This window comes from Methanomassiliicoccales archaeon LGM-DZ1 (assembly GCA_030168595.1).
Taxonomy (GTDB): Archaea; Thermoplasmatota; Thermoplasmata; order Methanomassiliicoccales; family Methanomethylophilaceae; genus Methanomethylophilus.
Window position 1 is genome coordinate 748,863 of sequence record CP115556.1, and the last position, 56,892, is coordinate 805,754.

Genomic DNA, 56,892 nt, shown 5'->3' on the forward strand with positions numbered 1-56,892 from the left:
GAGAACGACCCCACCGTCCTCTTCACCACCGCCGGGATGCATCCCCTCGTGCCCTATCTCCTGGGCGAGAAGCACCCAGCCGGGAAGCGCCTCACCGACTTCCAGAAGTGCGTCAGGACGGGCGACATCGACGAGGTCGGGGACGCCAGCCACCTGACGTTCTTCGAGATGCTCGGGAACTGGTCCCTGGGCGACTACTTCAAGAAGGAGTCCATCGCCTGGAGCTACCAGCTCCTGCAGGAGGTCCTGCACATCCCGCCCGAGCAGCTGGCCGTCACCGCCTTCGCCGGCGACGCCGATGCCCCCAAGGACACCGAGACCGCCGAGCTCTGGAAGGCCCAGGGCATCGCGGAGGACCACATCTTCTTCCTCCCGAAGGAGGACAACTGGTGGGGCCCCGCCGGCCAGACCGGGCCCTGCGGGCCCGACACCGAGATCTTCTTCATCGACAAGACGAAGAAGCCTTGCGGGCCTGAATGCCGCCCCGGCTGCCACTGCGGGTACTACACCGAGATCTGGAACAACGTCTTCATGCAGTACTTCAAGGACGCCCAGGGGAAGTTCTCGCCCCTGAAGCAGAAGAACGTCGACACCGGGATGGGCCTCGAGAGGGCGCTCCGCGTCGTCAACGGCGTCGAGACCGTCTACGACACCCCGCTCTTCACCCCCATCCTCGGCAAGATCGAGGAGCTCTCCGGCAAGCCGTACGCCGAGAACCAGAAGGCGTTCCGCGTCATCGCGGACCACATGCGCGCCTCCACATTCCTCATCGCCGATGGCGTCGTCCCCGCCCGCATGGGCGGAGGTTACATCCTCCGCAGGCTCATCAGGAGGGCGAGCCGCTACATGAACCAGCTCGGTGTCGAGGGAGCTCGCCTCTCAGAGATCTCCGAGGTCGTCATCCGCGACTACAGCAAGGCCTACCCCGAGCTCAGTGAGAACAAGGAGAACATCCTGAACACAGTCTCCGCGGAAGAGCAGAAGTTCCATTCGACCCTCAAGAAGGGGCTGAGGAAGCTCGACGAGGTCATCGCCTCCTGCGGCGACTCCAAGGTCCTCGACGGGAACGAGGTCTTCCACCTTTACGACACCTTCGGGTTCCCCATCGAGCTCACCAAGGAACTCGCGGCAGAGAAAGGCTACAAGGTAGACGAGGAGGACTTCAAGAACAGGTTCAAGCAGCACCAGGAGACCTCCAGGATGGACACCAACCAGGTGTTCAAGGGCGGCCTCGCGGACCACTCCGAGGAGACCACCAAGCTCCACACCGCCACCCACCTGCTGAACGCCGCCCTGAGGAACCTCATCGACCCCAACATCAGGCAGAAAGGCAGCAACATCACCGCCGAGAGACTCAGATTCGATTTCAACTTCGACAGGAAGCTCGAGCCCGAGGAGATCGCGAAGATCGAAAAGTACGTCAACGACGCCATCAAGGCCGACATCCCGGTGGTATGCGAGGAGATGACCCTCGAAGAGGCCCGTGCCAGGAACGCCATCGGCGTGTTCGACAACAAGTACGGGGAGCGCGTCAAGGTCTACACCATCGGTGACGTCTCCTGCGAGATCTGCGGCGGCCCCCATGTGAAGCACACCGGCGAGCTCCAGGGATTCAAGATCCTCAAGGAGCAGAGCTCGGCGGCCGGCGTCAGGCGCATCAAGGCCGTCGTCGGCAAATTCGACTGAAACCTCTTTCACGGGGGCCTCCCGGCCCCCGAATAATGGACGATGCCGAGGTCCCGTACGGATGCCTGTTTGACATTGACATCGGGGCGGCATGTGAACATGTCGGCAGCCAGTTTTATTCCGTTATAACCGCCATTCCACTCTCATGGAAGAAAGCCAGGACCCCAGGGAGCAGCTCGGATTGGTGCAGATATACACCGGCAACGGGAAAGGCAAGACGACGGCGGCCCTCGGGCTCGCTCTGAGAGCCTCCGGAAGGGGCCTGAAGGTCCTTTTCCTGCAATTCCTGAAGCCGGAAGGAGGATACGGGGAGCAGCTCGCATGCGCGAAGATCCCCGGCATAGACCTCATACCGATGGGGCTGGACCACTTCGTGGGAATAGCCAAGGGAGAGGACGTCGCCGCGGCTCACAGGTGCCTCAGCAAGGCCGCAGAACTTATGGGCACCGGCAGGTACGATGTGGCCGTGCTCGACGAGAGCGTGAACGCCGTCAGGCTGAAGCTGATCACCTCGAAGGAGCTCATAGACGTGCTCAAGGGCCGCCCGGAGCATGTGGAGGTCATCCTCACGGGGAGGGGCGCGACCGAAGACCTCGTCGATTATGCGGACCTGGTGACCGATATGAGGCTGGTGAAGCATCCGTTCGATAAGGGGATAGACGCCAGAATCGGGATAGAATATTGAACAGGCATCCCGGAAAACCAGCATCCGCGCATGCAGATGCACTCGGATCAGACAGCGAACAGGATATACAATGGTGGACAGTGCGCGATTTGAACGCGCGGCCTCCTGCTTGCAAAGCAGGCGATCTTCCAGCTGATCTAACTGCCCGTTAGCCCGTTAAACCTCAGGCTGTGCGGACGATTGAGCGGGCGGATATATAACTTTTCATGGCCCGCTTGCATCTCTGATGGCTGCAGGAGCATATGTTCCAGATATCCGGACGGAGGATACCGGCCGCCTGTCAGGGCATCGGCTTATTATATCCGCCGCGCATGGAAGAACGAGGAACCGGGGCGCGTCCCTGGTATGAACTATGTACGTCCTCGGCGAGAAACTCAGAATGTCCCTGTTCGGGAAGAGCCACGGCCCGTGCGTCGGCTGCATTGTCGAAGGAGTCCCGCAGGGCACGATCATAGATGCAGAGGCCGTCGCGCACGACATGACCCTCCGCCGCCCTTCCCCCGGCATCGGGACGGCCAGGCGCGAGAAGGACGAAGCGGTGTTCGTTTCCGGCGTCAGGGACGGGAAGGCGGACGGCAACCCGATTATCATCGAGATAGCCAACGCCGACACGGACGATTCCAAGTACCTCCCGTTCGAGGAGACCCCGCGCCCCGGCCACGCCGACCTGCCGGCGCTCCTTTCCATCAGGAAGTTCGACATCCGCGGCGGAGGGCAGTTCTCCGGGCGCCTGACGGCGCCGATCGTCGCGGCCGGCGCGATCGCAAGGCAGATACTGGAACGGAAGGGCATCCGCATCGCCTCGTTCTGCAGGTCGATCGGCACCGTGTCCGATGATGCCGAGCGCACCTTCGCGGACGCCGAGGCTTCCCGCGCGTTCCCGACCCGCGCCTGCAACGCGGAACTGGATTCGAAGTTCTCCGAGGAGATAATGGCCGCCAGGAAGGACTCGGACAGCGTCGGGGGGACGGTGGAGTGCATCGTATCGGGGCTCCCCATCGGTTTCGGCGGGATATGGTTCGAGAGCCTCGATGCGGAACTGGCCCATGCCGTGTTCTCCATCCCGGCCTGCAAGGGCGTCGAGTTCGGAAAGGGGTTCGGGCTGGCGAGGATGCGCGGGTCCGAATCCAACGACTGGTACCGCATGGACGGCGGCAGGATAGTCACCGAATCCAACAACATGGGCGGTATCGTCGGAGGGATGTCCGACGGGGCCGACCTGGTCTTCAGGGCCGCGTTCAAGCCCACGCCGACCATCGGGAAGAAGCAGGATACTGTGAACCTCAGGACCGGCGGGAACGCCGAGCTCTCCGCCGAGGGGAGGCACGATCCGTGCATCGCGCCGAGAGCAGCGGCGGTCGTGGAGGCCGCCGCAGCGCTGATCATCGCGGACCAGATGGAAAGGGGGTTCTGAAACGGCTGACGATTACCTCGAAGGGAAGAGAGCTGAGATCGCCGAGACCGACAGGGAGATCATAAAGCTCCTGAGGAAAAGGCTCGACATAGCCACCGACATCGGCCGCTACAAGGCCGAGAACGGCATGGAGGTCTACGATCCGAGCACCGCCCGCAAGGTCATAGACCGCTACCGCTACCTGGGAGCGGAGAACGGCATGGACCCGGACCGCTGCGAGGCCATCTGCCGCGCCATAATGGAAGAGTCCTGCGCCAACGAGGAGAGGGTGTCCGGCGCCCGGCAGGATGAGGCGCAGGATGAACAGCCGGAGGACACGCCGGACGACAACACTGCAGGCAGGAAAGCAGCGATGGAATACCGGAACACCGGCATCATCCTGGCAGCTGTGCTCATCATAGCCTCGGCGGCCGTTTCCTTCATCGGCAGCGATGATGCGGCCAACGCCGCGATAAAGTTCTGCCTTACGCTGCTGCCGATAGCCCTTGCGCTCTCAAGCTTCCTGCTGGCCTGGAAGGATGCGCCCGAGACCCGCGGAAGCGATGAGCTCAGGAGCCTCAGAAGGCGGACCTGGCTCTTCGGCGGGATATTCATCTTGTTCTCTGTGATCATGCTGGCCCTGTACGCGATGTACTGAGGCCGCGAACAGTCCCGCGGACATATCGCGGGAAAAAAATAAGGTTCTATAACATTTCGTGTGGAATCGGGCAGAGGAGCAGGCTCATAATCGATCATGCGCATACGCACCTGTGTGCGCCAAAAGGAGCTGTAAGGCACCTTCGCCGAAGGGCGAAGGATGCGCCCCGATGACATTGGAGCAGTCGATGAAATTCATCCTCGGGGTGGAGACCGATCAGTGGAAAATAACGGCGATCCGGGGAGGAGTGGAGGATGACGTGAAGGTCACCCACATCGACATGGATTTCATCGGAGACCCCGGAATATGTCCGGAGTGCGGATGCAGACGTTCGATCCACGACGCCAGGGTCAGGGTATGGAGACATGCCAATCTGGACGATACCGTCTGCTACATCCATGCCGCGATACCGCGCTGCATGTGTCCCAAGTGCGGGAAGATAACCCAGGCGGACATACCCTGGGCGGATCAGCGCGTGAGCTATACGAAGAGGTTCATGGAGGCGGCCATCGAACATATGGCACAGATGTCGCTTGCAGCGGCATCGAGGCTTCTCAAGGTGTCCTGGAAGGTGCTGGACGATATAGTCGGGGCCGTTGTCGACCGCCATCTCGATTCCATGGACCTGTCCGGACTGAGGCGCATCCGTGTGGATGAGACGGCGGCGAAGAAGCACCATAAGTACATCACGGCAGTGACCGACGCCGATACCGGGGATATCGTGTTCATAACCAAGGGGAAGGATTCCGATACCATCAGGGAATTCGCTGTCTGGCTCTGTGAACATGACGGCGACCCGCGGGCCATCGAACTGATCGCCACGGACTTCGGCGATGCGTTCATCGCCGGCGCCAAAGAATATCTCCCCAACGCCGAGCCGGTCTACGACCCGTTCCATCTGGTCCAGATCGCCAACAGGCATCTGGACCGCGACCGCGCATCGACGCAGATCAACGGCCAGAGGAGGAAATCCGTCCGTTACGCGCTGCTGAAGAACCCCGAGAACCTCCGTCCGGATGAGATGCATGAGCTCATGGACATAACCAAGGACAACGAGCTTGTAGGTACATCCTATCAGATGAAGGAGTCCCTCAGGCAGGTGTTCGACTACTCATACGAGCAGATCGATCTGGCACGTGCCCATCTGGTCAGATGGGCGCAGTGGGCCGCAGAGGAAGGATCCGCGGGTTTCAGAGCATTGGCCAAGACCGTGAAGAAGCATCTCGAAGGGATATTGAAGGCCATAGAGACCGGCATCAACAACGGCTACCAGGAATCCCTCAACGGCAGGGTGCAGCTGTCCAAGGGATTGGCGAGAGGTTACGGGAAGGAGATGCGTCTCGGAAGGATAGTGTTCTTCCGCGACAGCTGCAGGTCGTTATGAGCCTGCTCCTCTGCCCGATTCCACACGAAATGTTATAGAACCAAAAATAACGGCGGGGGAGAACCCCGCCGAAAAGATTTTTTTTCAGTCTCCGAGGTAAGCGCCGCTCACTCCGTTGCTGACGAGCTTGCGGTACTTCTTCTGGACGCCGGTGACCGGCCTGTCCACGATCTTCACGGCTGCCAAGCGGGCCTTCATCTCCTCATCGGAGATGCGGGCGTTGAGCTTCCTGTTGGGAATGTCGATGTCGATGATGTCCCCGTCCCTCAGGGCGGCGATAGGGCCTTTCTCGTACGCCTCGGGCGATACGTGGCCGATCGCTCCTCCGCGGGTAGCGCCGGAGAACCTGCCGTCGGTGATGAGGGCAACGGACTCTCCCAGGCCCATTCCCTGGATGATGCTGGTGGGCGCGAGCATCTCGGGCATGCCGGGCGCTCCCTTGGGGCCCTCGTACCTGATGACGACACAGTCGCCAGCGACGATGCTGCCGGACTTGATGGCCTCGGTGGCGTCCTTCTCGGAGTCGAACACGCGGGCGCGTCCGGAGAAGACCATCATCTTGGGGCTGACGGCCGCCTGCTTGATGACGGATCCCAGCGGGGCGATGTTTCCCTTGAGGATGGCGATGCCTCCCTGCTTGTGGTACGGGTTGTCCAGGGGCCTCAGGACGTTGGCGTCCTTCACCTCGGCCGCATCGGCGATCTCCAGGATTGACCTGCCGTTGACGGTGGGCGCGTCCTCCAGGTGGTCCCTCAGCCTCTTGAGGATGGCAGGGACTCCGCCGGCGTTGTCCAGGTCGCGGATGTGGAATTCCCCGGCGGGCCTGAGGCTCGTTATGTGGGGGATCTCCCTGGAGATCCTGTCGAACTCGGAGAGGTCTACGGGGCATCCGAACTCCTTGGAGATGGCTGGGATGTGGAGGGCGGTGTTGGTGGAGCCTCCGATGGCCATGTCCACGCAGATGGCGTTGCGGAAGGAGTGGATGTTCACGATGTCGCGGGGTTTGATGCCCTTGCGGACCAGCTCGACGATCTTCTTACCGGATTCCTTCGCGATCCTGAGCTTCTTCTCGTCCACGGCGAGGGAGGTCCCGCAGCCGGTGAGGGACATCCCGAGGGTCTCGGTGAGGCAGGCCATGGTGTTGGCGGTGAAGAGGCCGGAGCAGCTCCCAGGTCCGGGGCAGGCGGCGCACTCGACGGATTTCAGGTAATCTGCGCCCTCGGTGCCGACCTGCACCTGGCCGATCGCCTCGAAAACGGTCTGGAAATCCACGACGTTCCCTTTCAGGTTCCCGGCCTCCATGGCGCCGCCGGTGACAATCAGGGCGGGCACGTTCATCCTCCCGGCGGCCATCAGCATGCCGGGGGTGACCTTGTCGCAGTTGGAGACGCCGACCCAGCCGTCGAGGGCATGGCCTTCGACCATGACCTCGCAGCAGTCGGAGATGACCTCGCGGGAGATCAGGGAGTACCTCATCCCCTTGTGGCCCATGGCGATGCCGTCGCAGACCGCGGGGGTCCCGAAGACGAACGGGACGCCTCCGGCCTCCCTGATTCCCTCCTTGACGGCCTCGACGATCTTGTTGAGATGTATGTGACCGGGGACGATCTCGTTCCAGGAATCGGCGATCCCTATGAACGGCTTATCGAAATCGGCATCTCCGAGCCCGTCGGCGCGGAGAAGGCTTCTGGCAGGGGCAGCATCGATGCCCTGCTTGATGACGTCGCTTCTCATGGTATCAGTGCGGCCTCTATGGCAACATCGATTAATAATTGACGTTGCACAGAAGCGATGATAAAAAAGAAGGCTGTCGCCTTTCGGCGGCAACCCGTCCGGAGTCCATCAGGGGGCAGAAGCCCCTATGGAAAGGAAATGAATGGTTTTTAAGGGATTTCAGGCGCCGCGGAGAACGATCTCGATGTTGACGCCATCGGGAACCTGGATCCTCATGAGCTGCCTGAGAACGCGGTCATTCGCATCGAGGTCGATGAGCCTCTTGTGGATGCGCATTTCCCACCTGTCGTAGGTTTCGCTGCCCTCTCCGTCGGGAGACTTCCTGCAGGGGATCCTGAGCTTCTTGGTCGGCAGGGGAACAGGGCCGCGGATGGCCACTCCGGTCCTCTGGGAGATGCCCTTGATCTGGTTGCAGACAGAGTCGACCATAGCAGGGTCGGTGCCGCTGAGAGAGATTCTGGCACGCTGGGACATGGTATATTGCACCTTGGGGTTTGGGATTCGGGGAGGAAACCCTCCCCAAATCCGGAATCAAGCCTTCTCGACGGAGATGCAGACTCCGGCGGCGACGGTCTGTCCCATGTCACGGATCGCGAACCTGCCCAGAGGCGGGAACTCCTTGACGGGCTCCACGACGAGGGGCTTGGTGGGGACGATCTTGACGAAGGCGATGTCACCGTTCTTGATGTAGTCAGGGTGGTCGGCCTTGTGGGCTCCGGAGTGGGGGTCCACGGTGTACATGAGCTCCTCGAACTTGCACGCGACCTGAGCGGTGTGGCAGTGGAAGACGGGGGTGTATCCGACGGTGATGACCGAGGGGTGGTTCAGCACGACGACCTGAGCGATGAAGCTCTTGGCGACGGACGGAGGGTTGTCGACGGGTCCGGCGACGTCTCCCCTCTTGATGTCGTTCTTGGCAACACCGCGGACGTTGAATCCGACGTTGTCTCCGGGGACGGCCTGGGGCAGGGACTCGTGGTGCTCCTCGATGGACTTGACCTCTCCCTTGACGTTGGAGGGCTCGAAGATGACGGTGGTGTTGGGCTTCAGGATTCCGGTCTCGACACGGCCGACGGGGACGGTTCCGACACCGGTGATGGTGTAGACATCCTGGACGGGCAGCCTGAGGGGCTTCTCGGTGTGCTTCTCGGGGACCTTGAGGTCGTCGAGGGCCTGGAAGAGGGTCTTGCCCTTGTACCAGGGGGTGTTGGCCGAGAGGGTCTTCACGTTGTCGCCGTAGTAGGCGGACACAGGGATGAAGGGAACGGTCTCGGGCTTGACACCGACAATCTTGAAGAGCTTGGACATGGCCTCGACGGTCTTGTCGTAGGCGGCCTTGTCGTACTTGACGGCGTCCATCTTGTTGACGGCGACGATGATCTGCCTGATTCCGAGGGTGGTGGCCAGGAAGACGTGCTCCTTGGTCTGGGCCTGAGGTCCCTCGACAGCAGAGCAGGTGATGATGGCCGCGTCCGCCTGGGAGGTTCCGGTGATCATGTTCTTGACGAAGTCACGGTGTCCGGGGGCGTCGATGACGGTGAAGTAGTACTTGTCGGTGTAGAACTTCTTGTGGGCCACATCGATAGTGACACCCCTCTCCCTCTCTTCCTTGAGACCGTCCATGATCCAAGCGAAGTAGAAGGTTCCCTTTCCTTTCTCCTCAGCCTCTTTCTTGTATTTCTCAACGAGGTGAGGGTCGATGGCACCGGCCTCGAGGAGGATCCTCCCGGTGAGGGTGGACTTTCCGTGGTCGACATGCCCGATGATGACTAGGTTCATGTGCTCCTTTTCTGCCATTTCAATGTCTCCTTTCCAAACCCAGATAGGGTTACTTTTTGGTCGATAAGGCTGTTTATATTAAAAGGTTTAGACCGAAGGACTCGGTCCGGGCCCGTTCAGAGCCCGGAGTAGTACTTCGCGTCGTAAGGCTCCGCGCTCAGGCCCTTCCTGGTCCTGATCTCGGTGACGACCTTGGACTGCAGGTCGGGGAACATCTCCTCGAACCCGGCGTTCTCGGTCGACCAGAGAGCGCGGCCCTGGGTGGCGCCCCTGATGTCGGAGGTGAACCCGAACATGTCGGAAACGGGGCACTTGGCGCTGATCGTCGAGTCGGATCCGTCCTGGCCCATCTCGAGGATGGTACCGCGGCGCTGGGTGATCATGCTGATGACCGCTCCGGTGTAGTCGGGGGGCACGCTGATGAAGACGTGCTGCATGGGCTCGAGCAGGACGCGGCCGGCCTCGCACATCGCACCGTAGATACCGTCCCTGACGGCGGGGATGATCTGAGCGGGTCCCCTGTGGATGGTATCCTCGTGGAGCTTGGCGTCGATGAGGACGACCTTCAGCCCGGAGCACTTCTCCGCGGCGAGGGGTCCCTTGGACATGGCCTCGTCGAACGCGTCGGCGACGAGCTCCATGGTCTCGTTCAGGTACTGGATACCCTTGGTGGCGTCGATCAGCACGTTGTCGAACTTGAACTTCACGATGCCCTTGGCCTGGATGGGGTCGGACATGCCGAGGTCCATGACCTGCTTGGCGAGCGCCTTGGGGTCCTTGATCTTCGCGTCGGGGTCGATGTCGCCCTTGTGGATGGCGTCGCAGACTCCCTTCTCCAGCTTGGAGACGACGAAGGTGAACTTGTTGTGCTTGTTGGGCGACCTGCCCTCGAAGCCCTGGGGGTTCGTGCCCTTGACGCACTCCCTGTACACCACGATGGGCGGGGAGACGACGATGGGGACGCCCTGCTCGTTCTGGATCCTGTAGACGGTGATCTCCAGGTGGAGCTCTCCCATACCGGCGATGAGGTGCTCTCCGGTCTCCTGGTTGATCTCGATGGCCAGGGACGGGTCGGCCTTACCGATGGTCCTGAGGACCTCGACCAGCTTGGGCAGGTCCTTGGTGTCCTTGGCCTCGATGGCCTCGGTGACGACAGGCTCGGAGTAGTGGGCCATCTTCTCGAAGGGGGTGATGTCCTGCAGGCTGGACACAGTGGAACCGGCGATGGCGTCCTTGAGCCCGGTGACCGCGACGATGTTCCCCGCCATGGCGTCCTCGATGGGGATCCTGTCGGCACCGACCATCAGGGCGACGGTCTGCACGCGCTGGGGCGCGGGCTGGCCGGCGACGTAGAGGGTCTGGCCTTTCAGGATGGTCCCGGAGAACAGCCTTCCGACGGCGACCTCCCCGGCATGCTTGTCCATGATGATCTTGGTGACCATGAAGACGACATCTCCGGAAGCATCGCAGTTGAGGAGCTCCTTCCCGACCTTGGACTCGAGGTCCCCTTTCCAGATGATGGGGATACGGATCTTCTGGGCGAGGGTCGGGGGCTGGATGTGCTCGATGGCCATCTGCAGGGCGACCTCGTGCAGGGGGATCTTCTTCGCGAGCTCTTTCTGGCCGCCTTCCTTGTTGCAGTAGTCGAAGATGTCCGAGAAGGTGATCCCGGTCTTCTTCATGTACGGGGCGGAGATGGCCCAGTTGTTGTACGCGGACCCGAACGCGACGGTGCCGTCCTGGATGCTGACCTGCCACTCCTTGTTGAGGGGGGCCGGGAGGTTCGCCTTGATCTTCTCGTTGAAGGTGGCGATGAGCTTGGAGAACCTCTGGATCATCATGTCCTTGGTGACCTGCTGCTCAACGATCATCCTGTCCACCTTGTTGATGAACAGCATGGGCCTGACCCTCTCTTTGAGGGCCTGCCTGATGACGGTCTCGGTCTGGGGCATGATGCCCTCGACCGCGCAGCAGAGGATGTAGACACCGTCGAGGGCCCTCATGGCCCTGGTGACATCTCCTCCGAAGTCCACGTGGCCGGGGGTGTCGATCAGGTTGATGAGATAGGACTTGCCGTTGTAGTGGTGGACCATCGATGCCGATGCGGCGTTGATGGTGATACCCCTGGCTGCCTCCTGCTCATCGTAATCGAGGACACGCTGCTTTCCTGCGAGGTCCTCGGACATCATACCGGCACCCGCGATGAGGTTGTCGGAGAAGGTGGTCTTGCCGTGGTCGATATGCGCTGCGGTCCCCAGGTTCCTGACGAACTCGGGGGTCTTCATGATGGTCGTCGCATACTTGATATTCTCTTCTTTACGTCCCATTCTCACACCTGATTAATCGTGTTGTTGTGCAGTTGCTCGGAGCGCTCATCTGGCAGACTGTGCCACGCGCTCGGATTCCTCTTTCTTAGCTACGGCGAACGAGGTCATGTCCCCGCGGGAGGCGAGCATGAGCTCGTCGGCAAGGCAGTCCTCGATGGATTTCTTGTTCTTCGCGGAGGCAGCGACGACTCCGGTCGCGATGTTCCTCAGCGCGATGTCGAGCCTCCTCTGGGGGGAGATGTCGACGGCCTTGGGCACAGAGATGCCTCCGAACTGCAGCCTGGTGACCTCCTCGCGGGGGGCGGCGTTCTCGATGGCCTCGACGAGGACCTGGACGGGGTTCTTCTTGGCCTTCTTCTCGATGATCTCGAAGGCATCCTCGACCGCCTTGTACGCCTTCATCTTCTTCCCGGTGTACTTCTCGGTCCTCATGATGTTGTTGATGAGCCTCTCGACGATGCTCAGCTTGGACTTGCCGAACCACATGTTGGCGTGCTTGCCTCCGGAGTGGGGGACGGCGGTCGAGTTGAGGTCGATGTACTTCGCGAGGCCGGCATCGCTGATGACGATCTCGGAGGTGTCGTATTTGCCGAACACGGGCGCGTGGGGCGCCGAGGGCTTCTGCTGCTCTTCGACAGGGACCTCAGCGGCCGCCTGCTGCTCCTGAACCTGGACTTCTTCATCTGCCATGATAGCACCTCTCATCTGGTGGGCTTCTGGACCCTGCCCCTGACCATCTCGTCCAGGGAGACGTTGTTGACCTTGATGACCTTGTAACGGACCCCGGGAATATCTCCGTAGGACCTTCCCATCCTTCCGCCGATACCCTCGACGAGGACCTCATCGTGCTCGTCGATGAAGTTGATGGCGCCGTCGCCGACCGCGAAAGCGGTGATCTGGCGTCCGTTCTTGATGAGCTGGACCTTGACGCACTTCCTGATGGCGGAGTTGGGCTGCTTGGCCTCGATACCGACCTTCTCCAGGACGATGCCGCGTCCCTGGGCGGAGCCCTCGAGCGGGTCCGATTTCTCCCTGAGCTTGAGCACCCTCTTCTTGTATCCCCTGTCGAGCCAGCGGAACTTCTGCCTGTCTGCCTGCATTTTCCTTGCAGTGAATAGACCGTTTCCCATAGTTGTTCACCAAACTTCGTTTTTCGCTCTGAGAGCGTGATGCCCCGTGCGTGAAAACAACTGTTTTCGATACGCGTGGCTAATCTGAGCGTCGCTATTAGTAGATTATATTTAATGGCTTGCAACCCAGGGGGCCCCTGCGGATGCTCCCGGCGGGAAAGCGCCCCGCCGGGCCCCGGAGCGCCGGACCGGGGATGACGGCTCCGGACGGGCCTGCGGCCGCTATGCCGCCATCGGCACGTCCTCAGGCTGAACAAACGGACAGCGGTTCGCCTTATCCTCAGACAAACGTTTAATAATAATCCCCGCGGTGGGAGTTTCCCGTTGATTTGAGATGAAGTTGATTTTCGTCAGCGGCGGAGTCATCTCCGGTTTGGGAAAGGGCATCACTGCCTCTTCTATTGGCCTCCTCCTGAAGTCCAGGGGGATCGCGGTCACGTCCATAAAGATCGACCCTTACCTGAACATCGATGCGGGCACCATGAACCCCTTCGAGCACGGCGAGGTGTTCGTGCTCGACGACGGCGGAGAGGTCGACCTGGACCTCGGCAACTACGAGAGGTTCATCGGCCTCCGCCTCGGGAAGGACCACAACATCACCACCGGCAAGGTCTACCGCACCGTCATCGAGAACGAGCGCGAGGGGAAGTACCTGGGCAAGACGGTGCAGATCATACCGCACATCACCGACGAGATCAAGCGCAGGATCACCGCGGCGGCCCGCTCCTCGGGGGCGGACGTCGCCATCGTCGAGCTCGGAGGCACCGTGGGCGACATCGAGTCGATGCCGTTCCTGGAGGCCGCGAGGCAGCTCGGCAGGGACCTGGGCAGAGAGGAGAACGTCCTCTTCATCCACACGACCCTCATCCCCATCATGGGCTCTGTCGGCGAGGAGAAGAGCAAGCCCACCCAGCATTCCGTCCGCGACCTCATGTCCGCGGGTATCAAGCCCGACATCATCGTGGGGCGCTGCTCACGCGAGCTGAGCCCGGCGGCCCGCTCCAAGATCGCCATGTTCTGCGATGTCGACGACCGCGCGGTCATCTCCTGCCCCGACGCCCGCTCGATCTACGAGGTCCCGCTGATCCTCGAGAGGCAGGGCGTGGCGGACTACATCGTCAGCAGGATGAAGCTCGCTCCGATGACGTCCGGCCGCCACATGGAGAAGTGGGAGGCCTTCCTCGGTCGCGTCCTCAACCCGACCTCCGAGGTGACCGTGGCCCTGGTCGGCAAGTACACCGCCCTCGCGGATGCTTACCTGAGCCAGCTGGAGGCCCTCTCCCACGCAGGTGCCGAGAGGAGCTGCCACGTGAAGGTGAAGTTCGTCGACAGCGACACCCTCCTGCACTGCGACCCCGCTTCCATCCTCGGAGAGGCGGACGGCATCCTCATCCCCGGAGGGTTCGGGGTGAGGGGAGTCGAGGGCAAGATCGCCGCGGCCAAGTTCGCCCGCGAGAACGGCATACCCTTCCTGGGCGTGTGCCTCGGGTTCCAGGTGGCGACCATCGAGATCGCCCGCGACGTCATGGGCCTGGCCGATGCGGACTCCACGGAGTTCGCGCCGGACACCGGCAACCCCGTCATCTTCATCATGCCCGAGCAGGAGGGCGTGAAGCAGATGGGCGGCACCATGCGCCTGGGCGCCCAGACGGTGCTGGTGAAGGAAGGCTCCAAGGCCGCGGAGCTGTACGGGAAGACCGTCATCTCCGAGAGACACCGCCACCGCTACGAAGTAAACCCCAGCTACATCGATGCCTTCGAGAAGGCGGGATGGAAGTTCACCGGGCGCTCCGAGGACGGCTCCAAGATGGAGATCGGCGAGCTGCAGGGGCACCCGTACTTCGTCGCATCGCAGTTCCACCCCGAGTTCAAGTCCCGCCCCATGGAGCCTTCGCCGCTCCACCAGGGCCTGGTGGATGCCGCCATGGAGCATGCCCGCGCCGTCCGCAGGAAAGGCTGAAGCATCGCCGCGCGCCATCGCGCGCACGTATACTTTATAAGAAGGGTCACGATAGCGAAAGCGTTAGAGGCGAGAAGAATGGAAGAAGAGGAAGATTACATGGCCATGCTCGACCGGGCGAAATCGCAGATCCCCGACGTCATCGAGCAGCACGAGAGGTTCGAACTCCCCGAGCTGGACATCATCCAGGAGGGGAAGATCACCATCTTCAGGAACTTCATCGACATCACCGACAAGATCAGGAGGGAGCCCCAGCACCTCCTCCAGTATCTCCTGAAGGAACTCGGTACCCCCGGCGACCTCGAGGGGCGCAGGGTTGTCTTCAAGGCGAAGATCGCACCCCAGCGCATCGACGAGAAGATCCGCGACTACACCGAGACGTACGTCATCTGCTCCGAGTGCGGCAGGCCCGACACCCACATCGAGAAGGAGGACAGGATGTCCATCCTCGTCTGCGAGGCGTGCGGCGCCAGAAGGCCCATCATGGTGAGGAAGGCCGCCAGGCCCGAGGATGCCAACACCCTCCGCTCCGGCGACATCATCGAGGTCACCATCAACGATGTGGGGAAGAAAGGCGACGGCGTCGGGAAGTACATGGACTACCTCGTCATCGTTCCCGGCACCAAGCGCGGGACCAGGGTCAACGTCAAGATCACCAACATCTCGGCGAAGACCGCATTCGGCCTCCCCACCACCGAACCCGTGAACCACTGAAGCATGAAGTACTTCGTCGAGTCGTACGGCTGCACGATGAACTACGGGGAGGGCGAAGAGCTCGCCGAGCGCCTGGACGGCCTCGGATACGGGCGCGCCCCCTCCGCCGATGCAGCCGATCTCGTCGTCCTCAACACCTGCACCGTAGTGGAGACCACGGAGAAGCGGATGATCAAGAGGATGAACGAGCTTAAGGCAGCCGGCAAGAAGGTCATCGTGACCGGCTGCATGGCCAAGGTTCAGGCCGGCAGGATCAATGTACGCCTGCCTGGGTCTCTTATAATACCCCCGGAGGACTACGGCAGGTTCGCCGATGAAGTCGCCGGGGCCTACGGGTGCGGCGAAGCCGTGACTTCCGAGCATATCGGCACCACGGCGATAATCCCTATAGCCCAGGGCTGCCGCGGCAACTGCACCTACTGCATCACCCGTTTCGCGCGGGGGACCCTGAAAAGCTATGAACCCACGGCCCTGAAGAAAAGGTTCTGCGACCTGCTGGACCGCGGAGCCAAGGAGATCCTGCTCACGGCCCAGGACACCGGATGCTACGGCAGGGACATCGGCACCGACCTCGGGGAATTGGTCAGGTCCCTGCTGGAAAAGGACGGAGACTACCGCATCCGCATCGGGATGATGAACCCCAACAGCCTGATGCCGGTTCTGGACTCCGTCATGGACGTTTTCGAGGACCCGCGCGTCTACCGGTTCCTCCACATCCCAGTGCAGAGCGGCAGCGATGCCGTCCTGGAGAACATGAGGCGGCATTACACCTCGGAGGATTTCTTCAGCCTGGTCGGCAGGATAAGGGAACGCTGGCCGGACATGAGCATCGCCACCGATCTGATAGCCGGGTTCCCCGGCGAGAGCGAGGAGGACCACGAGGCCAGCATGGGCCTCATCAGGAAGCTGAGGGCCGACACGGTGAACATCACGCGTTTCTCCGCCAGGCCCGGCACTGAGGCGTTCTCTATGGAGCAGCTCAACGGGAGGATCCTCAAGGAAAGGTCCACCGAGCTCACGGCCGTCAAGAACGAGACCGAGAAGGACGTGAACTCGTCCATGGTCGGGAAGACATACTCCGCGCTCGTGAGCGAGAGGTCCGAAGACGGGTCCGTCATAGCCAGGACGGACAACTACCGCCCCATCGCCATACGCGAAGAGATCCCGCTGGGAACGTTCATCAGGGCGACGGTTACTGATGCCTTCCCTACATACCTGATAGGGAAGAGAGCTGACTGAGCCGATCCCTCAGTTTTTATTCTGAAGGCCTGCCTCCGCATGCCTTCTCCCGGAGATACCGGCGGTATATTGAAGCCGAATTCAGCCGATTATCGCTCATATTTTATACGGAGAATTGCTGGGTCGGATTACAGTCCTGTAGTGTAGCGGTCAATCATTCGGGCCTTTGGAGCCTGCGACCCCGGTTCGAATCCGGGCAGGACTACCACTCATTGTATTCTGACGGAGCCTGCATTGACCTGCGGCGTATTTTCCGCAGCTGACGATCGATGATCGGCGGCCGCAGAACGATTCGACCGCAGCGTATGCCGTCCGATGCCTTCTTGCCGGATAAGGACCTTATCGTGCAGCGAACATAGGCAGCAATGCAGAAAGCAGATGTCCGATGAAGAACGAAGAAAGACGGCTATGAAGACGTGTCTGAATCAAAGCAAAACAAAGATAGAAATGAAATGGCGTTCGATGCTACGTTTAGTGCGTGGTAAGCTGCCTAGGAACTGCCGAGAAAACCTTTTACGATTTTCCTTGCAATTTATTCGCTATATGTGTGAGGGTTGGGCCGAAGCCCAACCCTGCGTAGGAGGTGATCCATCTGCAGGTTCCCCTACAGATACCTTGTTACGACTTAACCTCCCTTGCTGAATCTCAGCTCGAATACCCCAAAAAAGGCAGCCTCACTGAAACCCGACTCGGGTGGTTTGACGGGCGGTGTGTGCAAGGAGCAGGGGCATATTCACCGCGAGTTGTTGATTCGCGATTACTACGGAATCCAGCTTCGTGAGGGTGAGTTACAACCCTCAGTCCGAACTACGGACGGGTTTCGAGATTACCTTCACCTTTCGGTGTCGGAACTCATTGTCCCGCCCTTTGTAGCGCGCGTGTAGCCCAAGAGATTCAGGGCATACTGACCTACCGTTGACCTCTCCTTCCTCTGACTTAGCGCCAGCGGTCCCGATAATGTGCACCTGATCCGGAGATCAAGTTAGCAATTATAAGTGAGGGTCTTGTTCGTTATCTCACTTAAGAGAACGCTTTACAGTACGAACTGACGATGGCCATGCACCACTTCTCCAAGAATCGAGCAAAGTCATTAGCCTGGCTTTCATGTGATGGTCTCCCTTGGTGAGTTTTCCGGTGTTGAATCCAATTAAACCGCACGCTCCTCCCGTTGCGGTGCTCCCCCGCCAATTCCTTTAAGTTTCATCCTTGCGGACGTACTCCCCAAGTAGCAGACTTAACAACTTCTCTCCGGCACTGAATGCCCCCGTAGGGCCCCCAACACCAAGTCTGCAGCGTTTACACCCTAGACTACCGGGGTATCTAATCCCGTTTGCGACCTAGGGCTTCGTCCCTCACCGTCGGATTCGTTCTAGTAAGACGCCTTCGCCACCGGTGGTCCTCCAAGGATTACAGGATTTTACCCCTACCCCTGAAGTACCTCTTACCTCTCCCGATCCCAAGCCTGACGGTCTCCTCGGACTTCGGACTGTTAAGCAACCCGATTTACCCAAGGATCTATCAGACCGGCTACGAACGTTTTAGACTCAATAAAATCGACCACCACTCGGGCTGCGGGTATTACCGCGGCGGCTGGCACCCGTCTTACCCAGCCCTTATTCCTTCAGTTATCTACGCTGAAGAAAAGCTAACACAAAAGTGCTAGCACTAGGAATTCCCTCATCGGGCTTTCGCCCATTGTGAAGTTTTCGCGACTGCTGCGCCCCGTAGGGCCTGGATTCGTGTCTCAGAATCCAACTCTGGGCTCCCTCTCTCAAGGCCCATACCCGTAATAGGCTAGGGGGTACACTACACCCACTACTACCTGATAGGCCGCAGACCGATCCTAAAGCGCCGGAACTTTGAACCATAAGTCATTCCAGATCTCATGGTCTATGGGATATTATCCAGAGTTTCCCCTGATTATCTCCCACTTTAGGGCACATTGTCCACGTGTTACTGAGCAGTCCGCCGAGATTGCTCTCTAGACTCGCATGTCTTAATCGAATTCCTATAGCGGTGGCCGCCGGCAGGATCAACCGGAGTCAAATCTTATTGACATCGTCATCAGATGAATGAAACTGAAACTGGCAGTTTACCACGTTTCACCTATGTCCCGTGACGGCACACTCTAAGAATGTCCGTTATTTCACGAGACATTCGTAGCATCGAACGTCAGAGTTCAAGAGTGCACTTCCGATTTCGGAAGGAGATCTTGACTCTCCATATACGGAAACAGATGTTTTGAGGTTCTGTTCCCGCGCATTCCCCTGTAAACAGAGGAAGTATTTAACCATTTCTTCCGGGATGTTTTTCAACAGTCCGAAAGCACAGCACAGTGTCGAAGCAACTCGTGAAAGCCGCTCCGATTGCGTCGTGTGAATCTCCTGATTCCTGGGTAGTATATAATACTTCCGAGGAAGCAGTTGTTTCCCCTCTAGGCACCGGTGTTCCCGATGTTTCAAGGTAAACCCCACTATTTAGGGCTAATATAAATAAATTTCTATGCTTTCAATCTTAGGCCCGCCTGAGATCATCTGTTTTTCCAAGAAATGCGACAGATTCGATCTGAAAGCGCAGCCTGGGGCGGAAACCCTCAATCTGTCACATTTTAATAGGACTAACTGATATGCGCGACCGCAGGTGGAGGTGGCTCAGCCTGGTAAGGCGTCAGACTGCTAATCTGATGTCACTAAGTGACCCGGGGGTTCGAATCCCCCCCTCCACGCCATCCTGCTTTCTAAGAATCATCATTATGGCCGTGCCATGATCATCGGCGGCACTGGTCTATCCGCATATCGGCGTCTGTCCGGACCCATCCGTAAGCTTTCTTCTCTTTATCTATAATATAATAATAAGGATATGAGGCGCGCATGGCATGCGATGAGGCGCTCAGGGACTCCATAGTCCGCGCTGTGAACGGATACGCCGCAGGGAAGGATGTGGCCGTCGCCTGCTCGGGCGGCCTGGATTCGGGACTCGTAGCGGCGCTCGCCCAGAAGTGCGCGCATTCCGTAACCCTGTACACCTGCGGCACCGCGAACGCTTTCGATGTCGCTATGGCCAAGGACCTTTCCGACCGCCTCGGCCTCCCGTGGGTGCATGTGAAGATCTCCCAATCCAACATCGAGGACCTCATCTCGGAACTGGCCGTGGCCGGGAACACCGACGACCCGTTCACGATCTCATATGAGCTGCAGCTCTTCTGCGTGTGCATGGCTGCATCCGAGAGCACCGTCCTGACCGGGCAGGGATCGGACGAGTACTTCATGGGCTGCGCCAAGTTCGTCGGCTGCTCCGATGCCGATTTCATGATAATGCAGGAGGCGGCGAAGGAAAGGCTCCTGTCGATATCGGTCCCGTGCGAGAGGAACATCGCCGCCCATTTCGGCAAGACCCTCTGCTATCCCTATCTCGAGAAGGGGGTTCAGACGGAGATCGGCCGCATAAGCCCCTTGGCCATGAAGCCGGCCGACATGGGGTCCCGCAAATCGGTCCTGAAGGATGTCGCCGCCGACCTAGGTTTCGGTTTCCTCGCCGAGAGGACCAAGAAATCCTCGCAGTACGGCAGCGGGACCACCGACCTGGTCCGCGCCATGGCCAAGAGGAAGGGGATGGGCTACGATGAGTACATCGACTCGCTGTGCAGGGATGCCTTCGCCGGCAAGGGGAGGATGACCCGCGGCTCGATAGTATCAGCGCGCATCGATCCTATCCTCAAGGCCAAGGCGGAGAAGATCCTCGAGGAGAACCACGTCTCGGTATCCGATGAGATCGCGGCGCTCTATGAGCGGATAGTCATGAATGGGAAACCGTGAATCGATTGTAATTACATCCAGCAGTCATTGATATAGCACGTTTTATATCGCATCCTAAGGATACAGAGTCCGATTATCATGAGCGAATTCGACAAGCTTTGCAAAGAGTTCGAGAAGATCGACCCTGCCACGTACCTCGCGTTCCTCGCGGCGAAATCCAAGGACGTCCTGGCCGGGATGGCGGCCGTGACCGGGGACCTCGCCTCCGCGGTTGAGTCCTACGTGGACATCGTCCTGATGGCAGTGGCCTCGGACGGCAAGCTCTCCAAGGACGAGTATGCCCTCATCGCGCCCGGCCTTTCCGCGGCCGTCGGCGAGCCCATCTCCTACGATGATGCCAAGAAGATCATGAACAAGTCCAAGCTGAACTCCAGGAACAACAAGGCCGCCGTCGACGCCCTTGTGGACCTCGTCGGGTCCGTCTCTCCCGAGATCAAGGACGACATCGTCATCCTCACCATGATCGTCTGCGCCGCGGACGGGAAGATCTCCGGCAAAGAGAAGGCCTGGATCAAGCAGCTCATCCGCGAGTGAAGGATTGCCACTGCGGCCGGAGGATGTGGCTGTCCTCCGGCCCGTAAACCTGTTTCGGATTTTTTTCTATACTGTTCTATAATGGCGCCGTCCCGCCCTTCACGGCCGGACCGCGCCCAAGGCCATGCAGCGGTCCGAGACCCATTCGTTCGGCGCATAGATGGAGATGAGGTTCTCCCCCGGGAGGACAGCGCCTTCGGCGCGGAGGGCTTCAGCGAGACGCTCCAGCCACAGCCCCTCTCCCCTCGAGCATGAGCCGAAGAGGTAAACGGTCCTGCCGGAGAACACGCCGCCGTTATCGAAGAGGAACTTCTTCACCGGGGCGGTGTACTTCTCCTTCCCGGTCGCCGGGCAGCCCAGGAACACTATGCCCGAAGCTGCGATCTTCGAGGGGTCCGCTTCCTGCACCTTCGCAAAGTAGATCTCGTCCCCGGTGCTCTCGGCCCCTTTCCTGATGAGCTCGGCCATCTCGAGGGTGTTCCCCGTGTTGCTGTCGTAGATTATCGACCTCAGCATGCGGCGCGCCATGGGCCGCCTGTTTAAAACACATGCCGCACGGAAGGCTTGGCATGGTGCCGCAGCACAACAGGACCGGTACGCAGGCACGAAGCCCATTCTTGCAAAACTGCATCGGCGGAACTCGCCGAAAAATGTGAAATGAAGCCCCGCCGAGACCGTCGATGCGGCCGGCGGAGGAATGTAAAAACCCAATATCCCGCAATGAACGGGATTATCCTCGTTATATAATATAATAAATCGAAAGTTGAAGGCCTCACTTTGCGACCCAATTCAATTGAGCATTAAAAGTTGTATGGCGTTCATAATATAAAACACCGTACACGATGAACTTCTTTTCATTATTATACAGAAATGAATGCAGGACGACAAGCAAATGATGTTCGGACAATGATCCGTTATTTCAGCCGGTCCATGAAAACCCGAAGGAACCCTGCGGACGGATTGAGAAACGCGGTTCAGGCCGCCGGCGCAACACCGCCGAGGGGCGGGGATAAGTACCAAGTGGATGATGAACCCGCATGAAATTCCTCGTGATCACCGACCTTCACCAGAAGGCGTCCAACATAGAGTGGATCAACAGGCTGATAGAATCTGAGGGAACGGATGCCGTCCTGTTCCTGGGTGACGTTACCGACATGGGGACCGCCGACGATGCCGCCGAGATCGTCTCCTCGATACGCTCCAAGGTCTACTGCCTGCCCGGAAACTGCGACCCCCGCGACCTCCCCGAGAAGATATCTGCCGTCGCGACCGATATGCACGGGAAGTCCGCCGAGATAGGCGGATACTACGTCGCCGGCCTCGGAGGCTCCAACATCACCATCTTCGGCACCCCGTTCGAGCTCACTGAGGAGGAGATCGACGCGAAGCTGAGGCCGATATCCCGCAGGAGGATGATCCTCATGACCCATGCCCCCGCCTACGGGACGCTCGACCACATCCCCAACGGGACGTCTGTCGGCAGCCCGGCGATAAAGAAGATCTGCGATGAGTTCCGCCCACTCGTGGCGCTCTCAGGGCACATCCATGAGGACATCGGGGCCAAGTACATCGACGGCACGCTCTACGTCAACCCCGGCCCGGCCAGGGACGGGCATGCCGCCATCCTGGTCCTGGACGGGGACCGCGCATACGTCAGATTCGTCGGGCCCACCGATTCCGCTGACTGATACTATTAAATATGCGTCCACGATAGCAGAGGCGATTAACATGGCACTATGGCAGGGTAAATCCAACAGGAAATCCACCGGCGGCAGGCACATCCTCGCCCGCGGAAAGAGGAAGTTCGAGATCAGCAGGGAGCAGCAGTTCACCAGGATCGGCACCGAGTCCCTGAAGCAGTACCGCGGAATGGGTGGATCCAAGAAGGTCGGAGTCCTCTACGCCGAGTATGCCAACGTCGTCGACAAGAAGACGAACACCGTCAAGAAAGCGAAGATCCTCACTGTTACCGACAACCCTTCCGACAGGAACCTCGTTCAGCGTAACATCCTCAACAAGGGCGCCAGGATCAAGACCGACCTCGGAGAGGCCATCGTTACCTCCAGGCCCGGACAGTGCGGCGTCGTCAACGCAGTGCTCGTTGAGTGAGACCCAGCGCCATCTTACCCGGGGCCTGCCCCCGGGGGCATTCCAACGCTTTCCGGTTTTCGGTTCTTTTTGTGTATTTCTGTACTCTTCCTCGGCCGCCCTTATACGTCCGCAGGAAACAGGTTATTATTCCTCGGCTGTATCGAGAGGATGATAACATGGCTTATGACGACGATACGGCCATCGTCCTGTGGCCGGAATATTTCGATGCAGGCCTCTCCCGCAAGCAGGGGAGAAGGCTTCCTGTCTCCAAATGCGTGAAGGACCCGTCCCTGGACATGATCGCCAAAGGCGCGATAATCCTGGGCCTGGAGTACAGGATCGACGAGAGCAAGAGCTACCCGTCCGACTGGACCTCGAAGAAGGGCTGCGTCCGGGTGGAGAAGGGCAAGCTGAAGAAGACGGAGATCATCCCCCGCATAGGCGAGATCCTGATCAAGAACGGCGCGTGAGGCATATGATATCCGCGCTTGATTCCAAGGTCATGGATGCCAACTCCGAGGCCCTCGGGGTCGGCACCGATATCCTCATGGACAATGCCGGGAAGGCCCTGGCGGACTTCCTGACCGAGAGGTTCTCCGGGAAGAGGTTCATCATATTCTGCGGACGCGGCAACAACGGCGGGGACGGATCAGCCGCAGCCTGCCACATGGAGGGGGAGGATGTGACCCTCTGCCTCATCGGGAGCCCGGAGAACATCAAATCGCATTCTGCGGCGGCGTTCTATGCCAAGGCCGGCTGCCCGAAGGTCCCGTTCGATTCGCCCGGGACCGGCTACGATGTGCTCGTCGATGCCGTCCTGGGGACCGGCATATCCGGAGAGGTGAAGCCGGAATATTCCGCGTACATCGACCTCACCAGGAGGTTCAAGGGGACCATCGTCTCGGTCGATGTGCCCACCGGGTTCGGCACCGGCAAACAGGTCCTGCCCGATTTCACGGTCACCATGCATGACACCAAAGAAGGCATGGACGCTGAGAACTGCGGCGTGATCGTCATCGCGGACATCGGCATGCCGGAGAAGGCGTACACCCACACCGGCCCCGGGGACATGTACAGGTACCCCCGGCCCGATGCCCGGAGCCACAAGGGCGCCAACGGCCGCCTGCTGGTCATCGGCGGAGGGCCTTTCTACGGCGCCCCGGCGATGGCCGCCATGGCCGCCATGAGGACAGGGATCGACCTGGCTACCGTCGCCGTCCCCGAGAACTGCTATCATGAGGTCGCGGCCGTGTCCCCTGTGCTGATGGTGCACCCGCTCAAAGGGAACATCCTGCGCCATGAGCATGTGAAGGAGCTACTGGACATGGCCGAGAACAATGACGCGGTCCTGATCGGCCCCGGGCTCGGGCGCGACCCGAAGACCTCCGAGGCCGTGAAGGAATTCGTCTCGCTGTGCGATAAGCCGCTCGTCATCGACGCCGACGGCCTGAACGCCCTCGGCATGGACTTCGTGGCCAGGAACCCGGAGACGGTCCTCACGCCCCACCACATGGAGTTCATGCGCCTCACCAACAGCGAAGGGAACGATGAGAACGCCATGGCCTCTGCGGCGCATATGAACGCCGTGATCGTGCTGAAAGGGAAGGACGACATCATCACGGACGGAGAACGGATCAAATACAATTCATCCGGGTCCGTGGGCATGACGACCGGCGGGACGGGCGATGTCCTGGCCGGGATAATCGCAGGATTGATGTCCAAGAAGATGGACGCCTACGACGCAGGCTGCCTCGGAGCATACCTGTCCGGGAAAGCAGGAGAGCGCGCCTTCGCGAAGTTCTCGTACGGTATGATCGCCACAGACGTCATCAGGTACATACCCAAAGCCATATGCAACGGGCTGGACCGCCTGGGCATCTGATGGCCGACATACAGCCGGTTCCCGGCATCCCTGCGCTGAAGATAGACGATACCCTGGTGATCGGCGACCTCCACATCGGCGTGGAAGCGCATATGGGCGCCAAAGGCGTCCATCTGACCTCGCACACGGACATGATGTTCGACAGTATCATCGAGGCCGCCGGGACCGACATCGACCGCGTGATAATGATCGGGGACATCAAGGACTCCGTGCCCGGCTCGACCCGCCAGGAGTACCGCGAGATACCGGCCTTCTGCGACAGGCTCCTGGAGCATTTCTCAGAGGTCTGCATCGTGCGCGGGAACCATGACACCTCCATCGAGGATTTCGTCCCGGGGGCGGTCCGCATCTATCCGGCAACTGGGATGATCTCCGGGAACATCGGCCTGGTCCACGGCCACACCTGGCCCTCGGCCGAGGTGATGTCCAAGCAGACGCTGATCATGGGGCACTGCCATCCCGCCGTCCTCTTCAGGGACGGCGTCGGCTCGCATATGTCGGAGCCCTGCTGGCTCCGCGGCAGGTTCGCCAAAGAATCCGATGAAAGATATGCGCATCTCCCCGAATCTTTCATCATCGTACCTGCATTCAACAGGCTTCTGGGAGGATCCCCGGTGAACGCCATCGGAACGCCTCTGCTGGGGCCGATCATGAACTCGGACCTGGTGGACCTCGATGATGCGCGCATCTATCTCCTGGACGGGATCGATCTGGGCTTCAGGAAGGACCTGATGGTGAAGGACCGCAAGTTCAGGAGATGGAACGATGACGAGAACTCTCCCCGCCATACGTCGCTCTGAACCTTTTCTATCATCCTGAGCTCGATCGAGGGATGGCTGCATCGGCGGCCGCCGGCCTGACGGCTGCCCACATCGAATGTTCTGACAGAATAATTGATCCCCGGCAGGGCCGGGGAATGGGGGCTCACGCCCCCGGAGATGTTTCAGTTCCTGGTGATGGTGTCGTAGAGCGACCCGTCGCTGTTCCTGATCTCCGCGGTCAGAGGCATCTGCCCGGGCAGAGAGTGGGTAGCGCAGGAGTTGCAGGGGTCGTACGCCCTGAAGGCCATCTCGACCATGTTCAGGAGGCCGGGCGACACATCGTAGTTCTTGATGAGGGCCTTGGCGACCTTGGCGACGTCCATGCACATCGGGCCGTTGTTGTTGGTGGTTCCGACGACCATGTTGCAGGCGGTGACGATTCCGTTCTCGTCGCAGGTGTAGTCGTGGGTCAGGGTTCCGCGGGGAGCCTCGACGCATCCGACACCGCGTCCTCCGGGAACGAGGTCGAACTGCTTGATGTTGGGGTCGGTGAGCTTGTCGGAGTACGCATCCTCCTTGAGCTTCTCGGCCGCATACAGCATCTCGATGAGCCTGGCCCAGTGGGTGGCGAGGGTGTACTGCACGGGCTCTCCGTTCTTGACGCCGAAGGTCTCGCGGTAGACCTTGAGCTCCTCGTTGGCGAGCGGGGTGGAGATGTCCTTGCAGACGTTCAGCCTGGCGAGCGGGGTCGCTCTGTAGATACCGGAGTCGGGTCCGTCCACGAGTCCCTTGTATCCGGGGTTCCTCAGGTAGGGGAACTTCTCGTAGGACCAGGGCTCGGACGCCTCGGCGATGTGGTCGAGGTAGTCCTTCGGGTCGTACAGGTCGTGCTCTTTGCCGGTCTGGTCGACAACGCGGACCTTACCGTCGTGGAACTCCAGCTGGCCCTTGTCGTTGACAAGGCCCATGTGGTAGGTCTCGTGGTAGTAGAGGTCCTTGTTGAGGATGATGTCGAGGTACTCCTTGTTGCCGAGCACGAGGTCGTGGAAGACCTTGAGCGAGGTCTGGGAGAACTTGACGAGGTCATCGGTGTAGGACTGGATCTCCGCCGCCTCCTCCTTGGAGATGGCCTTGGAGACTCCTCCGGGAACGCCCATGACAGGGTGGGTCGGCTTGCCGCCGATGATACCCTGGATCTTCTGGGCGTTGGCACGGGCCTTCAGGACGGCGCTTCCGAGCTCGAGGCCGACGGTACCGACGACGCCGAGGATGTTCCTCTGCGCGGCGGGCGCGGCGGGCCCCTCGACGAAGTCGGCGGAGGCGAGCGCGTAGAAGTGCGCGATGTGGCTGTGGATGAAGTGGGCGTGGTAGAACGTGTCCCTGATATGGAACGCGGCCTCGGTGGGCTTGGCGCTGTAGCATCCGTCGATTGCCTTGGTGGAGGCAAGGTGGTGCGCTCCGGGGCAGACTCCGCAGAGCCTGGCGGTGATCTGGTTGAGCTCGGTCACACGCCTGCCGATGCAGAATCTCTCGAATCCCCTGACCTCGGGGACCTGCCAGTATGCGTTCTTCACATTCCCGCTGTCGTCCAGGAAGATCTCGATCTTCCCGTGACCCTCAAGACGGGTGATGGGGTCGATGGTCACACGGTCGCCGGTGACTTTCTTCTTCTCATCCCAAATGATAGGTGCTGCCATTTGATTTCATCCTCCTGTTCAGGCAGAGGGTGCCTCTTCTGTGACGGACCTGTTGATGAGGGACTTCCCGAGAGTGAACGCGTAGAAGTATCCCAGCGGGTCCTTGATGGTTGACATGATCTCGATGATCTTCTGCTCGTCGATGATAGGATCGTCGTCGAGGACCGGGAACAGGGAAGCGATGGCGCTGAGAGCGCTGGCTCCGTGCTCCTGGACGAAGTGGGTCGGACCGTAGCATCCGCGGCAGGGCTGGCCGGCCGCAGTGCAGCGGGCGTTGCATCCGCCGACGGTCGCGGGGCCGAGGCAGAGGATTCCCTGGTCCATGAGGCACTTCTTGGGGTCGACATCGACCTGGTAGGGCTCGTAGATCTTGGTGATCCTCTTGTACTCTTTCTCGCGGGGGCACTCGTCGCAGAGGCACTTCTCGGTGACTCCGAACTCGTATCCCTTCGGGGGCAGGGCGACGCCGTTGTAGACGAAGTCGACGATTCCCTTGAGCATCTGGGAGATGGACTCCTGGAGGGGAGGGCATCCGGGGATGTAGTAGTCAACATCGATGACCTCGTCGAGGGTCTTCACTGTGTCGTACAGGACGGGCAGGGTGAGGACTCCCTCGGAAGCCTGGTACTCGGTCTCGGGCACCTGGGGCTTGCCGGCGTGGTAGTCCTTCTGGAACTGGGCGCTGGTAGGGGTCTTGGTGTAGACGTAGTCGAGGATCTCGTCGGCTCCGCCCTTGACCAGGTTGGCGAGCGCAGGGGTTCCGCCGAAGCAGGCGCAGGACCCGTAGCAGACGACGATCTTGGACTTCTGCCTGAGGAGCTTGACCATCTCCTCGTTCTCGGTGTTCCTGACGGCTCCGTTGATGATGGAGACGGTGATGGAACCGTCCGCCATGGCCTCGATGTCGTCCTTCTTGCCGTCGACCGCGATGGGCCACATGACGATGTTGGCGAACTGGCCGATGGTCAGGACCCTCTCGTTGGTGTCGAGCAGGGAGACATCGCAGCCTCCGCATGCCGCGGCCCAGTAGATGGCCAGGTTGATCTTGCCGTTCGCCGGAGGGGCGGGCAGGAGCTCGCCGAGGTCCGCGAAGGGGTACTCGGTGTGCCCGTGCTTCCCGTTGACGGCCTTGCCCGTCTCGCCGGAAGCGGCGGGAGCGGGAGCGGGAGCGGCTGCCGCGGCCTTAGCAGCGGGAGCCTCCTTGGATTTCGCCGGGGCGGCGGCCTTGGCGGCCGGGGCCTCGTTCTTCTCTTTCTTTTCCTTCTTCTTGAACAGGTTGCTGAAGAATCCCATTGGTTCAGGCCTCCTTGGGGTGTGCCCTGACGTTCTCTTCCTGGGCGATGGTCTTCGCGGAGGTGACGGGGGTGGGGCCGAGGGCCTTGATCTCGTCGATGAACGAAGTCATGACGGTCTGGAACTTCTCTCCCTCGGAAGCGGAGACCCACTCGAGCCTCAGCCTCTTGGGGTCGAATCCGTACTGCTCGAGGACGAGCCTCAGCAGCGCGATCCTCCTCCTTGCCCTGTAGTTGCCGCCGATGTAGTGGCAGTCGGCAGGGTGGCATCCGAGGACAATGACTCCGTCCGCTCCTTTGGAGAGGGCGCGGAGGACGAACTCGGGGTCGATCCTCGCGGAGCACATGGTCCTGATGATACGGAAGTTGGGGGGCATCTGGCGCCTCCCGACTCCGGCGTTGTCGGCACCCGCGTAGGAGCACCAGTTGCAGCAAAACGCTACGATCAGAGGTTCAAATTCTTCTGCCATTGGAATCACTCCTTCTCCATGAGGGGCCTGTTGAACATGGCATCGATCTCAGCGATGATCTGCGAGTTCCTGAAGCCTCTCTGCTCCATCGCACCGGACGGGCAGGCCGCGACGCAGCATCCGCATCCCTTGCAGAGACCGGCGTTGACCTGGCTGACAGGCCTTCCGTCGGGTCCGTTGACGATGGTGATCGCGTGGTACTCGCAGCATCCCTCGCAGGTTCCGCAGCCGTTGCAGAGCTGGGGGTTGGCGACGGAGGCGACGATACCCTCGGAGACCAGGTGGTCCTTGGTGATGATGGTCAGCATCCTGGAGGCGGCTCCGGATCCCTGGGCGATGCACTCGTCCATGAACTTGGGCCAGTGGGCGGCTCCGGCGACGAAGACACCCTCGGTCGCGAAGTCGACGGGCCTGAGCTTCTGGTGGGCCTCGAAGTAGAAGCCGTCCTTGCTCAGCGGGACCTTGACCATGACCGCGAGCTTCTCCTTCTCCTCGCGCATGGGCGCGATTCCGACGGACAGGGCCAGGGTGTCGACGGGGATCTTGACTTCCTGGCCGAGGGTGGTGTCGAACGCCTCGACGAAGTTGCCGTCGTACTTGGGCAGGGTGTCGTCGTTGACACGCCTCAGGAACCTGACTCCGAGCTGGCAGGCCTTGTAGTAGAGGTCCTCCCTGAAGGCGTAGGTCCTGATGTCCTTGTGGATGATGGTGACGTTGGCGGTGGGGTCGGCCATCTTGATCTCGATAGCGTCCCTGATCGCGCTGGCGCAGCAGACACGGCTGCAGTAGCCGACCTTCTCGTTCCTGGACCCGATGCACTGGATGAACACGACGTTCTTCCCGGTGAACTGGCCGGCGGCGACCTTCTTCTCGAGCTCGACGTGGGTGAGCACCTTGGGGTCGGAGCCGTAGTTGTACTCGACAGGCTTGTACTGGGCGGCACCGACGGCGAACAGGATCGCACCTGCGGGGATCTCCTCTCCGCTGGCGAGCTCCACGGTGAAGTTGCCGACGTATCCGGGGATGTCCTCGATGACAGCGTTCTTGTGAACGGTGATCAGCGGGCAGGACTCCACCTTCTTGATGGTCTCGGCGAGGAACTCGGAGACGAGCTTGCCGTCCTCCCTGTGGACGAAGTTCCTGGCGAATCCTCCGAGCTCGGACTCGCGCTCGAAGAGGTCGACCTTGACACCCTGGGCGGCGACGTCGAGGGCGGCTGTCATACCGGTGATTCCTCCTCCGATGATGGCGGCGGACTGGGTGACGGGGATCTCGGCTCCCTCGAGGGGCTCGAGCAGGCAGGCCTTGGCGACGGCCATCCTGATCAGGTCCTTGGCCTTGGTGGTGGCCGCTTCGGGGGCATGCATGTGGATCCACGAGCACTGGTCGCGGATGTTGGCCATGTTGTAGAGGTACTTGTTCAGACCGCCGTTCCTGCAGGCCTCCCTGAAGAGAGGCTCGTGGGTCCTGGGGGTGCAGGACGCGACGACGACACGGTTCAGGTCGTGCTCCTTGATGAAGTCGGAGATCTGCATCAGGGTGTCCTGAGCGCAGGCGTACTTGGTCTCGACGGCCACGACGACATGGGGCAGGGTCTTGGCGTACTCGACGCAGGCGGGGACGTTGACCACAGAGCCGATGTTGATACCGCAGTGGCATACCCAGACACCGACGCGGGGCTCCTTGCCGGCGACATCCTTCTCGGGCGGGTAGACCTTGGGCTTGCAGGGGACGAAGTCGGGGTCCTTGACGATGTAGGCACCGGCCTTGGCGGAGGCACCGGATGCCTCGGCGACGGAGGTCGGGATGTCCTTGGGCGCCGCGAAGGCACCGGTCACGAAGATTCCCTTCCTGGTGGTCTCGAGCGGGTTGAAGACGGTGGTCTTGGCGAACCCGTACTCGTTCAGCTCGATGCCCAGGGTCTGGGCGAGCTGCTCGGCGCCCTCGGGGGCCTCGAGCCCGACGGACAGGACGACGATGTCGAAGGTCTTCGAAGCGGGATTGTTGTCCTTGTCGGTGTAGTTGACGGTGACCTGCTTGGTCTCGGGATCCTCCTCGACGTTGGACACACGGGCTCCGCGGTGCATGTGGATGCCGTACTCGTCCTCGGCCCTCTTGATGTAGGCCTCGAACTCCTTTCCGTAGGACCTGATGTCCATGAAGAAGATGTCCTCGTCGACGTCTCCGTGCTCCTTGGTGATCTGGGCCTGCTTGGTCGCGTACATGCAGCACACGGACGAGCAGTAAGTCTTCCAGTTCTTCTTATGGGACCTGGATCCGCAGCACTGGATCCATGCGACGGACTTGGGGCCCCTCTCGCCGGCGCCTTTCTGGGCGACGCCGAACTTGTCGTAGACGATGGTGGAGGGCACAGGTATGTGTCCGTCGAACGGACCGGCGGCGCCTTCCATCCTCTCGTACTCGATGGCGGTGACGACGTTCTTGAACCTTCCGTATCCGTACTCGGACGCGTTCTTGGCGTTCCAGACGGAGAATCCGGCGGCGACGACGATGGATCCGACATCAAGTGTCAGGTCCTGGTCCTTGTCCTCGTAGCTGATGGCCTGCTTGCCGCAGACCTTCGCGCAGACACCGCACTTGTTCTCACGGAGCTTCTTGCAGTATCTGGGGTCGATGAGCGCCACCCTGGGCACAGCCTGAGAGTGGGGGATGTAGATGGCCCTCCTGGTGGTGAGCCCGTACTCGAACTCGTTGGGGATCCCGCGGGTCGGGCACTTCGCGACGCAGTCTCCGCACGAGGTGCAGAGGGTCGGGTCGACGTACCTGGCCTTCTTGGTCACGGTGACCTTGAAGTCTCCCGCCTCACCGTCGACTTTCTTGACCTCGTGGTAGGTCATGAGGGTGATGTTGGGGTGACCGGCTGCATCCGCCATCTTGGGGGACAGGATGCACGCAGAGCAGTCGTTCGTGGGGAAGGTCTTGTCGAGCATGCACATGGTCCCGCCGATCGTGGGCAGCCTGTCCACGAGGTAGACGTGGATGTTCCTGTCCGCAAGATCGAGAGACGCCTGTATACCGGCGATTCCTCCGCCGATCACAAGAGCAGATTTGGTTGTCAATTCATTACCTCCGTTCCCAATTTTTGGTTGGAATGAGAAATAGGATGGCAAGCGGTTATTAAACCCCGATTATGAAGGTTTTTTATATCATTGATACCATTATTTATTTTTACATTCTCGAAAATCAAATAAAAAACGGCTCAAACAAATTTTAGGTAGGGTAAAAAACCCAATGTGCCAGCATCGGAGCGCAACGGCTTCGATAGTGGTTTAGCCGATTAGGTAAAATAACTATTTTCCCTGTACCTTAATCGCATAATAATTTCAAATTCGTATCCGTTTAAGATTTGCCTAAAATTTTTCAAATCAGGAACTCCTGCAGAATGGATTAAATATCATTGGTTAGAGATTTGATTTCAGTCCGCGATGCTGGGTATTGCAGGATGCTGTATCCATCTGCGATTCTCAGACCGTCCGGGGCCAGGCAGGCGGCTTGGGCCCGCACCGTCCGGGTTCCGCTGGACCGTAGGGCCGCTACGCCTCCGCAGCTCCCCCGGAGAGGGTCTTAGCCTCCGAGGAAACCCCTCCCGTCAGCGAACGATTAAAGCGGTGCCGTGCGATGGGCCCGGCATCATGACCGTCAAATCCAAGCGCGGGAGGCGCCGCTACATCGCGTTCAAAGTCTCCCCCGGCCTCACGGCACCGGAGCTGTCCCAAAAGGTGCCGAGGCAGTTCCGCGTCATCCAGTGCGCAGGGGGCATGGCGATAGTCCGGTGCTCCCCGGAGACGGCGGACGGCTGCAAGGCAGCGGTCAGGCGCGCGGACCCTTCCTCCGAGCCGGTCCGCACATCGGGCACCCTGCGCACCCTCCGCGCCAGGTACCGCATCCTCAGGGAGAATGCTCCGCCCAGGCCGCCCCGCAAGGTGCCTCCGGGAACGTCCGGCGCCCGCTGACCTCTGTGACGCGCTTTCTTATAGAAGCGCGTTCATACGAGGGCCACAGAGGATAACCATGCAACCAGGACAAATGGCATATGATCGGGGGATAACCGTCTTCTCCCCTGACGGAAGGCTGTTCCAGGTAGAGTACGCCCGCGAGGCCGTCAAGAAGGGAGCGACGACCATCGGTGTCAAGTTCAAGGGCGGCGTGCTCCTGGCGGTGGACAAACGTGTCTCCTCCAAACTAGTGGAGCCCGATTCCATCGAGAAGATCTACAACATCGACGATTACATCGGCTGCGCGACCTCCGGCCTGGTCGCGGATGCCAGGATCCTCGTCGACCAGGCGAGGAAAGAGGCCCAGATCCACCGCGTCAACTACGGGGAGAACATCGGCGTGGAGATGCTGACCAAGAAGGTCTGCGACTACGAGCAGAACTTCACCCAGTACGGAGGGGCCAGGCCCTTCGGCACCGCCCTGCTCGTGGCGGGGACCGACGACCTGGGCATCCACCTGTTCGAGACCGACCCGTCCGGCGCGCTCGTGGCGTACAAGGCGAGCTGCATCGGGAGCGGGCGCGCCGTGGCGATGGAGGTCTTCGAGAAATCGTACCGCGACGGGATGCCCTACGGGGAGGCGCTAAAGCTCGCCCTCGAGGCCCTTTCCGCGGCCATCGAGGAGGACCTGAAGCCGGAATCCGTGGAGATCGGCGTCGTCGAGGAGGGCTCCAAGTTCAGGCGCCTCAGCGACGATGAGAAGGCCGAGGCCATCAAGGGCATCGGGAAGAAGGATGCCGGCTCCGAGGACGGCGCCGACAGCGAGGACAAACCGAAGAGATCCCCGAGGACCAAGAAGGCCGTCAAGAAGACCGAAGAGTGAGACCGATGGTCGACCTCGATGATGCGATTGTCGCAAGGCTCGAGAGCCATGGGGAAAGGTTCGAGGTCCTCCTCGACCCCAAGGCGATGGACCTCATAAAGCAGGGCAAGGATGTGGACCTCGCGGACTATCTGGCCGTCGAGGATGTCTTCAAGGACGCCCGCAAGGGCACCCGGCCCGCGGAGTCCGCCATGAAGGAGGTCTTCGGAGATTACGCCGGCGACCCCATCGCCGTCGCGAAGCACATCATCGAGAAGGGAGAGGTCCAGATGACGGCCGAGCAGCGCAGGGAGCTGCTCGATGCCAAGAGGAAGCGCGTCATAGCGTACATCTCGGCCAACGCCATCAACCCGCAGACCAAGCTCCCCCATCCCCCGCTGAGGATCCAGCTCGCCCTCGAGGAGGGCAAGTACCATGTCGACGCCAAGAGGCCGTTCGACAAGGAGGTCGAGGAGGCCATGAAGGTCCTCCGCCCCCTTCTCCCCATCAGGTTCGAGAAGAGCAGGGTCGCGATCAAGCTCAGGGGGGAGGACTACGGCCGCTGCATCGAGGAGATCTCGAAGTTCGGCCTGGTGGACAGGGAGGAATGGACCCCGGACGGCTCGTGGATAGGGATGCTTGAGATCCCCGCGGGCCTCATAACCGACCTCACCAACAACCTGAAGAACCGCACCCACGGGAAGGCCCAGATAAAACTGGTCTCGTCGTGAGCGGCCTGCATCATTACGGAGAGATAACATATGTCTTTTGAGAGAAGGGGCCCCGGGCCCGAGAGAGAGAGCCGCAGCGGCCCCCGCGACGGCAGAGGCCCGAGGAGGCCCAGGGAGATCGTCGTACCGGGCGATGTCCTCGGCCCGTCCGACAGGTACGCCCCGGGAGAGAATGCTTACGAAGCGGACGGCTCCGTCCGCGCCTGCATAACCGGGCTGAAGAACTACACCGGCGACGCCGTCGGGGTCATCCCCATGGGCGGCTGCTACATGCCGGTCGCCGGCGACACCGTCATCGGCATCATAATCGACGTGGGCCCGTCCAACTGGATGGTCGACATCCGCTCGCCCTATCCCGCCCCGCTCCATGTGAGCGAGGTCCCCTGGAAGGTCGAGTTCGGGGACACCTCCAGGTTCCTGACGGTCGGCGACGTCGTCCTGCTGAAGATACTGATGGTCGACGAGGCCAAGAAGGTCTCCGTGACGATGAAGGACTCCGGCCTCAGGAAGATCGAGGGCGGCATACTCACCGAGATCGACCACAACAAGATCTCCCGCGTGATCGGCAAGGCGGGATCGATGATCCAGATGCTGAAGAACATGACCGACTGCCGCATTTTCGTGGGGCAGAACGGCAGGATATGGATCGACGGGGACGGCATGAACGCGGAGGCCGCCGAAGCGGCCGTGAAGATGATCGAGGCCGAGTCGAGATCGGCCGACCTGACCGAGAGGGTCCAGAGGTTCCTGTCGGAGAAGGTGCCCCGGTCCGGGGACGCAGAGGAGGGATCTGAATGAGCGGACACACTGACATGGTGCTGGTCAACGACGACGGCATCAGGATTGACGGAAGGAGATGCGACGAGAAGAGGCCGATCAAGATCGAGGCGGGCGTCCTGAAGAACGCGGACGGCTCGTGCTACCTCGAGATCGGGAAGAACAAGGTCCTGTGCGCGGTGTACGGGCCCAGGGAATGCCGGCCGAAGCACATGCAGGACCCCACCAAGGCCGTCATCCAGGTGAGGTACAACATGCAGGCGTACTCCGTGAGCGACAGGAAGAGGCCCGGGACCGACAGGAGGTCCGTCGAGATCTCCAAGCTCATCTCCGAGGCCCTGAGCTCCGTCGTCATGACCGAGCTCTACCCGCGCGCCTCCATCGACGTGTACATCGAGATCCTCCAGGCCAACGCCGGGACCAGGTGCGCCGGGCTCTCGGCCGCCTCGGTCGCGCTCGCGGACGCCGGGATCCCCATGAGGGACCTGATCCCCGCCATCGCCTGCGGCAAGGCCGACGGCCACGTCGTCCTCGACCTCAACAAGGAGGAGGACAACTACGGGCAGGCCGATGTCCCCCTGGCCATCATACCCAGCACCGACGAGATCGTCCTGCTGCAGATGGACGGGAACATGACCCGCGAGGAGCTCGACAGGGGCCTCGACATGGCGTTCGGCGCCGCCCATGAGCTCAACGCCATCCAGAGGGATGCCCTCAAGCGCAAATACACCGAGAAAGCGTCCAAGGAGGCGTCCGAATGAGCAACTACATCGTATCCCAGATCAAGAGGGACCACCTCATGAACCTGCTCGCCGAGGGCAGGAGGGCGGACGGCAGGCAGCTCGACGAGGTCAGGAAGATCTCCGTCGAGACCGGCATCATCGCCTCGGCCGAGGGCTCCGCCAAGGTCAGCCTCGGCGACACGACGGTCATCGCCGGCGTGAAGATCATCCCCGGAGCGCCCTACATGGACGCCCCCGGAGACGGAGTCATCACCACCGGGGCCGAGCTCATCCCGATGGCCCACGAGTCGTTCGAGTCCGGGCCCCCCTCGGAGGACGCCATCGAGTTGGCCCGCGTGGTCGACCGCGGCATCCGCGAGTCCGGCATGATCGACGTCAAGCAGCTGTGCATCAAGAAGGGGGAGGAGATCTGGATGATCTACATCGACATCTACGCCCTCGACTTCGACGGCAACCTGTTCGACGCCTGCAACCTGGCGGCGGTCATGGCCCTCAAGACGGCGACCGTCCCCTGGAAGCAGTACGGGAAGAGCAGGACGGACGACGACGGCAATGTGACCGAGATGGAGGACTGCCCCCTGCCGATCACCTGCACGCCCATCTCCGTCACCGAATGCAAAATAGGCAATGATTTAATAGTAGACCCTAATTTCGACGAGGAAGCCATTTCTTCAGCCCGTCTAACCGTCACGACCGACGATAACGGCAACTTCAGGGCCATGCAGAAAGGCGGAAAGGGATCGATCACCCGCGGTGACCTCTCGCTCTGCCTCGACAGGGCCGTCGAGATTGGCAGACAGATCAGAAAGATCATCGGGTGATTAGAATGTCCAAGAGAACCGAGAAAGCAGGAACCTCCGGAAGGTTCGGAGCCAGGTACGGAGTCGTCGTGCGCAACAGGGTCAAGACCATCGAGGCCCACCAGAAAGCCAGGCATGAGTGCCCCGAGTGCCACCACATGTCCGTCACCAGGGTAGCGTCCGGCATCTGGCAGTGCAGGCACTGCGGCAACAAGTTCGCGGCCGCGGCCTACAGCCCCAGGACCAAGAAGACCACCGACGCCCTCGTCGCCGCCAAGGCCGCGAAGGCTGCCGAAGCGAAAGCGGCCCCCTCCGCGGAGCCCGCCGCTGCGGCCGAGTGAAACTGACCGGCGGTCGAAATGTACAGATGCGCCAAGTGCAACGAGCCCATCAGGAACATGACCGCGATCGGGCTCCAGTGCGACAAGTGCGGCTCCAGGATCTTCATCAAGGAGAGACCCAACTCCAAGAAGACCCTGAAATCCGACTGATATGCCGGAAGCGGTCCTGAGGATATCGGGCGCCGGTGCGGCCGTTTCGGCCGCGGCGCTCGCTCCGGAGGTCCACCGGGACCTCTCCCGGACGCATGCCGAGATCAGGGAGGAGAACGGGGAGACCGTCCTCGCGATCGAAGCGTCCGATACGTCCGCCGTCCGCGCGGCGCTCAACTCTTTTCTTGAATGCGTCGCAGTCACCGACAGCATCGCTAAACTGACCGAGGAATCAAAATGAACGGAATAAGCCCCCAGCTGCAGAATCAGATCACCCAGTTCCAGCAGGTGCAGCAGCAGCTCCAGACGGTTCTCTCCCAGAAGAGCCAGATGGAGGCTCAGCAGAAGGAGCTCCAGAGGACCGTCGAGGAACTGGAGAAATCCAAGGGCGACGTCTACCGCAATGTCGGCGTCCTCCTCATCAAGGTGGATGACAAAGAGGCCCTCAAGGCCGAGCTCGAGGAGTCCCTCGAGACCGTCGGGATACGCATCCGCGGCCTCGAGAAGCAGGAGAAGGACCTCCGCGCCAAATACGAGATGCTCCAGAGCAACATCAACAACGCCATGGGCGCTTCCGCCCGTGCCGCTCCCCGCGCCGCCGCGGCCAAGCGCTCCGACGACGAGGAAGAGGACGACTGAAACCTTTCAGGGGCTCGCGTGAGCGTAGCCCCGTCACATTTTTTATCCGACCGCCCGGATAACCATGCATGACCGATGCTTTGGTCCTCCGGGACGTATGCAAGGCCTACGGGGACCGCGAAGCGGTCAAGGGTATCAGCTTCAGTGTCGGCGAGGGCGAGATATTCGGCCTCATCGGACCGAACGGCGCCGGGAAGACCACGACGCTCAGGATGATCTGCACCCTGCTCGGGATCACCTCCGGCACCATCAGCGTCTGCGGCCATGACGTCTCATCCGAAGGCGATGCGGTCCGCAGGATAATCAGCTACCTCCCCGAGGACTCCGGGGCCTACAAGGACCTGACCGGGAGGCAGTACATCCGCTTCATGGCGGGCTTCTTCGCCTCCGGCGCGGAATTCGACGGCATGGTCGCGCGCGGCATCGAGACGGCCGGCCTCGGCCCCAGGATCGACTCCAAAGTGAGCACTTACAGCAAAGGGATGACGCGCAGGCTTCTCATCGCGAGGGCCATGATGCCCTCGCCGCGCCTGGCGGTGATGGACGAGATAACCTCGGGGCTGGACGTCCTCAACGCCTATGACATCCGCGAATCGGTCAAGCGCATCGCGGAGAACGGGACGACCGTCCTGATCTCGAGCCACAACATGTTCGAGGTCGAGAGCCTGTGCCACAGGGTGGCGATGATAAACAAAGGCAGGATCGTCGAGCTCGGGACACCCCGGGAGCTCATGGACAAATACGGCGCCAAGAACCTCGAGGAGGTCTTCGTCAGGGCGGTGAGAGGATGAACCACCTGATCAACATCACCAAGAAAGAGGTCCGGGAGATGCTCACCCCCGGGACGATAGCGTCCATGGTCCTGGTGGTCGTGATGTTCTGCGCCATCGGCTCTGCTATCAGCGGCGAGACCGAGAGCTCCTCTTCCGCGCCCGATATCGGCGTGGTGTATGAGAGCAGCGAATCTGACTACAGCATCGATGATTTCAACAGCTGGGTCCAGAGCCTCCGGGACGGCAGCCCGACGTTCTCCGGCCCGAAGGACGTGATGTCGCTGATCACGCTGTCGTACATGGCCCTCTATGACACCGACAGCGAAAGGGCCGTTGCCTCGATACATTACCTCGATGCGGCATCGGACGATGCCTCTGCGATAACCCAGGCAGTGTCCGACGGCAGCCTGAAGTTCGCGATATCGGTGGATTCCGCCCTGACATCCAATGTGGAATACATCATCAGCAACTACGCTTCCGAATCGGCGGAGAGCAAGCGCACCTCCGTCGGCGTGTACTTCTCCTACCGCGACGAGGGCCTGTACGGCTCGGCCTCCAGCTCGACCGGCACCGCCCTGGTGAGCCAGATGAACACGATCCTCTCCGAGGTCATACTCCTGAACATCGGGGCGAAGGATATGGAGGGGATCGTCCAGCCGCTCAGCTGGGGCGGGAGCAGCAACCATACGGAGATCAACGGCACCGTGTACGACGACGTCACACCGTACGACATATCGAGAGCGATGATGTCCCAGACGTTCATGGTCCCGATAGTCGTGATGATAGTCATCGTCATGGTCGGGAGCATAGTGATATCGTCCATGGGGAGCGAGAAGGAGAACAAGACCCTGGAGACCCTCCTGACCATGCCGATAAAGCGCACCACCATCGTGAGCGGGAAGCTCCTGGCCGCGGCCATAATGGGGCTGATCTACGGCCTGGTGTACATGATCGGGATGCTGTTCTACACCGACGGCATCATGTACGGCACCAGTTCGGTGGACCTCAGCGATTACGGCCTGGCCATGGGGGCCTCCGACTGGGCAATCCTGATGGCCGTCCTGTTCCTGTCGATCTTCAGCGCGCTGGCCATCTGCATGATCCTCGGCGCGTTCACGAAGAACTACAAGATGGCGCAGACCATGACCATGCCCATCAGCGTCCTCGCCCTCGTGCCCATGTTCGTGTTCATGTTCCTGAGCTGGGACAGCCTTCCGGCCGTCGCTCAGGTCCTGGTGTTCGCCATCCCGTTCTCCCATCCCATGATGGTCATGAACAACCTCGTCTTCGGGAACATCTCCCTGGTGGCCGGAGGAATCGTTTACCTTATAGTGCTGGATGCGTTCCTGGTGTGGCTGACGGTGAAGATATACAATTCCGACGTCCTCATCACCGGCTTCGACCGCAGCAAGATAATGAGGATGTTCGGGAAACCGTCCGGAGACAATGAAGATGGAGACGAGCGAGGCGAGAGAGGCTCTTGAGGGAAGCGGGAAGAAAGCGATCCTGGTCCACGGCAACGCGGACTGCGACGCGGTGGGGTCGGCATATGCCCTCTCCAAGACGTTCCCTCCGGCTGACATCTACGCCCCGTGCGGACTCGACAGGGTCGCCCGGATGGTAGCCGACAAGATCGGCATCCCCGTCCTCGAGGAGTGCGACCTGTCGGATTACGACACGGTCTGCATCGTCGACACCTCGTCCCCCGAGCAGCTGCAGAAGGAAGACCTCAGGCTGCCCGAGGGATGCATCGTCATCGACCACCATACCGCGAACGGCAGATGGGACGGGATGAGGACTTTCATCGACCCGGACCGCGCATCGTGCTGCGAGATCGTCCTCGACATCATCAGAGGGTGCTCCAAGCCCATCGGCAGGGATGTGGGCCTGGCACTCATAGCCGGGATGCTCACGGACACCGGCCACTTCCAATACTCGGACCCCGCCGAGCTCCGCGCGTTCGCCGATGTCATGGACATGTGCTCCATACCGATGGACGAGGCCATGCTCCTGACGCGCGCGCCGGTGAGCATGAGCGAGCGCACGGCGGCCATGAAGGCCGTCGGGAGGTCGAAGTTCGAGCGCGTCGGCGACATGATCGTGGCGGTGTCGATGAGCAGCAGCTACGAGGCCGCCTGCTGCAAGGCCCTCATCGCCTCCGGCGCCGACGTATCGTTCGTGGCGTCCCAGAGAGAGAACGAGTTCCGCGTGTCCGGCAGGGCGACGCAGGAGGCCGTCCGCAGGGGCGTGAAACTGGACAGCATCATGGGAGACCTCTGCCAGGAGACCGAGACGGACGGCGGAGGCCACGGCGGGGCCGCAGGCATGACCGGCACCGGCGATGCGGAGGCCATGCTCAACATGTGCATGATGAAGACGATGGACATCTTCAGGGACATCAAAACGAAGATGGGCGCCGAAGGGAACGGCTCCTCTTCCTGAGCGCGTGAGAAATCGGCAGGTTTCCCTTTTCATCTGCCGGGCCCATGGAAGGGCCCGGGATGCCGGCCTTCGGGGCCGGCGGAAATGCTTTCAGCGGAGTTTCTTGACGGAAGCGAGGATCGCTTTCATCTTCTCGTAGTTCTCAGGATGGGCCGAGAAGTACTCCGCCACAGGTGCCAGGATCTCGATCAGGGAGTCAGCGACACCGGTCTTGAGGTCCACCGGGCTCAGGCTTCCGCCGAAATAGGCCGAGGTCAGGGCGTCGTAATCCGCGAAGGACACATCGCCGCCGTATTTCTCCGGGCGCTTGATGTCGAGCCTGCCCAGGCGCGGGAACACGATGTAGCGCGCCATCATGAGCATGGGGTTCTCGTTCTCCTTCTCCTTCTCGGGCGGGCAGTACGCCTTCTTGATCTTCTTCCTGATGTCGTCCGGGGTGTCGTGGATGTTGATGCTGCTGGTCGGGTCGGACTTCGACATCTTCATCTCGATCATGACGGAGGCGCGGTCCTCGATGCCTTTTCCGGCATCGTCCACCTTGCAGACCTCCACTTCCTTGGTCTGCAGCTCCTTGACTCCCTCGGGGTTCATCCTGGAACCTCCTTTCAGCCCCGGGATCAGGGGGGTATGGAGGGCTATCGGCTTCTTCCAGCCCAGCTTATCGGCGGCGTCCCTGGCGAGCATGTGCGCCCTCCTCTGGTCTATGCCGGCGTAGCAGAGGTCCACCTTCAGGTGGAATATGTCGGTGGCCTGCATGAGCGGGTAGATGACCTTGGAGGAGTCGAGCTCCGCCTCGTCCTCCTTCCTGCCCATGATGGTCATGGCCCTCTTGACGCGGGACATGGTCGTGACCTTCCCGATCTTTATGAGGTCCTCCCAGTAGGTGAGGTCGTCGAGCACCTCGCTCGCGTACCTGAACTCGACCTTGTCGCGGGGGACGCCGAGCGCCACAAAGCAGTCCTCCATGTAGCGGGCGCAGGCACGGATGTTCTCCAGGTCGCCGCCCAGTTTGTCGTTGATGGCCGCATGCCAGTCCGCCCAGAGGATGATGACCCTGAAGCCGGCATCGCAGAGGTCGCGGATCTTGGAGGTGACGAGGGCCCAGCCCATATGGACCAGTCCGGAGGGCTCGAACCCGATATACGCGAGGGGATTCTCCTTCTCGGACAGAAGCTTCCGCAGTTCGTCCTCGTTGATGATCTCCATCGCGTTCCTTGTCACAAGGGAAACCCTCTCTTCAGTATCCATATCTATCACGCGGTTAAGGCGCGTCCCCTCATAAATAGGAAACGGACCCAGAGGTCCCATTGAAACCCTCTTCGCTTTTTCCTCGATCCTGCGGGGCAGATCCTTTCGCAATCATGGGCTGCGGGCATGCCGGGCACGCGTATTCCGTCTGCCGGACCTCTGTTCCGCTTGGAATTCTATTATTTCTTTTTTTCGATAGACATAAATATACAATATTTGAACGGCATGTTGTGCAAGGCGAAGAGCCAGACATCGGAAAAGAGAGGAACGCCCCCCTGTGCGTAGGAAACATGCGGGGGCGGCCACCCGGAAGCGATTCGGATGACATGCCAAGATAGCGCTGACAGCATAGTTAAGGGTATTGCGGGGCCCCGCGGGAACCGCGGGGCGAACAGAGGCAAATCGTACTCGAGGATGCCGGCGGACGGCGGCGCCTCGGGGCAGTTCGCCGAGGCGCTGACGGCGGCCATGGACGCCGCCGGGGTGCCGCAGTGTTTCTCGAAGTTCAGCAACTGCATCTACACGGACCGCCAGAAGCTGGCGGTGCTGGTCCTCATGGCCCGGCACGGCATCAGCTACGGGGCCGTCCGCAGGGACCTGGGCATGTACAGGGGCTTCACCGACGCGATCGGCCTGAAGCGCATCCCGGACGGCTCGACCCTGTGCAAGTTCCTGAAGCGGATCGGGACGGACGTCCTGGAGAGGGTGGTGAGGGCCTTCGGGGCCGCCGCGGACGGCGGCGCGACGGTGGCCGTCGACAGCACCGGCCTGTCCGACTTCGACAGGTCCGCCCATTACGAGAAGCGCCTGGACGACTTCGGTGCCGGGCGCAGCAGGTCGTTCACCAAGCTGTCGCTGGCGGTCGATACCGGCACCAGGATCGTCCTGAGCGCGTCGGCCTCCGCCGACGGGCACAGGAACGACACGACGTTCATGCCGGGGCACATCTCGGACCTCGCAGGCTCCGGGCTGAAGGTCGACTGGCTCATCGCGGACAGGGCCTACGACTCGTCGCTCAACCACCGGCTCGTGCGGAAGTTCCTGGGGGCCAGAGCGGCGATCCCGGTCCGCCGCGGCCAAGGGAACCGCGGGACCGCGATCCACGGGCCGTACAGGCGCATGATGGACGAGGCCCTGTCCGACCCGGACAGCGCCGAGAGCAGGGCGTACAGGCGCAGAGCGGTCATCGAATCGACGAACTTCATGATCAAGAAGGCGGCCGGCCCGTCGGTATCGGCCAGGATACCGGCCTGCAGGGAAAGGCAGGCCCTCCTCAAGGCGATCGTCTTCAACGTCCTGAGGGTCATCAGGCTGGGACGTATCGATAGGCTGCGGGGAGGGTTTCAATGAGACCGGACCCAGAGGACCAACATTTTACCGTCGTACCTGAATCGGGGGCACATGTACGACAGACTCATCAGGAGCTTCGAGGAATGCCCCGTGGTGGACCGCAAGGGGTACCCGTACTTCGTCCATCCCCTCACGGACGGCGTGCCGAGGATGGACCCAGAGGTCCTGGAGGAGGTCCTCGGGTGGATCATGGCCGAGGCCGACCTCCGCTGCGACGTCCTCGCCCTGCCCGAGGCCATGGGGATACCCCTGGGGGTGCCGATATCTCTGAGGACGGGGATCCCGTACACGGTGATCCGGAAGAAGGAGTACTTCCTGCCGGGAGAGGTCTCCGTGGAGCAGAAGACCGGGTACTCCTCGTCTGTTATGCACATCAACGGCATATCCGCAGGGGACAGGGTCACCATCATCGACGATGTCGTGAGCACCGGCGGGACCCTGACGGCCATCATCAAGGCGATAAGGGACGAATGCGGCGCTGAGATCGCGGACGTCGTGGTCCCGGTCGACAAGGCGAACGGCAAGGAGGCGGTCGAGAGATCCACCGGGGTCCGCGTGAAGACCATGGTCGAGGTCTCCGTCGGCCCCGACCGCCGGGTGAAGTGCCGCCTCACGGGCAGTTAAGCTGACTCCCGTACCCTCCCTTCATTAACCGCTCCCCGCTCGGCGGAGCGTGGGGCCGGAGATCATCATCCTGGTGCTGGCGGCATCGGCCGTCGGGGCGGCGGCCGGCACGTTTAGCGGCCTGGTCCCGGGAGTGCATGTCAACACCCTGGCGGCGCTCATGCTCGCCGCATACCCGGCCATAGAGGCGGCAATGCCTGGCTCTGTGCCGGACGGGTACGTCCCGGTCCTGGTCGGCTGCGTCATAATGTCGGCGGCCGCGGTCCATTCCTTCGTAGATTTCGTGCCGTCGGTGTTCATCGGGGCGCCCGACCCCGATGAGGCGCTGTCCGTGCTCCCCGCCCACCGGCTGCTGCTGGAGGGGCACGGCATGGCGGCGGTCCGCGCTGCCGCCGTCGGAAGCGCCGTGGGGGCGGCGTCCGCGATAGCGTTGGCGGTTCCGATGCAGTGGCTCCTGCTGCACGGCCTCGGCCCCTACCTGGATGCTGCTACGTTCGGCGTCCTCGCCGTCACGCTGGCGGCCATCATCCTGATGTCCCCGAGGCCGCTGGCGTCCCTGGCCCTCGCGGCTGCCGCCGGGGTGCTGGGATGGGCGGTCATGAACCTGGGGATCCCGTGCAGGGGGATCATGGGCGACGGAACGATGCTCTTCCCGATGCTCGCCGGCCTCTTCGGGCTGCCTCCGCTGCTCGACAGGGAGCGCGCCGCCGACATCCCCGAGCAGGTTGATGACGGCAGGGACCCAGTAGGCCCGCTCCCCGGCCTCAAGGGGGTACTGACCGGATGCATCGCGGGCTGGTTCCCAGGGATAACTGCGGCCGCCGGGTCGTCGCTGGCATCGGCGCTGTCCCGGGAGAACGATGCGGCGTCGTTCATATCGATGACAGCCAGCATCGGAACGGTGACATCAGTATTCTCCCTCGTCACCCTGTCCGTCTCCGGCAGCGGGAGGTCGGGGACGGCGCTGGCACTGAAGGAGGTCATAGGGGATTCGCTGGAAGGTTTCTGCTCCGAGGCGTTCGTCCTGATCCTGTTCAGCATCGCGGTGTCCTCCGCCGCCGGCTACGCGATAACGATCGGGGCCGGGAAGGCGATGGCCGGGATCGCCGAGAGGGTGCCGTCTGATACCCTGGGGACCGTCTCCCTGCTCCTGATCCTGGCGCTCGTCCTCCTGCTGACCGGCCCGTGGGGCCTCGCCGTGCTGGCACTCTCCGCGGCCCTGGGCATGGCCCCCCCGGCCCTCGGCATCGGGAGGGTCTGCCTGACGGCATGCCTCATCGTCCCGGTCCTGATGTCGCAGGCGGGGCTGAGCCCGGACGTGCCCGTCCTCCTGCGACGTGATTCTAGATGTTTCAAATAGGGGTTTTCCGTGCCGGGTTGCGTATGCAGAGAACCATACTCGACGGAAAGCACACTGCTATGATGCTGGCGGTCGTATTCATCGCCACGTTCATGGACGGGCTCGACGGCAGCGTGGTCAGCGTGGCCCTCCCCGACATCGGCGAGAGCCTCGGCGTCGATACGGCCACCAGCTCCTGGGTCACCATAATCTACATGATGGTCCTCGCCGGCCTCCTGGTCCTGTTCGCGAGGATCGCGGCGGACAGGGGGGTGCGGAAGGTCATGGCCGCGGGATTGGCGGTGTTCACCGTCGGTTCCCTCCTCTGCGGGATATCTTACGACTTCTGGATGCTCATCGCCTCCCGCGCTTTCCAGGCCGTCGGAGCGGCCATGATGGCCGCGGCCGGGCCGATGTGCTGCACCGAGCACCTCCCGCCGGAGAAGCTCGGCACCGGCCTCGCGGTGGTCACTATCGGGTCCTCGGTAGGTTTCGCCCTCGGGCCAGCACTGGGCGGGATCATCGTGGAGCTCACCACCTGGCACTGGATATTCCTGATCAACATTCCGATCGGAATGCTGACGGCGCCCCTGGTCCTGAAGGCCATCCCCCCGTCCGCGGAGAAGGAGCGCAGGGGGAAACTGGACCTCAGGGGCACGGCGCTGCTCTTCGCCGCCATCGCCTCCGGGATCTTCGCCGTGGAGACCCTGTCCTACGACGGCTTCCTCGCCTACACCTCGGCGGCGGCCGTCATCTGCATCGTCCTCCTGGCGGCGTTCATCGCCTGGGAGAGGCGCCAGGACTCGCCGCTCCTGAAGCTCTCGATGTTCGCCAGGAAGGACTTCACGGCGATATTCCTGTGCCTCATGCTGATCAACCTCGCCTACATGGGGATCCTCTACCTCATCCCGTTCTACGGGAGGACCGTCGAGGGCATGAGCTCCATGGATGTCGGGCTCTTCCTGCTGGAGGCGGCGAGCATCACGGCCGTGCTGGGTCTTCCCATCGCCCGCTGGTCCGACAGGCGCGGCAGGAGATGGTTCTGCGTGACCGCCGGGCTCGTGACCGCCCTGGCGTTCGGCATGTTCGCGGTGTTCGCCGGGAACATTGACCTCCTGCTGTTCGGCCTCATCATGATCCCCCAGGGGATCGGATGGGCGTTCGTCGGGGGCCCGATGGCCTCCAGGCTCGTGGAGCACGCCGGGAGCGAGCGCGACATGGCATCGTCGCTGACCAACGAGGGCTATTACATCGGGGGCGCCCTCGGCACCGCGATAGCCGCCGCCATGTTCACGTTCTTCTCGAAGTCGGACGGGGTCGACATCGGGGATGTCACCAGGGACGCCTTCCTCGACGGGTTTGTCCCCACGGCCGCCTTCGTCACCGCCTGCTGCCTGGCAGTGGCGCTGATCTCCTGGGCGGTCAGGGATAGGAAAGAATGACCGCGGAGGCCCCGGAACGGCCCGGGGCCCCTGCGCGATAGAAAAATTCAGTTGCCGGCCAGTTTCGCGGCCGCCTTCTCCATGAACCTTTCGGAGCGGACCCTGAACCTCTCATGGAACCCTCTCCCCACATCCCCGAAGCGGTCGGTTACCGACACTGAGAACCTGATCCTGGCCCTGTCGACCTCGACGACCTCGACGCGGCAGACGACCTCCGAGCCGACAGGCGAGGAGGAGACGTGGTCCACGTCCACCTTGGTGCCGACGGTGGTCTCCCCGGGCTCCAGCCCCGATTTCACGGCCTCCATGGCGGTCGCCTCGATGAGGAGGACCATCCTGGGGGTAGCGAGAACGGGCAGGGTCCCGCTCCCGAGGGCCTCCGCGGTGTCCGCTTCAGTCACTGCGAGCCTTTTCTCGGCCTTCATGCCTACGGTTATCATGTTTACGGGCAATCCCGCGTGTTTATTTAATCGGAACGGGCGTCGTTCGTTTTATTTATGGAACGGCATTTAGCACGGCGAGAAGGGTGGGACCTTATGGACTCGGAGGAGAACCTCTACAAGGAACTGGTGCAGCTGCGCAAGAAACTGAGGGAAGAGCACACCGCCGAAAACGGGAAAGCTCCCCAGATATGCTCGGACGAGGCGCTCATGGAGATGGCCCGCCGCATGCCGACGAAGCTCGAGGACCTGACGGCGATAGACGGCATCGGCCAGCGCTTCGCCGAGGTCTACGGGAACTCGTTCCTGGCGGTGACCAGGCGCTACGCCGTCACGGCCGCCAAAGGGGCGAAGCTCGACGACGGCGTCGCCGGGACGCTCAGGGAGCTGCAGAAGAAGCTGGTGAACGTCAGCAAGGGCAACAGGCTCCTCTTCATGCCGCGCACCGGCGCCAAGAGCTCCTACGACCTGACGATCACCGTCCAGAGCGGCGACGTGCTCGATTTCCTCTTCGGGAGGAGGGAGAGCCTGACCGTCTGCGACAGGACCTCCGGGAAAGAGGACGCCAAGGCGTACACCCGGGTCAACAACATCTTCCGCGAGGTGAACCGCGACGTCAGGGAGCGCGGATCGTACGACCTGTACATCGCCTATCCTTTCTGCGAGGGGCGCCTCGAAGGCGATGAGGAGTTCTGCATCAGGGCGCCGCTCGCCCTGTTCCCGGTGAGGGCCGAGAGGCACTCCTCCACCTTCGTCCTGACGCTGGACAGCGCGCGCGACATCGTCTACAACACGACTCTGCTGCTGGCGTTCATGAAGACCTCGCGCCACAACCGCCCCCTGCCGGACAGCGTGATCGAGGAGCCCGACCGCCAGAAGTTCATGGACGAGCTGCTCGCCTTCTATGCGAGCGCGGGGCTGAAGATCGGCTGCGACCGGCGCAGGTCCGCCCTGGAGAAGTTCACCGAGTATCGGGCCTCGCAGTTCCCCAGATACGGCCAGGGCGAGATGATGGTCGTGTTCAGCGCCGTCCTCGGGAAGTTCCCGTCGTACTCCAACTTCATCCAGAGGGACTTCGACGAGATGCTGTCCGGAAGGGCCATCAACTCCACTCTCGCCGACCTCATCAAGGACCTCAACAAGGAGGACTACTATGCGGACGGCCCTGCCCCCCTCAGCGAGAGCGACATGAAGAAGGAGGGCATCGAAGCGTCCGAGAAGGATCTGACCTACATCAACGTCCTCAACTCAGCACAGGAGAACGTCCTGACCGCCATCGAGAAGAAGGACGATATCGTGGTGCAGGGCCCTCCCGGGACCGGAAAGTCCCAGGTGATCACCGGCCTCATCTGCTCGGCGGCCGTCAACGGGAAGACGGTGCTGATGGTGTCCGAGAAGAAGACCGCATTGGACGTGGTCTACAGCCGCCTGGGCAGTCTGTCGAAGTACTGCCTGCAGATCGACGACACCTCTGACAAGGACCGCTTCTACAGGCAGCTGGGCATCATGATGGAGATCCGCCCCCTGGCCATCCCCAAGGGGACCGACGAGATCTCCGGCCGCATAGACGAGGATGTCTCCAAGCTCACCGAGATATCCGACTGCATCTACAGCCCGGACGACTTCGGGATCGCTCCCGTCAGGCTCTACGGGATGGACCCCTGGCTCAACTCCGGGGACAGGAGCCAGTTCGAGACCTACAAGATCTACGAGAAGGACGTCGACGGCTCCCTGCTGTCCCAGAAATACGACGGAGTGAGGGGGCTCCACAGCAAGTTCGCCTCCTCCGGCCTGGTCGGCAACTACCGCGATTACTTCCGGATCATGGAGAAGGACCCGTGGATGGGCATCATGAAGCAGGACCTCAGCGGCTTCGACATCGCGGCGATGAAGTCCGACCTCGAGCGCCTCAGCGGGGAGGTCGAGGACCTCAACAGGAAGGGATTCCTGTCGAGGCTGTTCTCCAAGGGCAAGGTGACCAGGGACGCCACCTCGATAGCGAACAAGTACTTCCAGAGCTACGACGGGAAGACGATCGACCGGATCATGCGGGCGCCCGCCGAGTACGCCGAGGCGCTGGACAATTACGAGACCTACGCGAACCGCTCCACGGTCTACCACGGCCTCAGCCTCGCGGAGAGAGAATACGGGAAGGACCTGCTGGCCGTCGGGAAGGACCTCTCGATCGGCGACAGCGAGGCCAACGACGGGATCTACAAGTACCTGCTGAACAGGCGCCTGCAGTCGTTCGATTCCACCCACCGGCAGATCCTCCAGATGCTCCACGATTTCGACGGCATCATCGCCGACATAGACCTCAAGATGGAGCAGAAGAGGGCGGCCACCAGGAGGCTGCTCGAGGCTAAGCTCGCCGACTCCCTCCGCGTCATGAGCGAGTCCAAGCGCCGCGGGGACATCGCCAGGATCATCGAGAACAAGAGGAAGTGGAGCCTCGGCAAGTTCATCGGCCGCTACAGCTATGAGCTGTTCGGCGCCGTGAAGATCTGGCTCCTGACCCCCGAGGTCGTCTCCGAGATCATCCCGATGGACATGGGCCTGTTCGACCTCCTCGTGTTCGACGAAGCGTCCCAGATGTACGTCGAGCGCGGGGTGCCGTCCATCTACCGCGCCAAGAAGGTCGTCGTCGCCGGGGACCACAAGCAGCTCAGGCCCTCCTCCCTGGGGGTCGGCAGGATCACCTACGGCGACGAGGACGAGGACGAATCCGAGGACGTCGAGGTCAACAGCGCCCTCGAGGAGGAGAGCCTCCTGGACCTCGCCCGCTCCAGGTACGACAGCATCCTCCTGAACTTCCACTACCGCTCGAAGTACGAGGAGCTCATCGCGTTCTCCAACTACGCGTTCTACGGCGGGAGGCTCTACGTCTCGCCCAACATCGAGACCCCGGAGAGGCCCCCGATCGAGGTCGTCAGGGTGGACGGCGTCTGGAAGGACCGCAGCAACCTCGCCGAGGCGGACAGGGTGGTCGCGATCCTCAAGCGCTTCTCCGTCGAGAGGAGGAACAGGGAGACCGTAGGGATCATAGCGTTCAACGTGTCCCAGCGCGACCTGATCAACGACCGCCTCGAGGACGCCTGCGCCAAGGACCCGGACTTCGATGCCTGGGTGGCCGACGAGAGCCGGCGCTACGACAACGGGGAGGACGTGGGCCTGTTCGTGAAGAACATCGAGTCCGTCCAGGGGGACGAGAGGGACCTTATCATCTTCTCGATCGGGTACGCGAGGGAGCCGGACGGGAAGTTCCACCAGAGATTCGGCTGGCTCAACGCCCGCGGCGGCGAGAACAGGCTGAACGTCGCCATCTCCAGGGCCAAGCGCAAGATAATCATCGTGTCGTCGATCGAGCCGGAGGACCTACAGGTCGATGCCCTCGAGTCTGAGGGCCCCAGGATCCTCAAGAGCTACCTCCAGTACGCGAGGGCGGTCAGCAACGGCAGGAGGGACGAGGCCCAGGCGATCCTGAGGTCGTACACGGCGCCCGGGACCGACGAGCGCATCGAGGAGGAAGAGCAGGCGGCGGCCCCGGTGATGGACAGGGTCTACGAGACGCTGGTCAGGAAGGGCTACACCGTCGAGCGCAACGTCGGCATCGGCGGCTACACCATAGACCTCGCCGTCAAGCAGGACGGCAGGTACATCCTGGGCATAGAGAGCGACACCCGCATCTACGCCTCCGGCGCCGGGACGAGGGAGAGGGACTACCACCGCCAGAAATACCTCGAATCGAGAGGCTGGCACATCCACAGGGTATGGACCCCCGGCATGTGGAAGTCCCCGGACACGGAGATCTCCAGGATAGTCGAGGCCATCGAGAGGTCCCAGACCGGGTCCCCTATCCAGCCGTGAACCGGGGCCCGCATCTCGGCGATGCCGGGGGCCCCGGCCCCTGAAACTCTTTATTAGGCTCACCAAAATCATTATCGTTGATGCACGCATAACCGCACATATGGCAAAACTGAGCCTCAAGATCGAGAACATGATGTGCGAGAACTGCGTCGCGAACGTCACCAAGGCGCTGGAGAGCGTCAGCGGGGTGTCCGGCGTCAAGGTGAAGATCGGCTCGGCCAAGCTCGAGTACGACGAGTCCAAGACGGATGAGGCCGCGATCGTCAAGGCCGTGGTCGATGCAGGGTACCCTGCGAAGGTGAAGAAGGGCCTCTTCTGACGATGCGATGACGCAGAAGAAGGAGATCCTCCGCATCGGAGGGATGTCTTGCGCGGCCTGCGCCGTCAAGATAGAGGAATCCGTCAAGAAGGTCCCGGGCGTCTCCGATGCGGTGGCCAATTACGGGAACAACACGGCCACCGTTACCTATGAAGACGGCACAGACCGTTCGAAGATAATCGGCGCCATAGAGAAGGCGGGATACACCGTCATCGAAGGGGATGCCAAGGCCATCGCCGAGGCGGACCGGAAGGAGGCCGAGTACAAGAAGACCAACCTGATTATCGCGGTCGTCTTCGCGATCCCCCTGAGCATATACGCCATGGGGCCGATGTTCGGCGCGAGCATGCCGTTCCGCGACGACGACCCGCTCGTGTACGCGTGCATACAGCTGGTCCTGTGCTCCGTCATCCTCATCGCCGGCCGCAGGTTCTTCAGCCGCGGCATCCGCGGGCTCATGATGCTGAGCCCCAACATGGACTCCCTCATATGCCTCGGGTCCGGCGTCGGGTTCCTTTACGGGATATACAACACCTGGCTCATTTGGACGGGCGATACAGGCGCCGTGGAGGACCTGACGTTCGACTCGGCAGGCATGATCATCGCGTTCATCTCGATAGGGAAGTACCTGGAGGCCGTCGGGAAGGTGAAGACCAACGACGCTGTGTCCGGGCTGCTGAAGCTCGAGCCCCAGAAGGCCACGGTGATAAGGGACGGGAAGGAGGAGATCATCCCCCTGGAGGAACTGAAGGCCGGGGACACGGTGCTCGTGAGGCCCGGGGAGTCCGTCCCTGCGGACGGAACCGTCCTGGAGGGAGAGTCGAGCGTGGACGAGTCCATGCTCACCGGAGAGTCGGTCCCCGTGCTCAAGAAGGCCGGCGACAAGGTCTTCGGGGCCACCGTCAACGGGACCGGGAGCCTCAGGTTCCGCGCCGACCTGGTCGGCAAGGACACTGCACTGTACCAGATCATCGGGATGATCGAGGGCGCCCAGGGCACCAAGGCCCCCATCGCGAGGATCGCCGACCGCGTATCGGCGGTGTTCGTGCCCGCGGTGATCATCACAGCGGTCTGCGTATGCCTCCTGTGGCTGATCGCCGGGGGCAGGAGCGTGTCGTACTCGGTCACCGCCCTCATCTCCGTGCTGGTCATAGCCTGCCCCTGCGCGCTCGGGCTGGCGACCCCCCTGGCCATCATCATGGGCACCGGGAAGGGCGCCAAGTACGGCATCCTGTTCAAGAGCGCCGCCACCATGGAGGCATGCGGGAACATCGACACCGTCGTGCTCGACAAGACCGGCACCATCACCGAGGGGCACCCCGAGACGACCGATGCCGTCCCGGCGCCCGGGTTCGATGCGAAGGAGCTGCTGGCACTTGCGGCGGCGGCCGAATCCGACTCGGAGCACCCCATCGCGGCCGCCGTGGTCCGGAAGGCCAAGGCCGAGGGGCTGGAGATCCCGGAGCACAGCGGGTTCGAGAGCGTCACCGGCAACGGGGTCATCTGCACCGCGGGCGGCAGGAAGGTGGCCGTCGGGGGCGCAGGCCTCATGAAGTCCCAGGGGGCAGACGTCTCCGCCCTGGAGGACCGCTTCGACGAGCTCGCCGGGCAGGCCAAGACCTGCGTTTACGTCTCCGCGGACGGAAAGGCCGCCGGCATCATAGCCGTGGCCGACCCGGTGAAGGAGACCTCCAGGTCCGCCGTCGCATCGATGAAGGCCCTGGGCGTGGAACCGGTCATGATCACCGGAGACAACCGCGAGACCGCTCTCGCCGTCGGCAGGGAAGTGGGGATAGAGGACGTCCGCTACTCCGCCCTGCCCAAGGACAAGATCGATGCCGTCAAGCAGATGCAGGTGGAGCAGAGGACGGTCGCCATGGTCGGGGACGGCATCAACGACGCCCCCGCGCTGACCCAGGCTAATGTGGGCATGGCGGTCGGCTCCGGCACGGACATCGCCATCGGCGCTGCGGACGTGGTCCTCATGAACCCCGACCTGCGGAACGTCCCGGCGACGTTCGAGATCGGACGCGCCGTGGTGAGGAACATCCACCAGAACCTCTTCCTGGCACTGATCTACAACTCGATCTGCATCCCCATCGCCGCCGGGCTCCTGACTGTCCTCGGGCTCGGGGAGTTCGACCACATGCCCATGCTGGCGGCCGCGGCCATGGCCTGCTCATCGCTCTCGGTGACGGCCAACGCGCTGAGGCTCGGCAGGTTCAGGCCGCGGTCCCTGGAGGATGCCGGGCTGACGGCCCCGCAGCCTGCCGCCTGAACGATCAAACCTTATCGGGCGCCGGAATCCCGGCGCTCTCTCTTTTCATCCGGCAGGAAACCCTCAGGCACCCTGCTTCCCCAACAGCCAGTCGATCAGGTTCACGACATCGGTGCCGTCCTCGCTGCCGAGAGCAGGTCGAAATATTGCGTTCTTATGATCATCGTCATTGAACATGTCATTGCAAACTGATTCGAAAATATGTTCACTGATTGCAAAAATCAGAAAAATATTATTTTTGCAATCTCTAATGACAATTTTTTACACTTTTAAATGATTATCAAAATGATCAGACGATCTCATTCACTCTGAGCATTCCAGACCCGTGCTTCCATTCCTTCTCGGACGAAACGATCCTCAGCCGGTGCGAGTACGGCGGCGAATACAGCGCCATCGACTCATATTCCCCGCCTTCGCCCATGATGCTGATGCCGTACTTCGCGCGGAGCTTCTTCAGATCCTCGACCGCAGCGCGGTCGATCGGCCTCCCCAGCCAGGATTCGTCGAATCCCTCTGCATAGCATCCGACGATGACGGCCTCTATCCCCGCATCGATCAACTGGCCGAGCAGCATGTCCTGGTCCTTTCTCCACATCGGAGCAATGAACTTCAGGCCGAGGTCCCCGCAGACGATGTTCATCCGGTCCCACTGATAGTCCGACCAGACCGCACCCGAGACGACGCCGTCCACATCGAGGCCCTCGAGCGCCTTGCGGAGGCCCTCCATGTCGCTGCCTTCCTCTCCCGAGGAATGCCCTATGACCAGCTCCTTCCCCATGGCCTCGGCCATGGCGGGGACGCACCCCAGGTTGGGGGTGTGGAAGAGCCAGGAAGCACGGTCGTCAGGGACGACGTTCACCAGGTAGGGGACCTCATGGCCCCTCTGCTCCGCCAGATAGAGCGAGAACGCGGAATCCTTGCCGCCCGAGAAGAGGGATGCCAGCCTCATACGCGGTGACGAACCTGCGCTATCCTTATATGACTTTTCATCTATGGGCGCTCGTTATGCCGGACCTGAGCAATCTGAAGAAAGCGGCCGCCGAAAAAGCTGTGGACAGTTACGTGGAAGACGGGATGACCGTCGGCCTCGGGACCGGCAGCACGGCCTACTTCGCCATCCTCAGGGTCGGAGAGCTGGTGGCCCAGGGCTACAAGCTCAGATGTGTGGCAACCTCGCAGCAGACCGAGGATATAGCCAGGCAGCACGGCATCGAAATCGCCGACATAGACAGCGTCGACAGCATCGATGTCACCATCGACGGGGCCGACGAGATCGACCCGCACCTCAACCTCATCAAGGGCCTGGGCGGGGCGCTCCTCCGCGAGAAGATCGTTGCCGCGGCCACGGTCGCCGAGGTCATCGTCGCCGACGAGACCAAGCTCGTCGAGAAACTGGGCACCAAGGCGCCCCTCCCCGTCGAGGTCTGCAGGTTCGGCCACGGGAAGACCTCGTACGGGCTCGCCAGGAACGGCTGCCAGCCGACTCTGAGGATGAAGGACGGCGAGCCGTTCGTCTCCGACGGCGGGAACTACATCTACGACTGCAGGTTCCCCGACGGCATCGAGAAGCCGTACTTCATGCAGTCCGCGATCGACACCATCCCCGGGGTGGTGGAGTGCGGGCTGTTCCTCAATTGCGCCGTGTCGGCCGTCATCGCCCATTCGGACGGGACGATAGAAGAGAGGAAGGCCTGAACGGCCGATCCCGAGATTCTATTTGAAAACCGGAAGGTCCTTTCGGGAGGCCTCCCGGAATATTTCATTCCGTTCCGAGCCTTTCCTCTAACCAAGCCTTCAGGACGACGGCCTGGTTCTGCTCCTTGTCTTTCGCTCCGAACAGCAGGAGAACATCCCCGCTCTTCAGATTCTCTCTGACCTCATCCGAGAATGTGCCAGCCTGGGGATTCCCGTCCAATTCCTCCCGGTATCTCCGGGTAAATTCCTCAAAACGGCCGGGGTCGTGCCCGAACCATTTCCTGAGCTCGTTCGACGGGGCAATGTCCTTCGCCCACTCGAACTGCCCAAGATCTTCCTTGCGCTTGCCTCTGGGCCAAAGCCTGTCGACCAGAATCCGGAATCCTTCCGTATCCGGCTTCAGATCGTAGACCCGCACAGCCCTGAGCTGATGATTCATACTCACGATCGACCCCTCGGGGAACATTTTTCAGACCGGTCCGAATGGATGGCCTTGCTGCCGTCTAAGCGCCTCATGCTGTATATAGGGAGCGCGCGATTACCAATCTGAACGGTCTTTCTTTTCCTTACACTATTAAATATGACCTCGGTATAGCAGACCTAGTCGCTCCGGCGTATGCTATAGCATTCCAGCCGAAGAACATTCAAGGTGATATGAATGAAGATGCCTAGGACGATCAAAACCTACTGCCCCTACTGCGGCACCCACACCATGCACGCGGTCGAGAGGGTCAAGAAGAAGAAGGCAAGCGAGCTCAAATGGGGACAGAGGAGATTCAGGGAGGTCACCTCTGGTTACGGAGGTTTCCCGAGGCCTAAGCCCGAGGGAAGGGAGAAGCCTACCA

General features: G+C 61.5%; 52 protein-coding genes, 3 tRNA genes and 1 rRNA gene (2 of these 56 running past the window's edge). 39 read left to right on the forward strand and 17 right to left on the reverse strand.

From position 1 onward, the window contains the following. Positions 1-1,686 carry the 3' portion of an alanine--tRNA ligase gene (locus O8W32_03520; GenBank protein ID WII09904.1) on the forward strand. It extends 87 nt beyond the left edge of the window, so only the last 1,686 of its 1,773 coding nucleotides appear in the window; the start codon falls outside the window, past its left edge; the stop codon is at positions 1,684-1,686. A gap of 145 nt (positions 1,687-1,831) precedes the next feature. Next, on the forward strand, positions 1,832-2,371 hold the full coding sequence (locus tag O8W32_03525; protein ID WII09905.1) for a cob(I)yrinic acid a,c-diamide adenosyltransferase: 540 nt from the start codon (positions 1,832-1,834) through the stop codon (positions 2,369-2,371). Between the two features lie 71 nt (positions 2,372-2,442). On the opposite strand, the gene O8W32_03530 is transcribed toward O8W32_03525, so the two are convergent. Further along, positions 2,443-2,518 (reverse strand) — tRNA-Ala (locus tag O8W32_03530). Between the two features lie 232 nt (positions 2,519-2,750). Between O8W32_03530 and aroC the strand changes: the two genes are divergently transcribed. From aroC to O8W32_03545, 3 genes are all read left to right on the forward strand, one after another. Beyond that, the gene (gene aroC, locus O8W32_03535) at positions 2,751-3,785 is read left to right on the forward strand and encodes a chorismate synthase (protein WII09906.1); all 1,035 of its coding nucleotides are present in this window, start codon (positions 2,751-2,753) and stop codon (positions 3,783-3,785) included. A gap of 88 nt (positions 3,786-3,873) precedes the next feature. Continuing rightward, on the forward strand, positions 3,874-4,422 hold the full coding sequence (locus O8W32_03540) for a chorismate mutase (protein ID WII10041.1): 549 nt from the start codon (positions 3,874-3,876) through the stop codon (positions 4,420-4,422). Positions 4,423-4,591: 169 nt separating this feature from the next. Beyond that, a complete protein-coding gene (locus tag O8W32_03545) occupies positions 4,592-5,806 on the forward strand; it encodes an ISL3 family transposase (protein WII09907.1) in 1,215 nt (404 codons plus the stop codon). Between the two features lie 84 nt (positions 5,807-5,890). Here O8W32_03545 and ilvD read toward each other — a convergent pair whose 3' ends face one another. From ilvD to O8W32_03575, 6 genes are all read right to left on the reverse strand, one after another. After that, positions 5,891-7,540, reverse strand: a complete 1,650-nt coding sequence (ilvD, locus tag O8W32_03550) for a dihydroxy-acid dehydratase (GenBank protein WII09908.1) — start codon at positions 7,538-7,540, stop codon at positions 5,891-5,893. Between the two features lie 159 nt (positions 7,541-7,699). Beyond that, positions 7,700-8,014: a 30S ribosomal protein S10 gene (rpsJ, locus tag O8W32_03555; protein WII09909.1), complete on the reverse strand. Its 315-nt coding sequence runs from the start codon at positions 8,012-8,014 to the stop codon at positions 7,700-7,702. 57 nt (positions 8,015-8,071) lie between these two features. Then, the gene (gene tuf, locus O8W32_03560; protein WII09910.1) at positions 8,072-9,337 is read right to left on the reverse strand and encodes a translation elongation factor EF-1 subunit alpha; all 1,266 of its coding nucleotides are present in this window, start codon (positions 9,335-9,337) and stop codon (positions 8,072-8,074) included. A 98-nt stretch (positions 9,338-9,435) separates the two neighbouring features. Next, positions 9,436-11,646: an elongation factor EF-2 gene (locus O8W32_03565; protein WII09911.1), complete on the reverse strand. Its 2,211-nt coding sequence runs from the start codon at positions 11,644-11,646 to the stop codon at positions 9,436-9,438. A gap of 45 nt (positions 11,647-11,691) precedes the next feature. Beyond that, positions 11,692-12,336, reverse strand: coding sequence for a 30S ribosomal protein S7 (locus O8W32_03570; GenBank protein ID WII09912.1), 645 nt, complete (start codon positions 12,334-12,336; stop codon positions 11,692-11,694). An 11-nt stretch (positions 12,337-12,347) separates the two neighbouring features. Next, positions 12,348-12,746, reverse strand: coding sequence for a 30S ribosomal protein S12 (locus O8W32_03575; protein WII09913.1), 399 nt, complete (start codon positions 12,744-12,746; stop codon positions 12,348-12,350). A gap of 364 nt (positions 12,747-13,110) precedes the next feature. On the opposite strand from O8W32_03575, the gene pyrG reads away from it, so the two are divergent. From pyrG to O8W32_03595, 4 genes are all read left to right on the forward strand, one after another. After that, positions 13,111-14,736 (forward strand): CTP synthase (glutamine hydrolyzing), encoded by a 1,626-nt coding sequence (gene pyrG, locus O8W32_03580; protein ID WII09914.1) that lies wholly within the window; start codon positions 13,111-13,113, stop codon positions 14,734-14,736. 78 nt (positions 14,737-14,814) lie between these two features. Next, positions 14,815-15,450, forward strand: a complete 636-nt coding sequence (locus tag O8W32_03585) for a translation initiation factor IF-2 subunit beta (protein WII09915.1) — start codon at positions 14,815-14,817, stop codon at positions 15,448-15,450. Between the two features lie 3 nt (positions 15,451-15,453). Then, positions 15,454-16,689 carry a tRNA (N(6)-L-threonylcarbamoyladenosine(37)-C(2))-methylthiotransferase gene (locus tag O8W32_03590; GenBank protein WII09916.1) on the forward strand — a complete coding sequence of 412 codons (1,236 nt, stop codon included), beginning with the start codon at positions 15,454-15,456 and terminating at the stop codon, positions 16,687-16,689. Between the two features lie 132 nt (positions 16,690-16,821). Continuing rightward, positions 16,822-16,897, forward strand: a tRNA-Gln gene (locus O8W32_03595). A gap of 370 nt (positions 16,898-17,267) precedes the next feature. Here the strand turns inward: O8W32_03595 and O8W32_03600 are convergent. Continuing rightward, positions 17,268-18,732, reverse strand: a 16S ribosomal RNA gene (locus O8W32_03600). A gap of 597 nt (positions 18,733-19,329) precedes the next feature. Between O8W32_03600 and O8W32_03605 the strand changes: the two genes are divergently transcribed. From O8W32_03605 to O8W32_03615, 3 genes are all read left to right on the forward strand, one after another. After that, a tRNA-Ser gene (locus O8W32_03605) sits at positions 19,330-19,417 on the forward strand. Between the two features lie 142 nt (positions 19,418-19,559). Beyond that, on the forward strand, positions 19,560-20,504 hold the full coding sequence (locus tag O8W32_03610; GenBank protein ID WII09917.1) for an asparagine synthase-related protein: 945 nt from the start codon (positions 19,560-19,562) through the stop codon (positions 20,502-20,504). A 78-nt stretch (positions 20,505-20,582) separates the two neighbouring features. Beyond that, the gene (locus O8W32_03615) at positions 20,583-21,038 is read left to right on the forward strand and encodes a TerB family tellurite resistance protein (protein WII09918.1); all 456 of its coding nucleotides are present in this window, start codon (positions 20,583-20,585) and stop codon (positions 21,036-21,038) included. A 99-nt stretch (positions 21,039-21,137) separates the two neighbouring features. On the opposite strand, the gene O8W32_03620 is transcribed toward O8W32_03615, so the two are convergent. Beyond that, positions 21,138-21,554 carry a flavodoxin domain-containing protein gene (locus O8W32_03620; GenBank protein WII09919.1) on the reverse strand — a complete coding sequence of 139 codons (417 nt, stop codon included), beginning with the start codon at positions 21,552-21,554 and terminating at the stop codon, positions 21,138-21,140. 521 nt (positions 21,555-22,075) lie between these two features. On the opposite strand from O8W32_03620, the gene O8W32_03625 reads away from it, so the two are divergent. The 5 genes from O8W32_03625 to O8W32_03645 all read left to right on the forward strand — a co-directional run bounded on the left by O8W32_03625 (position 22,076) and on the right by O8W32_03645 (position 25,811). After that, complete coding sequence (locus O8W32_03625) at positions 22,076-22,726, forward strand: metallophosphoesterase (GenBank protein ID WII09920.1); 651 nt, start codon at positions 22,076-22,078, stop codon at positions 22,724-22,726. A 40-nt stretch (positions 22,727-22,766) separates the two neighbouring features. Then, positions 22,767-23,147, forward strand: a complete 381-nt coding sequence (locus O8W32_03630; GenBank protein WII09921.1) for a 30S ribosomal protein S8e — start codon at positions 22,767-22,769, stop codon at positions 23,145-23,147. Between the two features lie 158 nt (positions 23,148-23,305). Next, entirely contained in the window at positions 23,306-23,599 is a 294-nt protein-coding gene (locus O8W32_03635) for a signal recognition particle subunit SRP19/SEC65 family protein (GenBank protein WII09922.1), read from the forward strand. A 5-nt stretch (positions 23,600-23,604) separates the two neighbouring features. Then, complete coding sequence (locus tag O8W32_03640) at positions 23,605-25,011, forward strand: NAD(P)H-hydrate dehydratase (protein ID WII10042.1); 1,407 nt, start codon at positions 23,605-23,607, stop codon at positions 25,009-25,011. After that, positions 25,011-25,811 carry a metallophosphoesterase gene (locus tag O8W32_03645; GenBank protein WII09923.1) on the forward strand — a complete coding sequence of 267 codons (801 nt, stop codon included), beginning with the start codon at positions 25,011-25,013 and terminating at the stop codon, positions 25,809-25,811. Before O8W32_03640 ends, O8W32_03645 begins: the two co-directional genes overlap by 1 nt. 143 nt (positions 25,812-25,954) lie before the next feature. Here the strand turns inward: O8W32_03645 and O8W32_03650 are convergent, their stop codons facing one another. Genes O8W32_03650 through O8W32_03665 form a run of 4 tightly spaced genes read right to left on the reverse strand, consistent with a single transcriptional unit; the run spans position 25,955 to position 32,311 of the window. Further along, positions 25,955-27,469 (reverse strand): Ni/Fe hydrogenase subunit alpha, encoded by a 1,515-nt coding sequence (locus O8W32_03650; GenBank protein WII09924.1) that lies wholly within the window; start codon positions 27,467-27,469, stop codon positions 25,955-25,957. Positions 27,470-27,487: 18 nt separating this feature from the next. Beyond that, on the reverse strand, positions 27,488-28,762 hold the full coding sequence (locus O8W32_03655) for an oxidoreductase (GenBank protein ID WII09925.1): 1,275 nt from the start codon (positions 28,760-28,762) through the stop codon (positions 27,488-27,490). Positions 28,763-28,766: 4 nt separating this feature from the next. After that, positions 28,767-29,231, reverse strand: a complete 465-nt coding sequence (locus tag O8W32_03660; GenBank protein ID WII09926.1) for a hydrogenase iron-sulfur subunit — start codon at positions 29,229-29,231, stop codon at positions 28,767-28,769. 5 nt (positions 29,232-29,236) lie between these two features. Beyond that, on the reverse strand, positions 29,237-32,311 hold the full coding sequence (locus tag O8W32_03665; protein WII09927.1) for a CoB--CoM heterodisulfide reductase iron-sulfur subunit A family protein: 3,075 nt from the start codon (positions 32,309-32,311) through the stop codon (positions 29,237-29,239). A 573-nt stretch (positions 32,312-32,884) separates the two neighbouring features. On the opposite strand from O8W32_03665, the gene O8W32_03670 reads away from it, so the two are divergent. From O8W32_03670 to O8W32_03730, 13 genes are all read left to right on the forward strand, one after another. Continuing rightward, positions 32,885-33,205 (forward strand): hypothetical protein, encoded by a 321-nt coding sequence (locus O8W32_03670; GenBank protein ID WII09928.1) that lies wholly within the window; start codon positions 32,885-32,887, stop codon positions 33,203-33,205. Between the two features lie 73 nt (positions 33,206-33,278). After that, entirely contained in the window at positions 33,279-34,070 is a 792-nt protein-coding gene (gene psmA / locus O8W32_03675; GenBank protein ID WII09929.1) for an archaeal proteasome endopeptidase complex subunit alpha, read from the forward strand. Positions 34,071-34,075: 5 nt separating this feature from the next. After that, a complete protein-coding gene (locus O8W32_03680; GenBank protein ID WII10043.1) occupies positions 34,076-34,780 on the forward strand; it encodes a ribosome assembly factor SBDS in 705 nt (234 codons plus the stop codon). A 30-nt stretch (positions 34,781-34,810) separates the two neighbouring features. Continuing rightward, the gene (gene rrp4 / locus O8W32_03685; GenBank protein ID WII09930.1) at positions 34,811-35,578 is read left to right on the forward strand and encodes an exosome complex RNA-binding protein Rrp4; all 768 of its coding nucleotides are present in this window, start codon (positions 34,811-34,813) and stop codon (positions 35,576-35,578) included. Then, entirely contained in the window at positions 35,575-36,318 is a 744-nt protein-coding gene (gene rrp41 / locus O8W32_03690) for an exosome complex exonuclease Rrp41 (GenBank protein ID WII09931.1), read from the forward strand. The genes rrp4 and rrp41 overlap by 4 nt, the downstream gene beginning before the upstream one ends. Next, the gene (gene rrp42 / locus O8W32_03695) at positions 36,315-37,121 is read left to right on the forward strand and encodes an exosome complex protein Rrp42 (protein WII09932.1); all 807 of its coding nucleotides are present in this window, start codon (positions 36,315-36,317) and stop codon (positions 37,119-37,121) included. Before rrp41 ends, rrp42 begins: the two co-directional genes overlap by 4 nt. A gap of 5 nt (positions 37,122-37,126) precedes the next feature. Beyond that, positions 37,127-37,441, forward strand: a complete 315-nt coding sequence (locus tag O8W32_03700; GenBank protein WII09933.1) for a 50S ribosomal protein L37ae — start codon at positions 37,127-37,129, stop codon at positions 37,439-37,441. Between the two features lie 18 nt (positions 37,442-37,459). Then, entirely contained in the window at positions 37,460-37,591 is a 132-nt protein-coding gene (locus O8W32_03705) for a DNA-directed RNA polymerase subunit P (protein WII09934.1), read from the forward strand. Position 37,592: 1 nt separating this feature from the next. Beyond that, positions 37,593-37,832: a KEOPS complex subunit Pcc1 gene (locus O8W32_03710; protein ID WII09935.1), complete on the forward strand. Its 240-nt coding sequence runs from the start codon at positions 37,593-37,595 to the stop codon at positions 37,830-37,832. Continuing rightward, positions 37,829-38,230 (forward strand): prefoldin subunit beta, encoded by a 402-nt coding sequence (locus O8W32_03715; GenBank protein ID WII09936.1) that lies wholly within the window; start codon positions 37,829-37,831, stop codon positions 38,228-38,230. The genes O8W32_03710 and O8W32_03715 overlap by 4 nt, the downstream gene beginning before the upstream one ends. A gap of 68 nt (positions 38,231-38,298) precedes the next feature. Beyond that, positions 38,299-39,021 carry an ABC transporter ATP-binding protein gene (locus O8W32_03720; protein ID WII09937.1) on the forward strand — a complete coding sequence of 241 codons (723 nt, stop codon included), beginning with the start codon at positions 38,299-38,301 and terminating at the stop codon, positions 39,019-39,021. Further along, positions 39,018-40,487 carry an ABC transporter permease gene (locus O8W32_03725; protein WII09938.1) on the forward strand — a complete coding sequence of 490 codons (1,470 nt, stop codon included), beginning with the start codon at positions 39,018-39,020 and terminating at the stop codon, positions 40,485-40,487. The genes O8W32_03720 and O8W32_03725 overlap by 4 nt, the downstream gene beginning before the upstream one ends. Further along, positions 40,450-41,445, forward strand: a complete 996-nt coding sequence (locus O8W32_03730) for a DHH family phosphoesterase (GenBank protein WII09939.1) — start codon at positions 40,450-40,452, stop codon at positions 41,443-41,445. Before O8W32_03725 ends, O8W32_03730 begins: the two co-directional genes overlap by 38 nt. A gap of 90 nt (positions 41,446-41,535) precedes the next feature. Here O8W32_03730 and O8W32_03735 read toward each other — a convergent pair whose 3' ends face one another. Beyond that, a complete protein-coding gene (locus tag O8W32_03735) occupies positions 41,536-42,693 on the reverse strand; it encodes a tyrosine--tRNA ligase (GenBank protein WII09940.1) in 1,158 nt (385 codons plus the stop codon). A 321-nt stretch (positions 42,694-43,014) separates the two neighbouring features. Between O8W32_03735 and O8W32_03740 the strand changes: the two genes are divergently transcribed. The 4 genes from O8W32_03740 to O8W32_03755 are packed head-to-tail and all read left to right on the forward strand — an operon-like array spanning position 43,015 to position 47,448. Continuing rightward, the gene (locus O8W32_03740; GenBank protein ID WII09941.1) at positions 43,015-44,043 is read left to right on the forward strand and encodes a transposase; all 1,029 of its coding nucleotides are present in this window, start codon (positions 43,015-43,017) and stop codon (positions 44,041-44,043) included. Between the two features lie 51 nt (positions 44,044-44,094). Next, positions 44,095-44,667, forward strand: a complete 573-nt coding sequence (hpt, locus tag O8W32_03745) for a hypoxanthine/guanine phosphoribosyltransferase (protein WII09942.1) — start codon at positions 44,095-44,097, stop codon at positions 44,665-44,667. 49 nt (positions 44,668-44,716) lie between these two features. Next, positions 44,717-46,027 carry a tripartite tricarboxylate transporter permease gene (locus tag O8W32_03750; protein WII09943.1) on the forward strand — a complete coding sequence of 437 codons (1,311 nt, stop codon included), beginning with the start codon at positions 44,717-44,719 and terminating at the stop codon, positions 46,025-46,027. A gap of 23 nt (positions 46,028-46,050) precedes the next feature. After that, complete coding sequence (locus tag O8W32_03755) at positions 46,051-47,448, forward strand: MFS transporter (protein WII09944.1); 1,398 nt, start codon at positions 46,051-46,053, stop codon at positions 47,446-47,448. A 47-nt stretch (positions 47,449-47,495) separates the two neighbouring features. On the opposite strand, the gene O8W32_03760 is transcribed toward O8W32_03755, so the two are convergent. Beyond that, on the reverse strand, positions 47,496-47,888 hold the full coding sequence (locus O8W32_03760) for a thioesterase (GenBank protein ID WII09945.1): 393 nt from the start codon (positions 47,886-47,888) through the stop codon (positions 47,496-47,498). Between the two features lie 96 nt (positions 47,889-47,984). On the opposite strand from O8W32_03760, the gene O8W32_03765 reads away from it, so the two are divergent. The 3 genes from O8W32_03765 (at position 47,985) to O8W32_03775 (ending at position 54,352) form a co-directional block, all read left to right on the forward strand. Next, on the forward strand, positions 47,985-51,755 hold the full coding sequence (locus O8W32_03765) for an AAA domain-containing protein (GenBank protein ID WII09946.1): 3,771 nt from the start codon (positions 47,985-47,987) through the stop codon (positions 51,753-51,755). 100 nt (positions 51,756-51,855) lie between these two features. Next, positions 51,856-52,074, forward strand: a complete 219-nt coding sequence (locus O8W32_03770; GenBank protein ID WII09947.1) for a heavy-metal-associated domain-containing protein — start codon at positions 51,856-51,858, stop codon at positions 52,072-52,074. A 7-nt stretch (positions 52,075-52,081) separates the two neighbouring features. Further along, positions 52,082-54,352 carry a heavy metal translocating P-type ATPase gene (locus O8W32_03775; protein WII09948.1) on the forward strand — a complete coding sequence of 757 codons (2,271 nt, stop codon included), beginning with the start codon at positions 52,082-52,084 and terminating at the stop codon, positions 54,350-54,352. 289 nt (positions 54,353-54,641) lie between these two features. Here the strand turns inward: O8W32_03775 and O8W32_03780 are convergent, their stop codons facing one another. Then, positions 54,642-55,301 carry a diphthine--ammonia ligase gene (locus O8W32_03780; protein ID WII09949.1) on the reverse strand — a complete coding sequence of 220 codons (660 nt, stop codon included), beginning with the start codon at positions 55,299-55,301 and terminating at the stop codon, positions 54,642-54,644. A gap of 56 nt (positions 55,302-55,357) precedes the next feature. Here O8W32_03780 and rpiA point away from each other — a divergent pair, with 56 nt between their 5' ends. Further along, positions 55,358-56,047, forward strand: coding sequence for a ribose 5-phosphate isomerase A (gene rpiA / locus O8W32_03785; protein WII09950.1), 690 nt, complete (start codon positions 55,358-55,360; stop codon positions 56,045-56,047). A gap of 64 nt (positions 56,048-56,111) precedes the next feature. Here the strand turns inward: rpiA and O8W32_03790 are convergent, their stop codons facing one another. After that, the gene (locus O8W32_03790; protein WII09951.1) at positions 56,112-56,513 is read right to left on the reverse strand and encodes a DUF488 family protein; all 402 of its coding nucleotides are present in this window, start codon (positions 56,511-56,513) and stop codon (positions 56,112-56,114) included. Positions 56,514-56,705: 192 nt separating this feature from the next. Here O8W32_03790 and O8W32_03795 point away from each other — a divergent pair, with 192 nt between their 5' ends. Further along, on the forward strand, positions 56,706-56,892 hold the 5' portion of the coding sequence (locus O8W32_03795; GenBank protein ID WII09952.1) for a 50S ribosomal protein L44e. Its footprint extends 92 nt past the window's final position; 187 of the gene's 279 nt are visible here — the first part of the coding sequence; it begins with the start codon at positions 56,706-56,708; its stop codon lies beyond the right edge, outside the window.

Coding starts and splice junctions, on each gene's coding strand:
- O8W32_03710 (WII09935.1), top strand. CDS start 37,593: ATGCCGGAAGCGGTCCTGAGGATATCGGGCGCCGGTGCGGCCGTTTCG.
- O8W32_03755 (WII09944.1), top strand. CDS start 46,051: ATGCAGAGAACCATACTCGACGGAAAGCACACTGCTATGATGCTGGCG.
- rrp41 (WII09931.1), top strand. CDS start 35,575: ATGAGCGGACACACTGACATGGTGCTGGTCAACGACGACGGCATCAGG.
- O8W32_03730 (WII09939.1), top strand. CDS start 40,450: ATGAAGATGGAGACGAGCGAGGCGAGAGAGGCTCTTGAGGGAAGCGGG.
- O8W32_03780 (WII09949.1), bottom strand. CDS start 55,301: ATGAGGCTGGCATCCCTCTTCTCGGGCGGCAAGGATTCCGCGTTCTCG.
- O8W32_03575 (WII09913.1), bottom strand. CDS start 12,746: ATGCAGGCAGACAGGCAGAAGTTCCGCTGGCTCGACAGGGGATACAAG.
- O8W32_03585 (WII09915.1), top strand. CDS start 14,815: ATGGAAGAAGAGGAAGATTACATGGCCATGCTCGACCGGGCGAAATCG.
- O8W32_03645 (WII09923.1), top strand. CDS start 25,011: ATGGCCGACATACAGCCGGTTCCCGGCATCCCTGCGCTGAAGATAGAC.
- O8W32_03590 (WII09916.1), top strand. CDS start 15,454: ATGAAGTACTTCGTCGAGTCGTACGGCTGCACGATGAACTACGGGGAG.
- O8W32_03660 (WII09926.1), bottom strand. CDS start 29,231: ATGGCAGAAGAATTTGAACCTCTGATCGTAGCGTTTTGCTGCAACTGG.
- O8W32_03625 (WII09920.1), top strand. CDS start 22,076: ATGAAATTCCTCGTGATCACCGACCTTCACCAGAAGGCGTCCAACATA.
- O8W32_03740 (WII09941.1), top strand. CDS start 43,015: ATGACATGCCAAGATAGCGCTGACAGCATAGTTAAGGGTATTGCGGGG.
- O8W32_03715 (WII09936.1), top strand. CDS start 37,829: ATGAACGGAATAAGCCCCCAGCTGCAGAATCAGATCACCCAGTTCCAG.
- hpt (WII09942.1), top strand. CDS start 44,095: ATGTACGACAGACTCATCAGGAGCTTCGAGGAATGCCCCGTGGTGGAC.
- O8W32_03565 (WII09911.1), bottom strand. CDS start 11,646: ATGGGACGTAAAGAAGAGAATATCAAGTATGCGACGACCATCATGAAG.
- O8W32_03640 (WII10042.1), top strand. CDS start 23,605: ATGATATCCGCGCTTGATTCCAAGGTCATGGATGCCAACTCCGAGGCC.
- O8W32_03620 (WII09919.1), bottom strand. CDS start 21,554: ATGCTGAGGTCGATAATCTACGACAGCAACACGGGGAACACCCTCGAG.
- psmA (WII09929.1), top strand. CDS start 33,279: ATGGCATATGATCGGGGGATAACCGTCTTCTCCCCTGACGGAAGGCTG.
- O8W32_03705 (WII09934.1), top strand. CDS start 37,460: ATGTACAGATGCGCCAAGTGCAACGAGCCCATCAGGAACATGACCGCG.
- O8W32_03610 (WII09917.1), top strand. CDS start 19,560: ATGGCATGCGATGAGGCGCTCAGGGACTCCATAGTCCGCGCTGTGAAC.
- O8W32_03525 (WII09905.1), top strand. CDS start 1,832: ATGGAAGAAAGCCAGGACCCCAGGGAGCAGCTCGGATTGGTGCAGATA.
- tuf (WII09910.1), bottom strand. CDS start 9,337: ATGGCAGAAAAGGAGCACATGAACCTAGTCATCATCGGGCATGTCGAC.
- O8W32_03650 (WII09924.1), bottom strand. CDS start 27,469: ATGGCAGCACCTATCATTTGGGATGAGAAGAAGAAAGTCACCGGCGAC.
- aroC (WII09906.1), top strand. CDS start 2,751: ATGTCCCTGTTCGGGAAGAGCCACGGCCCGTGCGTCGGCTGCATTGTC.
- O8W32_03790 (WII09951.1), bottom strand. CDS start 56,513: ATGTTCCCCGAGGGGTCGATCGTGAGTATGAATCATCAGCTCAGGGCT.
- O8W32_03760 (WII09945.1), bottom strand. CDS start 47,888: ATGATAACCGTAGGCATGAAGGCCGAGAAAAGGCTCGCAGTGACTGAA.
- O8W32_03735 (WII09940.1), bottom strand. CDS start 42,693: ATGGATACTGAAGAGAGGGTTTCCCTTGTGACAAGGAACGCGATGGAG.
- O8W32_03680 (WII10043.1), top strand. CDS start 34,076: ATGGTCGACCTCGATGATGCGATTGTCGCAAGGCTCGAGAGCCATGGG.
- O8W32_03635 (WII09922.1), top strand. CDS start 23,306: ATGGCTTATGACGACGATACGGCCATCGTCCTGTGGCCGGAATATTTC.
- rpsJ (WII09909.1), bottom strand. CDS start 8,014: ATGTCCCAGCGTGCCAGAATCTCTCTCAGCGGCACCGACCCTGCTATG.
- O8W32_03570 (WII09912.1), bottom strand. CDS start 12,336: ATGGCAGATGAAGAAGTCCAGGTTCAGGAGCAGCAGGCGGCCGCTGAG.
- O8W32_03630 (WII09921.1), top strand. CDS start 22,767: ATGGCACTATGGCAGGGTAAATCCAACAGGAAATCCACCGGCGGCAGG.
- O8W32_03775 (WII09948.1), top strand. CDS start 52,082: ATGACGCAGAAGAAGGAGATCCTCCGCATCGGAGGGATGTCTTGCGCG.
- O8W32_03700 (WII09933.1), top strand. CDS start 37,127: ATGTCCAAGAGAACCGAGAAAGCAGGAACCTCCGGAAGGTTCGGAGCC.
- O8W32_03770 (WII09947.1), top strand. CDS start 51,856: ATGGCAAAACTGAGCCTCAAGATCGAGAACATGATGTGCGAGAACTGC.
- ilvD (WII09908.1), bottom strand. CDS start 7,540: ATGAGAAGCGACGTCATCAAGCAGGGCATCGATGCTGCCCCTGCCAGA.
- O8W32_03545 (WII09907.1), top strand. CDS start 4,592: ATGACATTGGAGCAGTCGATGAAATTCATCCTCGGGGTGGAGACCGAT.
- O8W32_03720 (WII09937.1), top strand. CDS start 38,299: ATGACCGATGCTTTGGTCCTCCGGGACGTATGCAAGGCCTACGGGGAC.
- O8W32_03615 (WII09918.1), top strand. CDS start 20,583: ATGAGCGAATTCGACAAGCTTTGCAAAGAGTTCGAGAAGATCGACCCT.
- pyrG (WII09914.1), top strand. CDS start 13,111: ATGAAGTTGATTTTCGTCAGCGGCGGAGTCATCTCCGGTTTGGGAAAG.
- O8W32_03670 (WII09928.1), top strand. CDS start 32,885: ATGACCGTCAAATCCAAGCGCGGGAGGCGCCGCTACATCGCGTTCAAA.
- rrp4 (WII09930.1), top strand. CDS start 34,811: ATGTCTTTTGAGAGAAGGGGCCCCGGGCCCGAGAGAGAGAGCCGCAGC.
- O8W32_03655 (WII09925.1), bottom strand. CDS start 28,762: ATGGGATTCTTCAGCAACCTGTTCAAGAAGAAGGAAAAGAAAGAGAAG.
- rrp42 (WII09932.1), top strand. CDS start 36,315: ATGAGCAACTACATCGTATCCCAGATCAAGAGGGACCACCTCATGAAC.
- O8W32_03765 (WII09946.1), top strand. CDS start 47,985: ATGGACTCGGAGGAGAACCTCTACAAGGAACTGGTGCAGCTGCGCAAG.
- rpiA (WII09950.1), top strand. CDS start 55,358: ATGCCGGACCTGAGCAATCTGAAGAAAGCGGCCGCCGAAAAAGCTGTG.
- O8W32_03725 (WII09938.1), top strand. CDS start 39,018: ATGAACCACCTGATCAACATCACCAAGAAAGAGGTCCGGGAGATGCTC.